The sequence below is a fragment of the Clostridium cibarium genome (assembly GCF_014836335.1).
Lineage (GTDB): Bacteria > Bacillota > Clostridia > Clostridiales > Clostridiaceae > Clostridium > Clostridium cibarium.
In genome coordinates this window covers 1-57,671 of the sequence record NZ_JACSRA010000020.1, presented here as the reverse complement: position 1 = coordinate 57,671, position 57,671 = coordinate 1, and the positions used below count along the sequence as shown (strand labels likewise).

The 57,671-nt window shown below is 28.8% G+C and carries 51 protein-coding genes, 1 tRNA gene, 1 rRNA gene and 1 pseudogene (1 of these 54 running past the window's edge); 7 read left to right on the top strand and 47 right to left on the bottom strand.

Translation table 11 applies throughout. The features are described from left to right. A protein-coding gene (locus H9661_RS12620) for a hypothetical protein (RefSeq protein WP_143317594.1) crosses the window boundary here: on the top strand, nucleotides 1-485 show its 3' portion. The gene continues 130 nt to the left of window position 1, outside the view; only the last 485 of its 615 coding nucleotides appear in the window; its start codon lies beyond the left edge, outside the window; its stop codon occupies nucleotides 483-485. A gap of 266 nt (nucleotides 486-751) precedes the next feature. Here the strand turns inward: H9661_RS12620 and H9661_RS12615 are convergent, their stop codons facing one another. The 11 genes from H9661_RS12615 to H9661_RS12565 form a co-directional block, all read right to left on the bottom strand. After that, nucleotides 752-1,369, bottom strand: coding sequence for a hypothetical protein (locus H9661_RS12615; protein ID WP_143317595.1), 618 nt, complete (start codon nucleotides 1,367-1,369; stop codon nucleotides 752-754). A 182-nt stretch (nucleotides 1,370-1,551) separates the two neighbouring features. Then, the gene (locus H9661_RS12610) at nucleotides 1,552-2,169 is read right to left on the bottom strand and encodes a hypothetical protein (RefSeq protein WP_143317596.1); all 618 of its coding nucleotides are present in this window, start codon (nucleotides 2,167-2,169) and stop codon (nucleotides 1,552-1,554) included. Between the two features lie 156 nt (nucleotides 2,170-2,325). Further along, nucleotides 2,326-4,485 (bottom strand): type IA DNA topoisomerase, encoded by a 2,160-nt coding sequence (locus tag H9661_RS12605; protein WP_191769129.1) that lies wholly within the window; start codon nucleotides 4,483-4,485, stop codon nucleotides 2,326-2,328. A 253-nt stretch (nucleotides 4,486-4,738) separates the two neighbouring features. Beyond that, nucleotides 4,739-5,515 carry an endonuclease/exonuclease/phosphatase family protein gene (locus H9661_RS12600; RefSeq protein WP_191769127.1) on the bottom strand — a complete coding sequence of 259 codons (777 nt, stop codon included), beginning with the start codon at nucleotides 5,513-5,515 and terminating at the stop codon, nucleotides 4,739-4,741. Between the two features lie 2 nt (nucleotides 5,516-5,517). Next, entirely contained in the window at nucleotides 5,518-7,161 is a 1,644-nt protein-coding gene (locus tag H9661_RS12595; protein WP_191769125.1) for a PTS transporter subunit IIBC, read from the bottom strand. 28 nt (nucleotides 7,162-7,189) lie between these two features. Beyond that, the gene (locus H9661_RS12590; protein WP_143317600.1) at nucleotides 7,190-8,851 is read right to left on the bottom strand and encodes a glycoside hydrolase family 13 protein; all 1,662 of its coding nucleotides are present in this window, start codon (nucleotides 8,849-8,851) and stop codon (nucleotides 7,190-7,192) included. Nucleotides 8,852-9,407: 556 nt separating this feature from the next. Then, the gene (locus H9661_RS12585) at nucleotides 9,408-9,953 is read right to left on the bottom strand and encodes a ribonuclease FAU-1 family protein (protein ID WP_191769123.1); all 546 of its coding nucleotides are present in this window, start codon (nucleotides 9,951-9,953) and stop codon (nucleotides 9,408-9,410) included. 86 nt (nucleotides 9,954-10,039) lie between these two features. Next, nucleotides 10,040-11,041, bottom strand: coding sequence for a LacI family DNA-binding transcriptional regulator (locus H9661_RS12580; protein ID WP_143317601.1), 1,002 nt, complete (start codon nucleotides 11,039-11,041; stop codon nucleotides 10,040-10,042). 104 nt (nucleotides 11,042-11,145) lie between these two features. Beyond that, the gene (locus H9661_RS12575; RefSeq protein WP_191769121.1) at nucleotides 11,146-11,646 is read right to left on the bottom strand and encodes a TspO/MBR family protein; all 501 of its coding nucleotides are present in this window, start codon (nucleotides 11,644-11,646) and stop codon (nucleotides 11,146-11,148) included. A gap of 63 nt (nucleotides 11,647-11,709) precedes the next feature. After that, nucleotides 11,710-13,770, bottom strand: a complete 2,061-nt coding sequence (locus tag H9661_RS12570) for a sensor histidine kinase (RefSeq protein ID WP_143317603.1) — start codon at nucleotides 13,768-13,770, stop codon at nucleotides 11,710-11,712. Next, nucleotides 13,763-15,703 carry a sensor histidine kinase gene (locus H9661_RS12565; RefSeq protein WP_191769119.1) on the bottom strand — a complete coding sequence of 647 codons (1,941 nt, stop codon included), beginning with the start codon at nucleotides 15,701-15,703 and terminating at the stop codon, nucleotides 13,763-13,765. Before H9661_RS12565 ends, H9661_RS12570 begins: the two co-directional genes overlap by 8 nt. A 412-nt stretch (nucleotides 15,704-16,115) precedes the next feature. Here H9661_RS12565 and H9661_RS12560 point away from each other — a divergent pair, with 412 nt between their 5' ends. Then, nucleotides 16,116-16,304: a hypothetical protein gene (locus H9661_RS12560; protein WP_143317605.1), complete on the top strand. Its 189-nt coding sequence runs from the start codon at nucleotides 16,116-16,118 to the stop codon at nucleotides 16,302-16,304. Nucleotides 16,305-16,578: 274 nt separating this feature from the next. Here the strand turns inward: H9661_RS12560 and H9661_RS12555 are convergent, their stop codons facing one another. From H9661_RS12555 to H9661_RS12420, 28 genes and pseudogenes are all read right to left on the bottom strand, one after another. Beyond that, the gene (locus H9661_RS12555) at nucleotides 16,579-17,337 is read right to left on the bottom strand and encodes a potassium channel family protein (protein ID WP_191769117.1); all 759 of its coding nucleotides are present in this window, start codon (nucleotides 17,335-17,337) and stop codon (nucleotides 16,579-16,581) included. A gap of 202 nt (nucleotides 17,338-17,539) precedes the next feature. After that, nucleotides 17,540-17,625: transfer RNA gene (locus H9661_RS12550), tRNA-Leu, on the bottom strand. Between the two features lie 63 nt (nucleotides 17,626-17,688). After that, a complete protein-coding gene (locus H9661_RS12545; RefSeq protein WP_143317607.1) occupies nucleotides 17,689-18,810 on the bottom strand; it encodes a glycosyl hydrolase family 8 in 1,122 nt (373 codons plus the stop codon). A gap of 23 nt (nucleotides 18,811-18,833) precedes the next feature. Further along, nucleotides 18,834-19,376 carry a lytic transglycosylase domain-containing protein gene (locus H9661_RS12540; protein ID WP_143317608.1) on the bottom strand — a complete coding sequence of 181 codons (543 nt, stop codon included), beginning with the start codon at nucleotides 19,374-19,376 and terminating at the stop codon, nucleotides 18,834-18,836. Between the two features lie 15 nt (nucleotides 19,377-19,391). Next, entirely contained in the window at nucleotides 19,392-19,988 is a 597-nt protein-coding gene (gene coaE, locus H9661_RS12535) for a dephospho-CoA kinase (RefSeq protein WP_191769115.1), read from the bottom strand. A gap of 15 nt (nucleotides 19,989-20,003) precedes the next feature. Continuing rightward, on the bottom strand, nucleotides 20,004-22,610 hold the full coding sequence (gene polA / locus H9661_RS12530) for a DNA polymerase I (RefSeq protein WP_143317610.1): 2,607 nt from the start codon (nucleotides 22,608-22,610) through the stop codon (nucleotides 20,004-20,006). 243 nt (nucleotides 22,611-22,853) lie between these two features. After that, nucleotides 22,854-23,504, bottom strand: a complete 651-nt coding sequence (locus H9661_RS12525; RefSeq protein ID WP_191769113.1) for a DUF3284 domain-containing protein — start codon at nucleotides 23,502-23,504, stop codon at nucleotides 22,854-22,856. 100 nt (nucleotides 23,505-23,604) lie between these two features. Next, nucleotides 23,605-24,990, bottom strand: a complete 1,386-nt coding sequence (locus H9661_RS12520) for a PTS sugar transporter subunit IIC (protein WP_185966843.1) — start codon at nucleotides 24,988-24,990, stop codon at nucleotides 23,605-23,607. Nucleotides 24,991-25,189: 199 nt separating this feature from the next. Then, the gene (locus tag H9661_RS12515) at nucleotides 25,190-25,498 is read right to left on the bottom strand and encodes a hypothetical protein (RefSeq protein WP_143317613.1); all 309 of its coding nucleotides are present in this window, start codon (nucleotides 25,496-25,498) and stop codon (nucleotides 25,190-25,192) included. 20 nt (nucleotides 25,499-25,518) lie between these two features. Beyond that, nucleotides 25,519-25,833, bottom strand: a complete 315-nt coding sequence (locus H9661_RS12510; RefSeq protein WP_143317614.1) for a hypothetical protein — start codon at nucleotides 25,831-25,833, stop codon at nucleotides 25,519-25,521. Nucleotides 25,834-26,262: 429 nt separating this feature from the next. After that, nucleotides 26,263-26,526 carry a hypothetical protein gene (locus H9661_RS12505; RefSeq protein ID WP_143317615.1) on the bottom strand — a complete coding sequence of 88 codons (264 nt, stop codon included), beginning with the start codon at nucleotides 26,524-26,526 and terminating at the stop codon, nucleotides 26,263-26,265. 379 nt (nucleotides 26,527-26,905) lie between these two features. Then, nucleotides 26,906-28,333, bottom strand: coding sequence for an amino acid permease (locus H9661_RS12500; RefSeq protein ID WP_143317616.1), 1,428 nt, complete (start codon nucleotides 28,331-28,333; stop codon nucleotides 26,906-26,908). Nucleotides 28,334-28,671: 338 nt separating this feature from the next. Beyond that, nucleotides 28,672-28,917 (bottom strand): YhcH/YjgK/YiaL family protein, encoded by a 246-nt coding sequence (locus H9661_RS12495; protein WP_279232068.1) that lies wholly within the window; start codon nucleotides 28,915-28,917, stop codon nucleotides 28,672-28,674. A gap of 85 nt (nucleotides 28,918-29,002) precedes the next feature. Beyond that, the gene (locus H9661_RS12490) at nucleotides 29,003-29,677 is read right to left on the bottom strand and encodes a response regulator (protein WP_243129628.1); all 675 of its coding nucleotides are present in this window, start codon (nucleotides 29,675-29,677) and stop codon (nucleotides 29,003-29,005) included. A 4-nt stretch (nucleotides 29,678-29,681) separates the two neighbouring features. Then, nucleotides 29,682-31,232 (bottom strand): ATP-binding protein, encoded by a 1,551-nt coding sequence (locus H9661_RS12485; protein ID WP_143317619.1) that lies wholly within the window; start codon nucleotides 31,230-31,232, stop codon nucleotides 29,682-29,684. Between the two features lie 128 nt (nucleotides 31,233-31,360). Then, nucleotides 31,361-32,359, bottom strand: a complete 999-nt coding sequence (locus tag H9661_RS12480) for a 2-hydroxyacid dehydrogenase (protein ID WP_143317620.1) — start codon at nucleotides 32,357-32,359, stop codon at nucleotides 31,361-31,363. A gap of 75 nt (nucleotides 32,360-32,434) precedes the next feature. Continuing rightward, a complete protein-coding gene (locus tag H9661_RS12475; RefSeq protein ID WP_143317621.1) occupies nucleotides 32,435-33,493 on the bottom strand; it encodes an AEC family transporter in 1,059 nt (352 codons plus the stop codon). Between the two features lie 241 nt (nucleotides 33,494-33,734). Continuing rightward, entirely contained in the window at nucleotides 33,735-34,430 is a 696-nt protein-coding gene (locus tag H9661_RS12470) for a M3 family metallopeptidase (RefSeq protein WP_143317622.1), read from the bottom strand. A 147-nt stretch (nucleotides 34,431-34,577) separates the two neighbouring features. After that, complete coding sequence (locus H9661_RS12465) at nucleotides 34,578-35,144, bottom strand: phosphatase PAP2 family protein (protein WP_191769111.1); 567 nt, start codon at nucleotides 35,142-35,144, stop codon at nucleotides 34,578-34,580. Between the two features lie 128 nt (nucleotides 35,145-35,272). Next, nucleotides 35,273-35,920: a DedA family protein gene (locus H9661_RS12460; protein WP_143317624.1), complete on the bottom strand. Its 648-nt coding sequence runs from the start codon at nucleotides 35,918-35,920 to the stop codon at nucleotides 35,273-35,275. A 102-nt stretch (nucleotides 35,921-36,022) separates the two neighbouring features. Next, complete coding sequence (locus tag H9661_RS12455) at nucleotides 36,023-36,652, bottom strand: hypothetical protein (RefSeq protein ID WP_185966844.1); 630 nt, start codon at nucleotides 36,650-36,652, stop codon at nucleotides 36,023-36,025. Between the two features lie 103 nt (nucleotides 36,653-36,755). After that, the gene (locus H9661_RS12450) at nucleotides 36,756-36,968 is read right to left on the bottom strand and encodes a rubredoxin (RefSeq protein WP_143317626.1); all 213 of its coding nucleotides are present in this window, start codon (nucleotides 36,966-36,968) and stop codon (nucleotides 36,756-36,758) included. Between the two features lie 194 nt (nucleotides 36,969-37,162). Then, nucleotides 37,163-37,533 (bottom strand): annotated as a pseudogene (locus H9661_RS12445) (VOC family protein). Between the two features lie 135 nt (nucleotides 37,534-37,668). Then, a complete protein-coding gene (locus tag H9661_RS12440; protein WP_207729680.1) occupies nucleotides 37,669-38,280 on the bottom strand; it encodes a HEAT repeat domain-containing protein in 612 nt (203 codons plus the stop codon). A 64-nt stretch (nucleotides 38,281-38,344) separates the two neighbouring features. Continuing rightward, entirely contained in the window at nucleotides 38,345-39,424 is a 1,080-nt protein-coding gene (locus tag H9661_RS12435; protein WP_143317628.1) for an ABC transporter permease, read from the bottom strand. 15 nt (nucleotides 39,425-39,439) lie between these two features. Continuing rightward, nucleotides 39,440-40,141 (bottom strand): ABC transporter ATP-binding protein, encoded by a 702-nt coding sequence (locus H9661_RS12430; RefSeq protein WP_191769109.1) that lies wholly within the window; start codon nucleotides 40,139-40,141, stop codon nucleotides 39,440-39,442. A gap of 196 nt (nucleotides 40,142-40,337) precedes the next feature. Further along, the gene (locus H9661_RS12425) at nucleotides 40,338-41,915 is read right to left on the bottom strand and encodes a class I adenylate-forming enzyme family protein (RefSeq protein ID WP_143317630.1); all 1,578 of its coding nucleotides are present in this window, start codon (nucleotides 41,913-41,915) and stop codon (nucleotides 40,338-40,340) included. Between the two features lie 38 nt (nucleotides 41,916-41,953). Then, entirely contained in the window at nucleotides 41,954-42,940 is a 987-nt protein-coding gene (locus tag H9661_RS12420) for a 3-oxoacyl-[acyl-carrier-protein] synthase III C-terminal domain-containing protein (protein ID WP_191769107.1), read from the bottom strand. Nucleotides 42,941-43,135: 195 nt separating this feature from the next. Between H9661_RS12420 and H9661_RS12415 the strand changes: the two genes are divergently transcribed. From H9661_RS12415 to H9661_RS12395, 5 genes are all read left to right on the top strand, one after another. Then, the gene (locus H9661_RS12415; protein ID WP_143317632.1) at nucleotides 43,136-43,501 is read left to right on the top strand and encodes a hypothetical protein; all 366 of its coding nucleotides are present in this window, start codon (nucleotides 43,136-43,138) and stop codon (nucleotides 43,499-43,501) included. A 248-nt stretch (nucleotides 43,502-43,749) separates the two neighbouring features. Then, the gene (locus H9661_RS12410; protein WP_185966845.1) at nucleotides 43,750-44,346 is read left to right on the top strand and encodes a TetR/AcrR family transcriptional regulator; all 597 of its coding nucleotides are present in this window, start codon (nucleotides 43,750-43,752) and stop codon (nucleotides 44,344-44,346) included. 164 nt (nucleotides 44,347-44,510) lie between these two features. Continuing rightward, the gene (locus H9661_RS12405; protein WP_143317634.1) at nucleotides 44,511-46,079 is read left to right on the top strand and encodes an alpha-amylase family glycosyl hydrolase; all 1,569 of its coding nucleotides are present in this window, start codon (nucleotides 44,511-44,513) and stop codon (nucleotides 46,077-46,079) included. A gap of 105 nt (nucleotides 46,080-46,184) precedes the next feature. Further along, nucleotides 46,185-47,471, top strand: coding sequence for a glycosyl hydrolase family 18 protein (locus H9661_RS12400; protein ID WP_191769105.1), 1,287 nt, complete (start codon nucleotides 46,185-46,187; stop codon nucleotides 47,469-47,471). Between the two features lie 65 nt (nucleotides 47,472-47,536). Further along, nucleotides 47,537-47,716, top strand: a complete 180-nt coding sequence (locus tag H9661_RS12395) for an H-type small acid-soluble spore protein (protein ID WP_143317636.1) — start codon at nucleotides 47,537-47,539, stop codon at nucleotides 47,714-47,716. 56 nt (nucleotides 47,717-47,772) lie between these two features. Here the strand turns inward: H9661_RS12395 and H9661_RS12390 are convergent, their stop codons facing one another. The 8 genes from H9661_RS12390 to rrf all read right to left on the bottom strand — a co-directional run. Further along, nucleotides 47,773-49,767 carry a methyl-accepting chemotaxis protein gene (locus tag H9661_RS12390; protein ID WP_191769102.1) on the bottom strand — a complete coding sequence of 665 codons (1,995 nt, stop codon included), beginning with the start codon at nucleotides 49,765-49,767 and terminating at the stop codon, nucleotides 47,773-47,775. Nucleotides 49,768-50,115: 348 nt separating this feature from the next. Then, nucleotides 50,116-50,775, bottom strand: coding sequence for a DedA family protein (locus H9661_RS12385; protein ID WP_143317638.1), 660 nt, complete (start codon nucleotides 50,773-50,775; stop codon nucleotides 50,116-50,118). Between the two features lie 77 nt (nucleotides 50,776-50,852). Further along, nucleotides 50,853-51,713 (bottom strand): UTP--glucose-1-phosphate uridylyltransferase GalU, encoded by an 861-nt coding sequence (galU, locus tag H9661_RS12380; protein WP_143317639.1) that lies wholly within the window; start codon nucleotides 51,711-51,713, stop codon nucleotides 50,853-50,855. A gap of 27 nt (nucleotides 51,714-51,740) precedes the next feature. After that, nucleotides 51,741-53,921, bottom strand: a complete 2,181-nt coding sequence (locus H9661_RS12375; RefSeq protein WP_143317640.1) for an ArnT family glycosyltransferase — start codon at nucleotides 53,919-53,921, stop codon at nucleotides 51,741-51,743. Nucleotides 53,922-53,945: 24 nt separating this feature from the next. Beyond that, on the bottom strand, nucleotides 53,946-54,365 hold the full coding sequence (locus H9661_RS12370; protein ID WP_143317641.1) for a GtrA family protein: 420 nt from the start codon (nucleotides 54,363-54,365) through the stop codon (nucleotides 53,946-53,948). Next, on the bottom strand, nucleotides 54,349-55,317 hold the full coding sequence (locus tag H9661_RS12365; protein WP_143317642.1) for a glycosyltransferase family 2 protein: 969 nt from the start codon (nucleotides 55,315-55,317) through the stop codon (nucleotides 54,349-54,351). The genes H9661_RS12370 and H9661_RS12365 overlap by 17 nt, the downstream gene beginning before the upstream one ends. 215 nt (nucleotides 55,318-55,532) lie before the next feature. Continuing rightward, on the bottom strand, nucleotides 55,533-57,320 hold the full coding sequence (locus H9661_RS12360; RefSeq protein ID WP_143317643.1) for a glycosyltransferase family 39 protein: 1,788 nt from the start codon (nucleotides 57,318-57,320) through the stop codon (nucleotides 55,533-55,535). Nucleotides 57,321-57,597: 277 nt separating this feature from the next. Further along, nucleotides 57,598-57,671: ribosomal RNA gene (gene rrf, locus H9661_RS20095) — 5S ribosomal RNA — on the bottom strand; the annotation flags it as partial.

Here is a 57,671-nt window from a genome sequence, read left to right as displayed (position 1 = left end):
CATTTGAAGGCAATTATGTTTCTTGGGAAGAAAATTATTCTCTTTATGCTTCAAATACAGAAATACAAGCTGGAGCTACAATAGTAAAACTATCTGAAGTAGCTGCAACACCTAAACAACTATATAAGTTTAACAAAGGAACTTTTGATTTACCTGAAACCTTCCCTGGTGCAGAAGAAGGTCAGTATATTGCTTCTAATAAAATGAATTCATTTAATAGCTTAGTCTTCGGGTTAGCACAAAAAGTTGAGTTTAATGGTAATTCAATACCTGGAAGTCCAATTAATGCATCAATTGTACCTTTAAATCAAATTGTTAAATTTACACCTTATGAACAAATAGTTGTATTCTTACAATCAAGAGTTACTACTGGTTCCGTAATTACTGAAATCGATAGTCAACCATTGGAAATAACTTTTGGTGGAAGTATTACTACTATAGATGTAGTGTATGATAGTAGCATTGGTGGATTTAAACAAGCATAAATTTATCACTACTTTATTATCATATAAGCAATTTTAAAATAGTTGTCACCCTCATAAGTCAATAAACAATAAACAAGAAAATGGAAAGTGTTCTTGAGAAGGTAGAGTTCAAAAAAGGCTGTACCTTCTTTTCTTATGTAAACTATCGCAATATTAACCACTTACAGTAGAAACTAAAAAGATGACTTCTGAAAAGTACAAAAATCATCTTTTATGCGCTACGTAAACCATTTTTTTTGAACTCTACTTAAAGTGGTACATTTCCCCTAATTTTGCTTAACAAAGCCACCAATACTTTTATCATATTTTATAGTTACGTTTGCATCATCAGTAAAATCTAAATTAAGTACATTACTTCTGATATGAGTAATAATTGTACCATCATTAAAACTGCTTTCTATAAATACACAAATTTTTTCATTAGGAATAAAAGAAACTGTTTGATTATATAAAACCGATTCTGCATTAATAGGATTTCCCTCATAATTTGTACCATTTGCAGTTACGTCTTGAGCTAATCCAAAAGTTAAATATTCATACTCATCTGATTTATTGTGTATTGCATATTCATTATCTTTAAGCTCTGAGTCAGATATAGGCGAATCAAATACTCCATTTTGAAATGGATACATATTCTTAACTGAAGCTTCCGAGTAAGATGAGGCATCAATTGTTGCTCCATTTTGAATTTGCACATTTGAAGCATAAATACCATACTCCGTATTCCAGGTAACATTATTAACCTGAAATGGCTTAAATGTTACCCAAGCTACATTAGTTTTAGATTTTTCATTTTTTTTAACTATTACTATCCTCTGATCATTTCTATTTAGGAACGAAACAATCTCAGGCGAAATAATAGCTTTAAGTGAATATGTGGGCATAAAAAATATACTTCCTTTCTTTTTATTAAATTCTATTTATATATATTTAAAGGAATATATTTTTATGCTGTAATGTTAGTATAGTTTTATGAATACATTTTAAAAATGAACTATAATAAAACAAGAGAGGATACCTTAAGATAATTTTAAACTTTATCTTATGAGACATCCTCTTTATATTTCTAATTTAATTTAACGAATTCACCAATAACTTTATCATATTTTATAATTATATTTGGTTGGACAGAAAAATCTAAGCAAAGAGAATTGCTTCGAATATGAGTAATAACTGCTCCATTATCAAATTTACTTTCTATAAATATGCAAATTTTTTCATGAGGAATAAATGAAGAAATTTGATTATATAAAACTGATTTTGCATTAATAGGATTTCCCTCATAAACTACACTATTTGCAATTACATTTTGTGCTAAACCAAAAGTTAGATGCTCATAATCTCTTGCTTTATTGATTATTCCATATTCATTATCATTAAGACTTGAGTCAACTACAGGTGATCCAAATACTCCGTTTGAAAATGGATATATATTTTTAACCGAAGCTATTTTATAGGAAGCAGTATTAATAATTGCCCCACTTTGCATTTGAGTATTTGAAGCATAAAGTCCATATTCTGACTCCCAAGTGACATTATTAATTTCAAAAGGATTGAAAGTTACCCAAGCTATATTAGCTTCAGGACCATCATTTTTTTTAACGATTACTATTTTTTGACCACTCTCATATATTGAAGAAACAGTTTCTGTGTCAATATATGCTTTAAGTGAATATTTCGACATAATAAAATATACTTCCTTTCTTAACTCTCCTTTGACAGTTAATTCTATTACTTCATTATATGAAATTAACAATAATAAAGTTATATTATATAACAAATAAAAACAACAAATTTCAAAGATTATTATGTCAAAAACTATGCATAAAAATAATACAGATTAATTTATAAATTCCACATTCCAATTAAAATATCCAGTCTCTTTATTTATTTCATATCTAAAATATGCTGAATAAGTTGTTCCCTTCTTACTCTTCAAATTTCTAAATCCAACCTTTCCATTTCTAAGGAGAAGCTGAACCATTTCCCGGGAAACTTTCTTTCCTCTAGCTGTAATATACTTATCATCTTTCCATATAGTATACTTACATCCATTTTTCCAGTTTACACAACCAAAGTTTTTCTCATTTTCAATAACATCATTACCACAGATAGGACATTTACCAAGGCTTTCAGAACCTTCTGGCAAATCTACTTTAAATCTACTAAGCATTGATGTATCTTTTTTAATATCTTCTACTGCAGCAACAGTAAATTCTTTTATCATATTTAAAAAGTCATCCTTTTGGAATCTTCCCTTTTCTATATCTGATAGTGTCTTTTCAAGTCTACCTGTATACTGCAAATCTAGCAATTCTTTTACAGGAAATATTTCAACCAAAGTCCTTCCAAGTTCAGTACAAGTAAGACTTTTCCCCTTAGATTTAATGTATCCAGTATCCTTAAGCTTCTTTATAGTTTCTGCTCTTGTAGCTGGTGTACCTATACTAAACCCACTTAATATTGAAGCCATCATTTCTTCTGAATCCTCTTCGTCCTTAAAGCTTTTTCCGCAAGTCTCCATAACCCTTAACAATGTTTTTTCAGTATGATGCTTTGGAGGTTTCTTAGTAACTGCATTTATCTTGCTATCCACCACATCTACCATGTCCTTTTCATTAACTAAAGGCAATATTGTATCCTTAGTTTCTATCTTTTCAACAACACGCCATCCTTCTACTATTTGAACTCTTCCTTTAGAAATAAATTCACCCTTTAATCCTTCATCATTAACCTTTGAAACAAGTTTTGTTTCTTCAAACTGTGCTATAGGCATAAATTGCATTATAAATCTATTTTTAATAGCCATATATACTATTTCTTCATCTTTAGAAAGTCCTGTTGGTTTTATATATGTTGGAGTAATTGCACTATGACTTTCTACCTTTGAATTATCAAATACTCTTTTACTCTCAGTAAATTTGATTTCCCTTTCATAAGACAATCCTTGTTTTACTACATCTAAAACTTTCTTTGTTTTTTCCTTTAGACTTTCATCCAAAGCTACACTTCCTGTTCTTGGGTAAGTTGTAAACTTCTTTTCATAAAGAGATTGAGCTACCTTTAACACCTTATCAGATGTCCATCCTTTGTATTTACTAGTTATATATCCTTGCAAATTGGATAAATTAAATAACAAGGGTGCATACTCTCTTTTCTTTTCTACTTGCTTTTCTACTATTTCTGCTTGTTTATCTTTTAAAAGTTTTTTTAACTCTTCTACAGTTTTCTTATCTTCAAATTTTTCACTATTATCTATATAATAAGTTCCTTCAAATTCCTCATTATTCTTAGTTTTAAAAGTGCTTACTAATTTATAATAAGTTGAAGCTTCAAAGTTTTCTATTTCTTTATCTCTATCATAAATTATCTTTAAAGTTGGAAGTAAAACTCTCCCTATATTTAATATTTTTTTATCATTTGGATTATATCTAAGTGTTGCGACGGAAGTTAAATTAATTCCAATTATCCAATCTGCCCATTGCCTGCTTATCCCTGCATCTTGAAGTGGCTTCATCTCTATATTTTCCTTTAAGTTTGCCATTCCTTTTTTTACTTCATCTGGTGTCCACTCATTTAACAGCAATCTATATATTGGCTTTCTTTGATTTAAATACATAAATACTTCAAGTGAAATAAGTTCTCCTTCACGGTCTTGGTCAGTGGCAGATATAACGCCATCAACATCTTCTTTTTCTATTAAACTCTTTATAATATTTATTTGCTTTTGAACTCCTTTATCTACAGATGACCTATCTACGTTATCACACTTAATCTTATACCTAAACTCTTCAGGTATGAATGGGAACTTATCCATTCTCCATCCTTTCATGTTTTCATCATAATCCTTTGCATCATATAATTGAAAAAGATGACCAAATGCCCAAGTAATATAGTATCCTTCACCTTCAAAGTATCCATCTTTTCTAGTTTTTACTTTTAATGCTTCTGCTATATTCTTTGCTACAGAAGGTTTTTCTGCGATAATTACCTTACTCATAAATACTCCCTTTCTTTTAAATGTGCAGTAAATAATGTCATTGAGATTTACATTAGAAGTATATAAAAAATCTCAAACCTTAAAGCTTCCATAATCTTTAATTACATTGATTTTTTGTTTTAAAGTCCTGTACGCTAAAAAATAGGCATTAGACATGCCTATTTTTCTACATTTATATATAACAAACTATCTGCATCATAGTTATAATTATATTTTTTTATATACTAAATTTCAATACTTTTTATATTTTTATTTATTCTAAAACCACTTGAACCCCGTAATGATCTGATATTTCCTCTTTATTTTTCCCATTAAAAATTATCTTTGAATTTTTAACCTCTAGTTCTTTATTTGTTAGTATTAAATCTAATCTTTTTTCTTTAAAATGTTCTTCCCAGCCATCTATTTCCCCTTTAACCGTTACCCCGCTATCCTTTTCTTTAGCTAAATTGTAAGTATCATAAAGCCCTTTACTTAATAGATAATCATATCCTTCACCTTTTATAAAGGCATCATTATTAAAATCTCCCATAATAAAAGTTTTGCTATAATTAACATTACTAAGTAAATTATCTACCTGATTCTTGAAAGATTCATCTTTATCTTGCCACCAACCTAGATGGCAAGATAAAAATTCAAAATATTCATTATCTATAGCTATTTTAGCCTTAATTATTTTCCTGCTTTTATAATTTTTAATATCCCTACTTTTTGATACATAAAAACTTCTATAATCTACTATGTTATGTTTTGTAATTAAAGCCAAGCCTTCTTGATATATATCATATCCTATATGGCTCATATCCCAGATAAATTTATATTCCTTCATCCCTAAAATAAACAGTTCTTTAATCAACATATAAGCATAATTATCTTTAGCTATTTCTCCTTTTTCATCTATTCTTTGGCTAACCTCCTGCAATGCTATTACATCATACTTTTCCTCTCCAATTGTTTTAGCTAAATATTTTATCTTTTCTAATTGCTTCTCTTCTTTCCATGAATGACAATTTAAAGTTAATAGTTTCATAATTACATACCAAGAATATCTTGAATATTAGATTTTAACACATCTGCTTTAGGTCCATAAATGGCTTGAACACCTTTATCCTTTAATATAAGTCCAAGAGCTCCATCTTTTTTCCATTCAATTTCCTCTGCAACCTTACTTATATCTTTAACAGTTACCCTAAGCCTTGTCATACATGCATCTATATCCTCAATATTTTCTTTCTCACCAAGTAATTTTATTATATTTACAGCTTGCAAATCATTTGAAGTTGTTGTATCTAAATTAGTTTCTTCATCTTCTATATAATTTCCTAAACGTCCTGGTGTAGCAATCTTAAACTTTTTAATTAAGAAGTTAAATGCAGTAAAGTTTACTCCAAACATAACAACACATGTAATAATAAAGTTAATTATATCCTTAGTAATTCCTGCATTAATCATCATAGGAGTACGTGTCAATAACTCTATGAAGCCAAAGGCATGTACTCTAAGATTAATAATATCTGAAAGTGCAAAACCTATACCAGTTAATACTGCATATACCACATAAAGTATTGGAGATACAAATAAGAACATAAATTCAATTGGTTCTGTAACACCAGTTAAAAACACTGCAAGTCCAGCTGAAAAAAACATACTCTTATATTTGCTTTTCTTTTCTTTATCAACATTCTTATACATAGCAAATGCTATTGCAAGTAATGATGAACAAGAAAGAATAACTTGTCCTACTTTAAATCTTGCTGGAGTAACTGTTGTAAGTAGATTATTATATGCACTAGTATCTCCTGCCCCCTTTAAATTAACTAAATCTGTAATCCAAGCTAACCATAAAGGATCTTGCCCTGCCACTGTAGATCCTGCACCAGAACCTGTTAACACTTGATATACTCCACCAAGCTCAGTATAGTTTACTGGAACAGTTAACATATGGTGTAATCCCAAAGGTAATAATAAACGTTCTAATGTACCATAAACAAATGGAGCAAGTATTGGAGCTGTATCCTTTGATTTTGCAAGCCAAATTCCAAAACTATTTAATGCACCTTGAGCAAATGGCCATAATATAGAAAGCACTACAGCCGAAACTACAGACCCAACTATTACTACAAAGGGAACAAAACGTTTACCATTAAAAAAGTCTAATGCCTTAGGTAGTTTATTAAAGTTATAGAACTTATTATAAATAGTTCCTCCTAAAAATCCTGAAATTATTCCAACAAAAACTCCCATATTTAAAGCTGGAGAGCCAAGTATATTAGTAAAGTAATCTGCAACAATTAATTGTGATCCAAAAAGCGAATTTACTGTAGCTGTATTATCTGAAAGCATGGCAGTAGTTACACCAAATATAGATCCAGTTATCTTATTAATTAAAATAAATGAAATAACACCTGCAAAAGCACCACCTGCTTTATCTTTAGCCCAAGATCCAGAAATAGCTGCTGCAAATAGGATGTGTAAATTGTTAATAATAGCCCACCCTATGTCTTCCATAACTCTTCCTATTGCATCAATAGCAGTTATATCCGTAGTCATTGCAACCACTTTACCTAAGGATATCATAATACCTGCGGCAGGCATTACAGCAACAACTACAAGTAATGCCTTACCAAACTTTTGCCAAAAATCAAAGGACAATAATTTCTTTTTACTTTTTCCCATTTTAATAATTCCCCCTACTATATAATACCTAAATTTTATAAAGTCTAGCTTCATAAGGTTTTAACATAAATTCTGTCATTTCTTCATGAGGGTCTACATTATAATTGTTTAAACACAAGTTTTCGTAACTAAGTTTTGCCTCAATATATTTATACTTAACAAACTTATTTGACAAATTTGTAATAACAATATACCTTTCATTATCTAAGGTTCTTGTATAAGCATATATATCTTCATCATTTTCTAGTATTAAACTATATTCTCCATAAACTAATGCTAAGTTTTCCTTTCTGCATTTAATCATTTTTTTATAAAAATTTAATATTGAATCTTCACTTTTACTTTCTTTTTCTACATTAATTTTTTTATAATTATCATTAATTTTTATCCAAGGTGTACCTTTTGTAAAGCCAGCATTGCTTGTATCATCCCAATGCATTGGAGTACGTGTGTTATCCCTAGAAGTTGCCTTTATTGTTTTTAAAACTTCTCCTTTATCTTTTCCACACCCAACCATTTTGTTATAAATATTGATACTCATTATATCGTTAAATTCTTCAATAGACTCAAAAGGTACATTAGTCATTCCAAGCTCTTGTCCCTGATAAATAAATGGTGTTCCTTTTTGCATAAAGTACATTAAAGCTAAAGCTGTAGCACTTTCTCTCCAGTACTTCTTGTCATCCCCCCAACTTGAAACAACTCTTGGAATATCATGATTTTCGATAAATAGAGCATTCCAACCATCTTTATCTAAAGCATTTTGCCACCTTGTAAGGGTTTCTTTAAGTTCCCTTGGCTTGAATTCTTGATCATTATCATTATTCCAAAGATAAAGATGCTCAAATTGAAATACCATTGAGAACTTACCTCTTTCTTCTCCAACCCACTCTATTGCTTCCTCAGAACTTACTCCGTTAGCTTCACCAACTGTCATAATATCGTAATTTGAAAAAGTCCTTTCTTTTAGTTCCGCTAACATTTCTTGAATTCCTTCTACATTCATATATTTTTCAATAGAATTAACATACTGTAAATTATCTGGATTTGGCATGTCCAAAAGGCCTTTTTCTTTTTTAAGATGACTTATAGCATCAACTCTAAACCCATCTATTCCTTTATCTAGCCACCAGTTTATCATTTTATAGATTTCTTCTCTTACCTCTTGATTTTCCCAATTTAAATCAGGTTGTTTCTTTGAAAATATGTGTAAGTAATATTCTTTAGTTTCTTCATCATATTCCCAAGCTGAACCATTAAATATACTTTCCCAGTTATTAGGTTCCTTTCCCTCCTTCCCTTCTCTCCATATATACCAATCTCTTTTAGGATTATTTTTAGAAGATTTTGATTCTATGAACCACTTATGTTCATCACTAGTATGATTAACTACTAAATCTAAAATAAGCTTCATATCCCTTCTATGAACTTCCCTTAATAGCTCATTGAAATCTTCCATACTTCCAAAGTCATCCATAATGTCTTTATAGTCACTTATATCGTAACCGTTGTCATCATTAGGTGACTTATACATAGGAGAAATCCATATTACATTTATTCCTAGATCTTTTAAATAGTCTAATTTAGATATAATACCTTGAATGTCTCCTATTCCATCTCCATTAGAATCCATAAAGCTTCTCGGATAAACTTGATATCCTACAGCTTCTTTCCACCATTTTCTTTTCACATATACCTCCCGTGCAACCGTTTGCTCAAATGCGCAAAATACTGCTTTGTTTTTTTATTTAATTGGACTAACTTTCTATATTTAGAATATCACCTTAAGAAAAAGTTTACAAAGTTTATTTATCATTGTTTTTCTTTAAATTTTTTGATTATTTCAATCTATCTTCAATTATCTCATTTTTATGCAAACGCTTGCACGAATAAAATTAATTTCCTCTTAATGAAAAATGGATATGAAGATTCTTATGTAATACCTTCATATCCATATATATTATTTATCCTAAAACTCATCTATTAAAAACTCAATTTAAACAGCCCCAGTTTACACTTCCCGTATTTGAAGCTTAGTTTCACTATTAGCTTACTCTTTATTAGATAGTACTTGCGAAATATAAATTGTTTTTAACAAATCCATATTAATTAAACTAACCTTATTTACTCCTACAATTGAAGAAGACCATTCCCACTTTACTATTGTAATCTTCCCAACAATAATTAATCAAACTATTCCACAATGAATCATGTGTATTTCCATACTTCTCTATAGGGCATTTCTTTTACATAACTTTTTTTAAAAGTTTTGTGCAATACTCGTTAAATCTATTTATATCCAAAAGAATATCATTCTTTATTTTTTCACTAGTCTCTAATGCGCAATTATACAATTCCAATGAAATAACCTCTTGATTTAAAGCAATTTCAAGTTCATCCATATCATCAATTTTAACATTTCCCTTTTTATTAACAATTAAATCTAAAAATAAATCATTAACATAAACTATTCCATCTTCATCTATTCCATAATCTTTAATGATATCTATGTACCAAATGACAATTTCATCTTTTTCATTAATTATTGCCATAATAGTATAATTTTCACCTTCAGGCAAAATTCTTAGCCATTTCATTCCATTATCACAAACGATTATTTTCTCACCTTTAACCTCCCATATTTGAGGCGTTGATACATTATCCAGATTTATTAATGAAACATATCCTATAAAATCATCACTTACAATTTTTTCTTGCTTATATCTTTTTTCTGTAATAACATTCCAAAGATCACAAGTAAATTTATCTTTTTTAATTTTTAATTTTTTCATATAAAATCTCCTATATAAATTTCACTAATACTCATTTTTAATACTAAATTTATATATTAAGTTTTGTGAATTTTTTTGATAACCATTTACTTAAGCGATTCTCTTTCAACCAATTTAGTATCAATAATATAATAATTTTTACTTATATCTTCCTTGATAATCTTATTAATTAAAAGTTTTGTAGCATAATATCCAAGTTTTTCTGAATTTATATCTACTGATGCTAGCGAAGGATTTCTATGTACTGATAAAGGAACATTATTAAAACCAACTACTGAAATATCCTCTAAATTGCATTTCTTCAACTGATTTTGTACCCCAAATGCTATCATATCATCTGTTGCTACAATAGCTGTAGGCAATTCCTTTTTCATAAAAGTTTCTATTGCTAACTCTCCACACTTTTCATTAAATTCTTTACCTACATAAATAAGATTATTATTTATCTTTAACCCTCTACTTGATAGAGCTTCCTCATAACCTCTTAACCTATCTATAGATACATTTAAGCTCTTTTGTGCTCCTATAAAAGCAATATCTTTATGTCCTCTATCCAAAAGCAAATTTACTAGGTCATACATAGCTTTGAAGTTATCATTATCAACCCAAAGAACCTCATCTGCTTCCTCTGGTCTTCCTATTATCACAAAAGGAAAGTCTATTTCTTTTAAATAGTCAACATATTTATCATGTTCGCTAACCCTTAGTAAACATATTCCATCAACTAACTTACTATCTGTAAATCTTCTTATCCAATTTTCATCAGTACTGTTATCTTCCTGAAAGGCATACATTATATAATAATTTCTTTGCTCAGCATATATACTTATACCTTTCATTGCTTGTATAAAAAATTGATTTTCAAATAAATTTTCAGCCCCTTGAGGTACTACTACAGCTAAAATATTAGTCCTATTATTCGCTAATCCTCTAGCCATAGCATTAGGTATGTAATTTAGTTTTTTAATCGCCTCATTCACTCTTTCTTTGGTATCATCACTTATTCTATCACTATTTGATAATACTCTCGAAACAGTAGAAGTTGCTACCCCTGCTTCTTTCGCCACATCTTTTATAGTAACCTTCATATCTATTTCCATCTACTTTCAATTAATCTCTTTAACCTATTATAATAAATTGCAATCTAAAATAAAAGAGATTACTGATATAACAAGTAATCTCTTACAATTAATCACATCTCATTTTTTGCCCAAATAAAATAACTTAGTATTCCAGCAAAGCTTACCCATATTATATAAGGAATTAGTAATATCCCTGCTATTTTATCAATCTTAATAAACTTTATAAACGTAATAATTATAAATATTAATAAAATGATAAGTTCTATAAATGCTAATCCGTAAAGTCTAAATGAAAAGAATAAAAAACTCCAAAAATAATTAAGTAGCAACTGAATTAAATAATAAAAAAGAGCAGTTCCTATATTTTCACCTTGATCCCTAATCATATAGATCCTATAAGAAGCTATTCCCATAAGTATATAAAGTATAGGCCATACTATTACAAATACCATTGAAGGTGGTGCAAAAAATGGTCTCTCCAGCTGCTCATAGATAGTAGCACTATTCCTTGTAACTAGGTTTACTAAATACCCTCCTACTAAAGGTAAAAAAACAAGAATTATAAGTGGTATTACCTTAACATGTCCATTCACTTTAAATATATTCTTCATAAACACCTCGTAAACATATTAATACTTATAATTATGTTTAAAGAAGTTCATTATTCCATATTTTTATATGTATATATCTGAAAATTCTATATCTACCTTTTCATTAATAGGATTCATCATTTCAAAATCTTCTTCTGGTTCACATTTATCCTCATCATATGATCTAGGCATACAGATAATAAATTCTGTTCCTATTTCATCACTAGATTCTAAACTTATGTCTCCCCCCTGAAGTTCTAATAGAGCTTTTGTTAGATATAATCCTAATCCACTACCTTCCGTTGTCCTATTTAAAGACTTATTTATTTTTGTAAATTTATCAAATAGAAATGGCCTTATTTCCTCATCAACTATATATCCATTATTTTTAATCCTTATTGTTACTGTTTCCTTATTAGCTGAGATATCAACAGTAGTAGTTCCTCCATCACGACCAAACTTAACACTATTAGATAATAAATTTAAAATAACTCTTTCCATCATATCCTTATCACATTCTACATAGAATTCTTCTTCTTCAGGATCAAATATTAAGTTATTATTTATCTTTTCTATATATTTACTACAAGCTAATGATATATTCTCAACCACTGAAACTATATTATGTATTTTCATATTAGTCGTTAAATATCCTTCTGATATTTTATTAGTGTCAATAAAGTTATTAATTGTTCTAATTAACCTTAAACAATTATGTTTTATAGTCAAATTTTGCTTTCTTATACTTTCAAGCTTGTCATCATTCAAATTAATCTCACTTAATTGAAGTGCTGAATAAATTAAATTAATTGGAGTCCTAAGTTCATGGGAAATGTTTGAGTAAAATTCATTTTTCAACTCTTCTCCCTTCATATACTCAGCGTATTTTCTTTTAAATTCATAATTTCTGTTAGCCTCCGTAACATTTTTCATATAAACCAACCTATTTATACTATCGATATTTAGAAAATACATTTCGTATTGGAGACCAGAATAACTAGTAACATCAAATTTAAAGCTTTCTCTATCCATTCGTTCAATTTGGTTAATTCCTTCCTTTATAGCTGTATAATTTTCTATAATTAATTTTTTAGTGAGTATATACTCAGTAAATTCCTTAAATTTTATTTTACTAAACTCATTTCCTCCTAAATTTCCTATTATATTAGTAGCCTCCGCATTGATGTAATATACTTTATCGAAATAAAACATTATTATTCCGTCAGAAATACCTTCTATCAGTTCCCCATACCTTTTACCACTTTTCTCTATTAAATGTTCCAATTCAACCAAAGTTTTATTTCTCTTCTTTAATAAATTGTTCAATTCTTTTTCAGTTTTTTGAGCTTCAATTAGGTTATTCTTCATTAATATATAAGATTTCTTTAATACGTATGTTGAAATAAAATCAAACATTTCATAATAAGCTAGATATTTAAATATCCCTGCAATAAAAATCAAATTATAATTTACATGATTATATAATATAAATGTTATTTGATGAAGTGCAACAAAAACTATAAATTTATATATTCGATTCTTCTCTTTTGAACTAAGACATTTCTCATCTAAATAAATCTTTATCCATAATATAATTAATATTGGAATAGTAAAAATCACGCTGGAATACAAAATTTCAGAAAAGATATTAATTAAATTATTCATATATATTACTGCTATAAAAACTAATATAACAGAGAAAAGCATACCAAATACTGTTACATTAAATGTTACATTTTCCTTTATTATTGCAAATTCATATGCAAATACTATTACTAAGTATTCCAAATAATATGTAGTAATCTTTAAATTCATAAATATCTTTCCATTAAGTCCATCTTCAAAATTACAACAGATAATTATTGTAACAAATGTAACCAATCCTATGAATAAAAATCCAATCCCTATATTTTTATAAAAAAATCCTTCCTGTAGATCTTTATTTAGTACAGCAATTATCCCAACACTAACTCCTAGAGTAGCACAAAATATCTCCACTAATAGAAGCAATATATGTTCACTATTTTTCATTAGCAAAGAAGAAATTACTATAACTATAATAGGAACTATTATTGAAGCATATGTAATAATCTTTTTTTCTTTTCTTTTATATGTATCCGTAATAATATTATTCTTATCAACCATTATATAACTCCTTGTTGAATTGCATTTCTATTTCAGTCCCTTCATTTATTTTACTCTTTATAAAAATCTCTCCATTTTGCTTTTCAACTAATTTCTTCACAACAAAAAGCCCTATGCCTGTACCTTTTTCGCTTCTATTTTCATTATTTTTCCCCATAGCATATCTTGAAAAAGCTCTTTCTATAAATTCTTCTTCCATACCTATTCCATTATCTATTATTAGTAACTTAACTTTTTCTTCAAGAGTTTGGATAATTACTTCTATCTTTCCACCTTCTCTTGAAAATTTAATTGCATTTGATACAAGATTTATCACTATTCTTTGCATAAATTCATCATCAAAGTTTACGTAAATCTCTTCTTCATCTGTATCAAACAATAAGTTAATATCTTTATTTTTAGCATAGTCTATTAATGAAGTTACTGTTTCTTCAACTATCTCTACAATATTTTTAACCTGCAAATTTGCAGATAAATAATCTGAATAAATTCTACTACTATCAATAAGATTGTTTGTAAGTCTAATCAAAGCGATGCAGTTAAGCTTAGAAATTAAGTTGTACTTTTTCAATGCTTCTCTATTGCCAGAATCAATATAAACGCTTATAAGCTGAGCTGCTGAATATATTACGTTAATTGGTGTTTTTAGATCATGTGAAATATTTGATAGAAAATCTCTCTTTATCCTCTCCTGAAAAATATTATTCTCCATCTCTGCTCTAAGCTGCCCTATTTTTATTTTTGAAGTCACATCATTAAATATAATTAAACATTCTTCTTTGTTATTTGATATATCAACCAATTCCATATCTACATACTTTTGTTCTTTTTTGCCTTCAAAAACACCGCTTATAATACTGTGTTCTTTCATAAATGAATATTCTCCATCATCTTCATTTTTACTTTTTATTATGGAATTTATTTTTCTATTAATTATATTCTTTATATTGTCTTCATCAACAAGTTCCTTAAAACTTGAATTTATAAATGTGACTCTTCCTTTTTCAGAAATAATAGCTAATGGCACTGGAACACTGCTAAAAAAAGTTTTAAACATCTTTTCTTTCTTTTTTATTATTGCTTGTGAAAATTCTAATTCTCTATTCTTTCTAACAACTTCGTTATTAAGCTCATTCATTTCTGTATTCTGTTTATATAAATCACTAAACAATACCTTATAAGGTCTATTTAATAACTTATCTATTGTTATTACTAAATTGCTTATATAGCACGCAAATACTAAAACCCTAATTATTAAGTCAATTAATTCAATTTTACCTTTTAGTGCAACATTAATTATATTTAATGTAATAATAATCCTGCTACTATAAAGAATATATAATATTGTGTTAATTCTGCTTCCATTACTAAATTCAAATTCCTTTAATTCTTTATTGATTAGATGTCCATAAAATAAAACAATTATATTTGTAGCTTCAATTACAAAATATCTATAATTATATTTAGAACTATAGTAAGTTACTGCAATACATATGGCACCAAATAAATATTTTCCTACCTTTCTGTTTTTAACCTCATCTACACATTCTGTCATTTTTAAACATATCAATGTAAGAATAAATATGAATAACGTATGTCCAGCTAATCTAGTACCTTGACTACTAGACCATATATAGTTAAATTCTTCTTTAAATATTAAATTACCTATATTGGCAAGAGCAGCGAAAATATAGAAGGAACACATTATCCTATAATATGCTGCTTCATATATCTTTAACACTGCTGCTGTCAACATAATAACTGAACAAGCACCAATTATAACAATAATACTTATAATTGATTTTGTTAGTTCCTTGTACTCATTAAATACTATTGTAAATGTAACGAATATAATTGCTGCTAAACATGAACTGTATATGCACTTGTCTCTTTCAATATATAAAGCTTCCGTAAATCTATCATTCTTTTTCATCAATTTCCCCCCATGATTATCTGATTTTATTTTACACTATTTTGCATGGAAAAACCAAAAAAAGATAGTTTTTGTTAAACTATCCTTTTCTAAAAAATAAAAACCTTACATTTTTATGTTTAGTTTTGTATTCTGTCCTTTATTCTATATCCTACATTTCGAAATATAATTAAATTTAAACTCTATAATGTATCTATATAAATCTTTATTCTAACCTCGTCCTCTATTTGATTACTTTTCTATAGAGGCTAATAAAACTTATTATTCTTAATATCTTTACAATATAGTAATTATTCTTCATCTAGTCGCCGCTCTACTTAAATAATTTCTAAATCAAGTCTATTGTGAAATATTTGAGTTTTATACAGAATATACTATAATGTTCACATCATTGAAATAAGGAGGTGTTTGTATGATAATTAACGGAAAAGTAGGTGAGGGTAGTGCAATGCATACTTTACAACTAATAACAGATTCTGGAGAAACTTTATCTATTGCTATAGACGATGATACAAGAATTGATTGTAAAAATGGTCTTGTTATTGGAGAACATATTTCTGTAAATGTAACCCTTTCTGCAATTTCTATTACAGAAATATAGCAAATCACAAAATATACAGCTTGCTATGATAAAATAAATATATCATAGAAGGCTGTTGTTTTGTGAAATGTACATACAAAGAATGGCTTCCCCTTTAGCCATTTTTTTATTTGTTGTAATTACAAAAAATAAAAGAATCTAGCAAAAACTAGATTCTGAACAACTTTATTTTTAACAAATTTTATTTAACACATTTATTACAAGAATCTTTTTTAGGACATTGTGAAGCCGAACCTTGTTATCCTTTTATAATAAGTAAATTATCACTATTTACTTAATCTCTATCCTTAAGACTAACTAAAATTTTATGCATATCATTTAAATCATCCTTACTTAATGATTCAAAATCATTTAATCTTTCTTTAATATCTTCGATAATTTCATATTTATATGTTTTTTCTTTCTTCTTACTATTTAAAAAGTATGTTGCTATAGTTCCTGTTAACATCCCAACAAACCCTATTCCAACTAACATTAATATTGATGCTATTATTCTGCCAGTATTAGTTGATGGACTTATATCTCCATATCCAACCGTAGTTGTAGTTACAAAACTCCACCAAATAGAATCAGCAAAATTTTTATCTTCTGCAACAGAAATACCAAATGCCCCAAGAAAAACCGTTAAGACAGTAACTATCAATATATACTCAAAGTTGTTAGTTCTCAAAAATTTATCTGCCCTACTTTTAAATTTATATAAAAAGATTAAAAGCCTAAACAGCTTAAATAATTTTGCAAATCTTAACACTTTCCCAGCTTTTAAAATTCTTAATGACTGAAACATTGAATTAAAAGGTATTATTGAAATAAGGTCTATTTTATTATTTTTGATAAATCTCATTTTATTTTCACTGTAAATAAGTCTTACTACATAATCAATTATAAAAATAATCCATATGATATCATCTAAAATATTTAATATTGTAGCAATGTTATTTGTTAAGTCAAATGCCAATTCTACAAAAATTATTATACAAACTATTAGTGATAGCAAAGTTATAAATATCTCATAACATAATTTACGATTCATTTATATTACCTCTTTTAATTCTGATATTTAATAAGTTTGTTGATTCTAAAAATAATTTAAATAATCACATTAAATTATCAGTAATTTATTTGCATTTATACTTATATCATACAACAATTACGCTCAACAGACAAGATTTGTCTAAAAACAAAAAGCCCATTGCCTTTTAACGAAGCAATAGACTCACTTTAAATATATAACTTGGTGCAGGTGACGGGACTTGAACCCGTACGTAACTAGTACACACGCCCCTCAAACGTGCCTGTCTGCCGATTCCAGCACACCTGCTTGAAATAAAATATACCTTATGTATATAATACCCTAAATTTCATTCCATTTCAATGTGAAAAATTAATGAACCTTTCTCCATGCAAGTAAAGCATTTAGATTATTAAATGAATGTACCTCGTAAGTATTTGAATCTCCATATGCTCCGTAAATTTCATTTTCTTCATTAATTACTTGATAACCTTCAAGCTTATATTTACATATATTGTATAAATCATTATCATCAATTAAATCTGCAACTTGAAGCAAATTTGAATATATAGAAGTCGCTTCTATATTACTTTTAGGTATTCCTGTGTTTTTATCATAACTAGCAAATATTCCTCCGTCAGATTTGTAATGCCCTTTAATCCAGTTAACACTTTTTATAACATCTTCGCCTACTTGAGCTCTGTTTAATAATATTATGGAATTTAACTCCATATCTATATCCCCATCATCATAAACTTTGTTCTGTCTATCATATTCCTTCTTATATAATGGCAAATTGTCACTTATAAAACCATTATTCATAATTATCAAAGAAGATTCATATATAGGTTTAAATTCATTATCTAGATTTGCTAATAATTTAAGTGATTCAAGATCTAAATAACACAATGTAGTTTTACTACTCTTTCCATATCCATCATTAAAATCAGCTAGTAAATTATCATCCCTTAATTCTTTCTTAAATCCCTTGGAGATTTTAAATGCTAAGCTCCTATAGCTTCTATCATTCCATCTCTCTGATGCAAGTAACAATGACTTTACCACTCTTAAATCATCTATCGTTGAATTTACTCCAGCAGCTTCTTCCCCTTCAACTCTCCAACTTAACAGTCCGTTTTTTAAAATCATATTATCTTTTATATAAGATAATATTTGATCAAATTCCCCTTTTCTATCTCTATCTATATAGTATAGAAGCATCAACCCTTGAGACTCAGATAGTACGGAATCTCCTTTAGTTATTTCCCCTTTAGAACTAGCTTCTTTATAGTTAGTTTTTATACCATATTCCTCATTCATTAGCTTTGAATTAACAAAGTTTAGTAATATTTGTTCCTTTTCACTTACAGGATTGTTTTTCCACACAATTTTACTATTTATAGGTTTAATATATGGCAAGCTAAAATAAAATGCCACTATACAAATTAAAATTATAGTTGAAATCACAAGGACAACTCTATTCTTCTTTATCATTTTTCCACCTTTACTTTATCTATCTATTCATACATCATCTTATATATCCTATAGTAGGTTTTAACTTTATCAACATATTTCTTAGTTTCTTTATACGGTATGTAATTTAATGTTTTGCCATCACTAGAATAGTTTTTATTTAATAACCACTCATTAACACGACCTCTTCCTGCATTATAAGCAGCTATATATAAGTCCATCTCACCAAATTCTTCTCGTAAATTATTTAAATACCAACATCCCATTTTGATATTATACTCTTCATTATACAGTTTATCAGGAGAATAATCTGTCAGTTCCATTTCTTCAGCAATCCACTTACCAGTACCTTCTGTTATCTGCATTAATCCTAAAGCGTTTTTATGAGATTTTGCATCCTTTTCGAATCTGCTTTCTGCCATTATGACGGCAACCACAAAATAAGGATCCAAATCATTTTCCTTAGAATATTTTATAATTGCTTCCTTATGTCTAAAAGGAAAAATACACTCTTTTAGTAGATATTGTCCACTAAAGAAAGCAATGATTATTAAGATTACAAATGCAATCAGTTTTCTAAACTTCATGGATTCTCCTTTTTATTAAATTATTTTTAAAAAATCTATTATATCTTCCACTTGCTTTTGTGTCTTTGCAAGCTCCCCATTATTTTCTATTAATATATTAGCATACTCTTTCTTTTCTTCTAGAGACATCTGAGCGTTAACCCTACTTATTGCATCGCCATTAGACACCTTATCACGCAATTTTACTCTTTGAATTTGAGTGTTATTATCCGCCCAAACCAATATTACATAATCCATATCTTTATGAAGATTATTTTCTATCAAGGTAGGTGCATCAAGCACAACAAGCTTTTCACCATTTTTTTCATATCTTTCAAATGCTAAATTAATTTCCTTTATTATATAAGGTATTATTATAGCTTCATATTTTATTCTTTGTTTTGGGAATCTGAATATATGATTCCCAAATTCTTTTCTTCTAAATTGACCTCTCCAGTCAAAAAAACCTTCACCAAATTCACTCCTAACAGTATCAAGGATTTGTGGATAGTTATTCAACACCTGTTTTGCTACCAAATCTGCATCTATAACCTTAAATCCAGCTGCAATTAACATGCTAGACACCGTACTCTTACCTGTTCCAATGCCACCTGTTAATCCTACCTTAATCATTTTTATTCCTCCTTACTACTTAGCCTCATACCAAGTATACCCTTCATTATCATCTACCTCCATAGAAACATGAAGTTTTACCGCATTCTCCATTTCATCTTTAACTAAAGCTTTAACTAAAACTTCTTCATCCTTCTTAACATTTAATATAAGTTCATCATGAACCTGTAAAATTAAACTACTTCTTAGTTTTTCACTTTTTAGCCTATTATATACATTAACCATAGCTATTTTTATTATATCTGCTGCACTTCCTTGAATAGGTGCATTCATAGCTAATCTTTCTCCCAAGGCTTTTACAATTTTATTTGATGATTTAATTTCAGGTATAAATCTTCTTCTATTAAATATTGTTAGTACATAACCATCTTCCTTAGCCTTTTCAACAACTTCTTCTAAATAGGTCTTTATCTTTGGATATCTATCAAAGTAAATTTTCATATATTCTGAAGCTTCTTTTTTAGTTATCTTTAAATCTTGAGCTAATGAAAAGTCACTTATTCCATACACTATTCCAAAGTTAACCGCCTTGGCTCTACTTCTCATAAGTGAAGTCACTTCATCAATTGGTACATTAAACACCTCAGAAGCAGTCTTCGTATGAATATCACTATGCTCTTTAAAAGCTTTAATCATATTCTCATCCCCAGCCATATGTGCTAAAACTCTAAGTTCTATTTGAGAATAGTCACAAGATAAAAGTATATCCCCCTCTTTCTTTGGAGTAAATACTTTTCTTATCTCCCTACCCATTTCATATTTTATAGGTATATTTTGAAGATTTGGCTCAGTACTCGATAGTCTTCCTGTTGTAGTTACAGTTTGATTAAAACTAGAGTGAATAAATCCATCTTCATCAATAACATTTTTAAGTCCTTCAACATAAGTAGAATTAAGTTTTGTAATTTGCCTAAAGAAAGTTATCTTTGGTATTATAGGATGTTTATCCTGAAGCTTTTCCAATACATCTGCATTTGTTGAATATCCAGTTTTAGTTTTCTTAATAACTGGCAAGTCAAGTTTTTCAAAAAGTATCTTACCTAGCTGCTTTGGAGAATTTATATTAAACTCTTCTTCTGCAAGTTCAAATATTTCCTTTTGAGTCCTTTCTATTTCATCCTTAAACTTAGCTGCTAATTTATCCAACATATCTTTATCTATGTTGAAACCTTGACTTTCCATATATGATAATACAGTTACTAACGGAAGTTCTATTTTATAATAAAGTTCTTCCATTTCATCTTCTGTTATTCTCTTACTAAGAACACTATATATTTCTCTCATATAGGAAGAAAGTTTTACTAGAATTTCATGTTCTTCTCCCTTTGGATCTTCTCCTAAATATTGATTCACTAAGGCACCTAACTTATACTCTCCCTTTGAAGAGTCAACTAGATAAGCTGCAATGGCTGTATCAAATTCAAAGGATTTTAACTCTATATTTTCCTTAGTCAATATAGTGATTAATCCCTTTGCATCATGAATTACCTTTTTAATAGATTCATTTTCCATAAAGTCTTTAATTACTTTAAGTCCTTCTTCTCTAGTTTCATCTAAAATATCCTTAACAGCAATTTCTATTCCCTTATTTTTTGAACCTAAAATAAGCTTATCTATTTCTATTTTAGAATAAACTGAAGAGTTTAAAGTTGAATAAACTATATATGAAATTTCCTTTTCTTTAGAAAAAACCTCTTTCATTCCTTGTAAAGTATTAATAGTTTCAACTTCTATATTATCTTCTTCAACTTCTTCTAAACCATCGCTAAGTTTAGCTAATATACTCTTAAGTCCTAATCTAAATAACAACTTTTTAAGTTTTTCTCTATCGTAATTTTCTTTACTCTTAATCTCATCCAAATCTATATCTATTGGTACTTCTGTCATAATTGTAGCTAACTTCTTTGAAAAAATTGCCTGTTCACTATAAGTCTCTAAGTTTTCCTTTAACTTTTTACCTGCAACTTTATCTATATTGTTTAGTACTTCTTCAACTGACCCATAAGTTTGAATTAACTTAAATGCAGTTTTTTCACCAACACCAGGAACGCCTGGAATATTATCTGATTTATCTCCCATAAGCCCTTTTACATCTATAAATTGAGTTGGAGTTACATTAAATTCATCTATAAAAGTTTTTTCATCATAAATTGCAGTTTCAGTCACTCCTTTTTTAGTAATAACGACTTTAACATTTTTACTAGCAAGCTGAAGTGCATCTTTATCTCCAGTTACTACATAAACTTCGATATTGTTTTTTTCTGCTATTCTAGCTACAGTTCCTATTATATCATCTGCTTCAAATCCATCTATTTCATAAATATTAATTGATAATAATTCTAATATCTCTTTAATTAACGGAAATTGCTCTCTTAGTTCATCTGGCATCTTCTTTCTGCCTGCTTTATACTCATCGTATTCTACATGCCTAAAAGTAGGAGCTTTTCTATCAAATGCAGAAACTATGTAGTCTGGCTTAAATTCTTCCTTCATCTTTAATAACATATTGGTAAAACCATAAATAGCATTAGTATGAATACCCTCACTATTTGTTAATGGTGGTAATGCATAAAATGCTCTATTCATAAGTGAGTTAGAATCTAATATCAATAATCTTTCCATGTTTTCCTCCTATATTTATAACAGTTTTCCAAAATAGGGCAAACCATTATATATCCTTAGGTTTTATTATACTATTTTTCCTAACTAAAATCATTATTCATTTAAATTATAAAAAAAGATAATATTTTTAGCAGGACTATATCATTATATATTATGCAAATTCCAACACCTCTATCTAGTACAGAAAATAGAGAATTTAAAAAAGCATAGGTGATATTGGTCCCATGCTTTTTATTAACAACATTATTCAACTTCTTCTACAGCCTTTTCTTCAGTCTCTTTCATAGCTATCTCTGCTTGCTTCTCTAATAATTTTGCTTCTTCAATAGCCTTTTCGGCTGCAAGTTTAGCTTCCTCAGCTTCCTTTGCAGCTTTTAATGCAGCTTCCTTAGCTCTTCTAGCCTCAGCCTTTTCCTCAATTTTTTTTGCTTCTTCAGCTCTCGACCTAGAATTCTTTGCTAACTTCTCATCATATATTTCAACTTCTCTTTGAAGACCTTCTAGAAAAAACTTAAATCTCCTCTTCACTCTATTTTTGAAAAGAACATTTTGCATTATCACATTAAACCAAGAAAAGAATCCTTTAGTTTTATCTTCTTCTGTTAATGTAATCCTTGTAAAATTTTCATCTACTACTTCAAATTCATAAGTGGAATAATATACTCTATCATGACTTGTACTTGTGATTTGATATAATTCATTCTTTTTATAATCCGTAATTTCAACCTTCAATGTGGAATTTTGAGCAGAATACGCTCCAACCTTCTTTGTTACAGAAACCCCTATTGGGTTATTTTCATTAAATTTAGGAAAATCTCTTTTTGCAGATCTTACAAATACATTAAAAACCTTTTCAACTGAATATTTAATTATCGCTGAGTTTGAGAACGCCATATATAAACCTCCATTTTTTTATTCTTTTGCTATTATTATACTAATAAAGAATGCATAAGCAAAGCTTATGCATTCCTATATTATATAATTTTACACTAAATTAAGCATTTGTACTGTTTCCAGCATCATACTCTTCCTCAACACTTGCCATTCTATTTGAAACTATTACAAATGGAGCATATATAACTACAGCTAAAGCTAATAACGCAGCTGCAAGTATTGCTGCTTTAAAGTCTCCATTAGTAGCAAAGAAAGCTGAGAAAATTGGAGGACAAGTCCAACCTGGATCCTGAGAAATATAATCTACAACACCTATGGATGTAAAGAAATATGCAATACCTAGTAATATTGGTGAAGTAAGTATAAATGGTATAAAGTAAACTACATTCAAAACTATTGGTAAACCAAATATAACTGGTTCATTAATTTGGAATATAGCAGGAGCTGTAGCTAATTTTGCAAGTTCCTTAGATTCTTGTTTCTTAGAGAATATAAATATTGCAATTACTAATGCACCTGTTGCACCTGATCCACCTAATGAACCATAAACATCAACAAAGTTTCTAGTTAAAATATATTTTGGTTCTAATCCCCTTGATACCAAATCAGTATTCTCAAGTAGTGCTGGCTTATACATTGGTGTAAGAACACCTTCTGCTATATTCATACCATGTAAACCAAAGAACCATAAGAACTGTGCAATAAATATTAATAATATATACGTAAATGGTGATTGACCTAAACTCATCAATGGTGATTGAATAGTATCAAAAATCCAAGTTGGAAGATCTTTGCTGAAAACATTATTAAAGAAAACATTTATAAATCCAAAAAATACCAAAGTTATAGATCCTGGAATTATTGCTGCAAATGACTTAGACACTGCTGGTGGCACTGTTTCAGGCATTTTAACAACCCAACCCTTTTTAGTGATTCTAACAAAAATTTCTGTTGCTATAAAAGCAGTTATAATAGCAGCAAACATAGAATTTGCACCCATAAAATTAAGTGAAAATACATCTTTAACTCCTTCAACATAACTACCATCTTTCATTGTAAATACATCCTTAGTAAGGCTTGATGGTAATAGAGCAAAATATGATGCAACTGAAATTACAGCAGCCGATAAAGCATCTGATTCATATGATTTTGCTAAAGAATATGCAATTGTTACTAGTAATAATACGCATATAATCTTAAGTGTTCCTTGCTGAACAGCCCAACCAATATTTATAATCCATTTATCAAGAAATGGTTGTACAGTATCCTTCCAAAAACCTAAATTGTTTAACTGTTTACCTATTAACGAATCATTTGTCAAGAAAACGCAATTGATCATTACGGCAATAGCTCCAGCCATATTAGCAGTTAAAATAGCAATAAATCCATCTTTTAAAGCAACCAAATGCCTTTGACTACCAATTTTTTGTGCAATTGGTAATAAGAATTTTTCAAGTGATGCAGAAAGTTTGTCCATAAAATTCATTTTTTTTCCCCCCTAATAATAATTTTGATATATATGAATGTTCTCTACTTAAATCTTTTACTATTAGTAAAAAATCTAAACAAAAAATCATACATAGCAAATTTAATCATTTACATTTTTCTTCCCTAAAAATGTTAACCCTTTAAATCTCTACATAGTAAATAATTATTACTATGTTATTAATTTTAGAACATAATGTTTAAATCGTTTCTTTCAAATAAAGACTTTTTTTACCAAACATAAATAACCAACTAAAGGCTACCTTAAGTCCAGTAACATTTGATCCACAACTTAATCTTAATGTTTCATTGTTATTTATTCTCACCTGTTTAATCGGACTTTGTGCTCCCATACATTTCACATAAATCTCGTACTCTCCAGGTTTTAAGCTTATTACCTTTCTAGATCCATTGGATATAGAATTTACTTCTTTCTCATTTATAATTATTTTATAATCTGAAAGACTTTGTACATTTTGATATTCTCTAGTAAAAATGACATCTCCCATTTTTATCACCCTAATAAACTTTATTCTTCAATGTATTTTAAAACATCTGGCATGAACTTTTCAGTTTGTTTCAATCCAAAAGCCGATGGCTTAATTGAAATATATTTTATTCCTTTTGAATTTAATTCAGACTTTATGGTTTCTTCAACCAACATTACTTCTGGTGAAATTATAACTACTTTTATTTCTTTTGATGATATTTCATCAAGATAATTTTTATCCGTTGAATAAATCCATTCAATTGGCAAGTTATTTTTCACAGTATAATCATCCATGAATTTTTGAAACGATTTAGCTTGTCCAGTTCCTTTACTTATAACTAATACGTTACTCATTACTTTAAATCCCTCCTATTTAATATTCTACTTATATTAGTATATTGAATTACATTTACTATATTCTTGTTTTTATAATTACACCATTATATTTATATATATACTTTTTATGAATATATATGATATACTGATTATTTCTTCCATGAAAATCTTTACATACATATTCTATTACATTTTTTTAGCAAAGTAAATAGTTTTTAGGAAATTTTCGCGTTTTTTTACCTACCTTTTTTATTTATACCTACAAATTATATGCTCTGCATAATTAAATTTCATAACATTTATCATATAAGTTATATCTTTTTTCTATCAATAGAATGCAATTTAGAAAAAAACTGCCTCTTACTACAAGAGACAGTCTTTGAGAATACTTTTTATTAAATTATACTAAAATAATAAAAAAAGACCTCTTACGGTCTTTCTTCTTAATTAAACATCCTTATAGTCAACATCAATTGCCTCACTAGTATCAACATCGTCTTCAGCATAGCTTTGGGTATTAGTATCATACGTATAGCTTGCTGATTTATTACTATTTTTAATAGATTTGCTCTTAAAGAATCCATAAACTTTTAAAACTACATAAATTACAAACCCTCCAATAAGCAAGTATGGTAGTACCTTAAAAAATAGCCCTATAGCTAAAACTCCAATTAAAATATATAGAATAGGTTTAAAATCAATCTTATTCATATGCCTTACCTCTGCTCGTATTAATTATTTTATCTTATTATACAATTATAATTTGACGATATAAAGACAAAAATACATTAATATTTTCTTAAAATATCAACTTAAATACAATTCTATAAAGTCCAATTTCTTCTCTACTAACTCCAATCAAATTATATTTTCTTGAAAAATTCATCAAAATACTGCATTAGCTGCCATAGCCTGAGAACTCAACATCATCTTATACCCTTTTACAGTGAAAGGAGCTTAATATAATCTCATTTATCACCTTTTCCTTATAAATCTGTCTACTTAAAGTTCTTCTTTTTTTAAATGAAATCTAACGCAACATTTTTTAAAAAAGGGCACTCTTTCGAGCACCCTAAAAATTAAAATATATTTAATAAGCTTTATTTCTTCTTGCAATTTTAGGTAAAATAAGCCCTAAACCTAAAAGTACAAATGGTGTTGCTACATTTAATCCTAGTCTAAACCACCAATCTCCAGAAAATGTCTCCATACCTGTTGGGAACATCCCCATTATACAAGCAAAAGCAGTAAATACAAAACACCATACTCCAATTCCTAAAGCTAAGTTGTTGTTTTTAACAAATTTGTATTCTGATTTATATTTATCAGCAGCTTTCTTCAACGCTATAAACGCCAAGAATACCCAAAGATATCTAAGTGGCATTACAACTGAATTAAGTTTTAATAACCAATTAAACAACTCATTCATATCACCAATACCTAATGCTGGAACAATTATTAATATTCCTACCAATGTAGTAGTCATATAATATCCATTTATAGGTGCCCCATGCTCATTCACTTTTGTTAATGCTTTAGGTACAAAATTATCATCTGTATCTGCAAGCAATACTTTAAGTGGTGCATCTATTGAGAATACTAAAGCTGATATTTGAGCTGTCATATTTGCTATAGCATAAACTATTAAGAATACATTTCCTACTCCATAATATTCACCTAGCATCTTAAATGCATAGTATTGCCCATTCATCATAAGATCTTTTGGAATTGCGTTTGCATTAAACATCATTCCCATAGCTATTGATCCTAATATTGCTGATATAGTAACCATTATAGCCAGGACTATCATCCCTCTTGGAAATTCCTTAGTAGGATTTTTTGTATTATTTACATATGGTGATATCTTTTCTGCTCCACCAACTGCAAATACCAACATTGATAGAGTTGTAAGATAAGTAAAATCAAACTTTGGTACTATTGTGTCAAAACCTATTTTTGTAGTGGCTATTGACATTCCTGTAAGTGCAGGTGCTGTAATAACTAATAAAATATAAAGCATGGACATTACAAACGTTGCAGTTCCAGCTATTGTTCCTATTCTTTTTAATGAAGTAATACCTCTCGATGCTACCCATACAAAGAATAAAAATACAGCTAATATTATTGTTTGTGCTACCATTGTATTCATTCCACTAACTAAGTTTCCATCACCTTCAATAGCCCACCCTAATGCTATTAAAATAGCTTGAGGTTTTTGTGCTAAATATGGTATATGAACTACCCAGTATGTCCACCCTGCAAAATAAGCCAGTTGAGCTCCCATAGTTTCTCTTATCCATGAGCTTACTCCAGCTTTTCCATCTTTAAATACTGATCCAAGTTCACCAACCATTAAGGCATATGGAACAAAATATAATCCTATGATTAATACCCAAGATATTATAACTGTAAGTCCTTGATTTGCAAAATTGTTAACAACGTTACCAAATCCCCAAACTGCAACAAAGGCCATTAATGCAAGGTTATACCATCTTAATTTTTTTTCTTCTTGTATCATGTAATTCCTCCTATTATTATCTAATTCAAAAATAAAAGAACTGCATTTTACATTTTACCAAAAGTTCAACATCTTTTAAATGAAACGCTATTATTTTTAAATTTTTCACAAGTAATAAGTCATAGAGTTGAAAATTTAGCTACTATTATACAAAATATTTGCTGATTTAAATATTGTCTTTGACATGATTATTAATCTTTTTATCAATTTATTCTTCATTTAACTACTAAAAACAAATTCAAGATGCCTTAGCTGATTTTTTAATATAAAAAAAGAACTGGCTATATGACATAATCGACCAATTCTTTATTGATAAATATTTAATTTACCTTATAAAACTATTCACAAGCAACCTTTACTACAATCTTCTTAACCTTAGAAGGAGCATCTAAAGCACAGCATGGCTTATGCCCATCTTCTGGAAAGAAAATTGCATATTCACCACTATTTATTTCTAATTTAGAACTATGCTCTATATCCTTGAAAAATGCTACGTCCTTTTCCTCTAAGTTATTTTCATACATTTCTAAAGTTTCCACAGGAGCATAATACATAACTTCAGTACCTTCAATTACACATTGTATATCATAATATACATAATACTCCTATTATTTACAATATTCAACATCAATCTGCGAAGATCCAAGTATACTTTTTAAGATACAACTTTTAATTTCTTACAATATATTTCAATTCAGGCCTTCCTACATTTCCACAAGTGGGCTTAACCTCAACTTTATTAATCTCCTCAAGGTAATCCATATATTTCTTAACAGTTACATTGCTAATATTAATTTTGCTTGCTATCTCTCTTAATGTCCAAATCTCATTTGAATTTTCATTTAAGAACATGATAATTCTATCCAAAGTCCTTTGATTTAACCCTTTGGGAAGAACTAATTCCTTTTCTCTATTCTTTAGATTTTGAATACTATCTATATCTTCCTGATTAACTATTTTATCATTAACTAAAATCTCATACTTATTTTTATATTTTTTAAATGCTTCCTCAAATCTCGGAAATTCAAAAGGCTTAACTAGATAATCTGTAGCTCCATATGCAAAAGCTCTCTTTAACTCTTCAACACTATTAGCTGCAGTAATCATAATAACATCAACCAAATACTTCTTATCTCTCAGTGACTTTAAAATATCCAGTCCACTCTTTTTAGGCAAAAAGATATCTAGCAAAACCAAATCTATTTCTTCATTTATTAAGTTTGTAATTATTTCCTCCTCAGTAGTAACTGGGCCATATATTTTTATATTACCTAACTTTTCTAAATATCTCCTATTTATTAGTGATACCATAGGATCATCTTCCACTATCAATACTTTTATCATCAGTTTATTCTCCCTTTAAAATAGTTATAATAAAAATTTTTCCATCTTTATCTTCATCTATCTTTATATCCCCATTATAAAGTTCAACTCTACTCTTCACTAAATAGAGTCCCGTTCCTCTTCCTTGCCCCTTTGTTGATTCTCCCTCAACAAATATTTTCTCCTTTATTTCTTTGTCGATAGCTTTTCCATTATCCTTAACAATAATTTTAATTATATCATCATCTTCCCATAACGAAACTTCTACTTTATTCCGATCTTTTTCTCCAATAGTGCAAGCTTCAAAGGCATTTTCTATTAAGTTACCTAAAATAGTTACTAAATCATAAGAATCTATAAAATTATGTTTTCCATATAAAAAAGAATCTTTTGTAATAACAAACTCGATATTTCTTTCCTTAGCTACAAGTTCTCTGCTAAGCATTAAAGCTCTTACATAGTAATCTTCAATATTCAAGAATTTTACTGTATTATTTTCTTGAACTTGTTGTATTTTTCGTATATATTTGATAGTTTCATCGTACTCTTTAAGTTGAAGTAACCCTACAATAACATGTAAGTTATTTTTAAATTCATGAACATTAGCTCTTAAATTTTTTACTACTTCATCTATCCCTGTTATCTCTTTTGCCACCTTATTAATATCTTCTCTATCTATTAGTGTAATAACAGTTCCATAATAGTTTTTCTCTTCAATAATAGGATTAAGTGTTACAAATATTCTTTTTCCTTGAATTATCATTTCTTTCATCGTAAAAGGTTTTTTTGCCTCAATATAACTCCACAATTTATCTATAGTCTTTACAGGAGAAAAATCTTCAAAAAGTCTATAACAATTATTATTTATATCAGTTATCTTATTTTCTTTATCTAGAGCAATTATTCCATCCTTTACACTATTTATAATAATATTCTTTTGATTATATAGCATAGTTATTTCTTCTGGCTCCATGCCAAGCATTGCCTTTTTAACTTTTCTAGCTAGACTTTTATGTATAACAATTGCAATAGATAATGATAATATAAGCAAAAATGTATAAGTTAAAGTAATCTTTCGAGTAGTTAGACTTATATCATCAGAATACTTTCCTACCATAACAAACCCAACTTGTTTACCATCGTACATAATAGGTTCAAAGCGTCTTAAAGTATATCCCATTGATCCTTCCATGGTTGAATAATAGCTAGTCCCTTTTTCAATAACTTCTTTATTATCATTGTTTACATATTTTTTCCCAACCTGTGTTTCATCTAAATGCGAATACTTTTCTCCGGTCATATCTCCAATAACTATTAAATCTATATCTCCAAGATCATTTATAAACTTTTTAGTGTATTCTTGTATTGACCCATCATTTTCTCTCTTATAAAGTTTTTCCTGTATTAAATTACTTTGACTCATATTAACAGCTGTAGTTTTTAAATTCATTTTTATTCTGTTCTCATTAGAGGACAGCTTATCTTGTAGAAACACTATATAAGATAAGACAAGTGGAATAAAGGTTATCAAAACGGCTGTTAAAATTATTTTTTTCTCAAAATTTATCTTTTTCATAAAACACCACCTTATAAAAATATAATGTGTATTTACAAACTTGACAACAAACATTTTTTTACTATTTAAATTACCCTCACAAGATCAAGGTCTTATGAGGGTAATTTATGAGTTTTTCAACTAAAACATTAAGCTATTTTATTTTTGCAAGTTCCTTCTTTTAAGTATTCTCTTAAATTTTCATATGATATACTTATCATATTTTCTAAAGCTTCATCTGTGTATGAACCCATATGTGGAGTTATTAAAACTCTTGGATATAGATTCGCTAACTTTTCAAATGTTTCATTCTCTAAAGTTTTCCCACTTAAGTCTTTAAAGAATACAGCTCCTTCTCCTTCAAGTACATCTGCACCGAACCCACCAATTTTTCCTGATTCTATTCCTCTAATTATAGCTTCTATATCTTGAAGTTCTCCTCTTGCCGTATTTACTAATATAGCTCCATCCTTCATCTTTGATATAAATTCATCATTTATTATATGATAATTGCTTCCCTTAATATATGGCATATGTATGGAAATAACATCAGATTGTGCTATTACATCATCCATGCTCATAAATTCAATAACTTCTTTTGCAGCATCACTTTGGAATATATCATAACCAACCACTTTAGCTCCTAGTCCTTTAAATAACTTTGCTGTAGTTAAACCTATTCTACCTGTTCCTAAAATCCCTACTGTGCAGTTTCTTATTTCCTTACTAAACATAAATTTATCTATAGTAAAGTTTTTATTACTTGTTCTATCCACTGCATAAGCTGTATGTCTTAATAACATCATGGAAAGTGAAACTGCAAGTTCACTTATAGCATTAGGTGAGTAACCTGGAACTCTTGCACATTCTAATCCTAAATCATTTACTGCTTCTAAATCTACATGGTCAAACCCTACTGTTCTTGTCAAAACATATTTAAGGCCATTATTCTTCAATAACTCTAAGTTTCTTCTATCTGCTTTACAGTTACCTCTAACCATTATAGCTTCAGCTCCCATAGCAACCTCTACGTTTTCATGTGTAAGCCCTGAAGTAACTAATTCTAATTCATAACCAAAGTCCTTATTTAACTTATGGAAATAAGGAACCTCTATTTCTCTAACACCAAAACAAACTATCTTTGTCATAATATTTTCCTCCTAAATTTAAAAATATTTAAATGCAAATTTGCTACTCTACATTTTTGTAGAGCAGCTTTGTTCTTAAAATATACCTATGTTTTTAATAACTTCTAATGCAACTATCCATATTGGCATAGCAATTACTGCAACTACCGTTGATAATAAAGAACAGTTTGATGTAAATACTGATTCTCTATCAAAGCTTATAGCATACGCCGCTGCAACTGTTGCTGTTGGTGCCGCCATCATTATTACTGTAGTAGCAACGCCTTCAAACGCAACTGGTAATATTCCTGTAGTATTTAAAACTACTAGTAACACTAAATTAATAACAGGTACTAAAATAATCTTTATAAGGCTATAACCCCAAACATCTTTTTGTGAAACTGCTTTTTTAAATGGAACTTCTGCTAAAGTAGCTCCTATTGCAAGCCATGCAAGTGGTGATGCTAATTTATCTAAATATGTTAATGGTGTATAAAGCCATGGTAATGTTTGGTCAATTCTTAAGAATCCATAGCTCTTAGTTCCATCCTTAACTGCTACACTTACTTGTGGAAGCATATCTTGGAATAACCATATTAATAAGCCGAATAATGTTGCTAAAATTATTGGATTTAAGAATATTTCTTTCATATTCTTCTTTAGGTTTTCCTTATCCATCTTTTTACCAGACATTTTAATAAATGCATATGAATATAAGAACACTCTATAAGCTATATTAAAGATATTTGCATACATAGTTCCTACTGCACCGTATACAGCCGTAACTATTGGTGTACCAAAGAATGTAGTTGATCCAAATATAGTTAGAACTCTATATACATCTTGTTTATCTCCCTTGACCTTTAAGTAAATAATCTTTGTTAGTACAATTAATATGATATAAATTGCAAATCCCCATACTAATATACTTAACCCCTGCTTAAGTTCTTTTCCATTTATATCTTTCATAAATGAAGTAAACGCTAATGCTGGTAATGATACTGTCATAACAACTTTTGTAAGCATCTTTGCACCTGCAGAACTCATTATGTCTTTTTTTCTCAAATAAAACCCTAAAAATATAATTGCTACTGATGATACTATAGCCCCTAGGATAGACTTATCCGTTAATGTTTTTGTCAAAATTTCTAACATTTTTCTCTCCCCTTTGTATTTTTTTTAACACTCTATTGCGTGTTATTTCATCTGAAGTTTTCTACAATTTTATTGTATATTCCACAAAATCCTACTTCAATTTATTTAAGTTTTTAAAGAGTTATTTAAGTTTTTTAAATAACTTCAGTTTTTTATTTAATAAAGTTTTCTTGAATTTTATAATAAAAAAACACCTTAGTAATCCATACTTTAATTGATTACTAAGGTGTTATAACTATTTTTATCTTTTTGAAATGAAAGAAAAGAATATTTTCTCTTTAAAATCTTTGTTTGTTAATTGTTTAATTATTAATCTAGATTTATAATCTAGATATTCTTTTAAAGGATCTTCAACATAACTTATCTCTTCTATATTTAATTTTTTCCCACTTAATAAATTTAAGCAATGAATTTTATGAGTTTGTATTGAAGAAAATCTTTTTAGTATTTTAAGAATTATATCAGAAGTTGGATTTTCACCATTCCCATATCCCACGATAATTGACGCTCCATATAATTCTTCTCTTAATCTAGATTTAGCACAATATTCTGTCAACATGAATAATAAAGGCATTAACTGAAGATCTTCTTTATCACTTAACTGCTTGAAATAAGCAATATTCTCAAACTTATAATCTTCATATTTTTCATTTTCACCAACAAATATCATAACATTATTACTATTATTAATATCTTTTATAAATGAAAATGTTTCGCTATTTAATTTATCAACTAATATTATTAAAAACTCATTTGTATTTTTATAATTCTTAATATGCTTTCTATTCTTTTCATTTATAAATAAAATTTCAAATTTATTATCATGAATTTTATGATATATTTTCCTAACCGATGAATTTATGCATAACAATTCGCCTTCATTTAAATAGCTAAAATCGTTTTTTTCCATTCCCAAACACATTACTTTATAATTCATTTACCCCAAAACTCCTAATCAAAAATATAATATACTAAGAGTATACACTTTTTTTATCTATTTTCACCATTTCATAAATAAATCTACAAAAAATACTTCATCAACCTAAATATTAAAGATTCATGAAGCATTATAAAACTTATATTTCTAATTCTTGATTTCTTTTATTTCCCTATACTCATTAATCCTATTATATACTTTTTCAAATATTTTAATTGATACTAAAGCCATTGATATTCCAACAATCATACCAACTAAAACATCAGATGGATAATGAACATATAAGTATAATCTTGAAAATCCAATCGCTATAGCTAACAAGTATGCTACTATTCCAGCTCTTTTATTTGCATAATACAAGACTGTAGCAGCTGCAAATGAGTGCATTGTATGACCTGATGGAAACGAAAAGTCTTTTGGCTCTGAAATTAATAAATGTATTGACGTATCAACATTAAAAGGTCTAATTCTTGCTACTAAGGGCTTTATTCCCAAATTTCCAATAACAAAACATAATGCTAAAGCCCCCAACAGTATAAAGCCACTTTTTCTATATTTATCACTACAAATCAGTATTAATGCTATTGCTATCCAAAGAGCTCCTCCATTTGCAAAGCTTGTAATTACAGGCATTGCTCTATCAAAAAGTGAATTAGATATATTATTATGAATGAAAACTAGTATTAAATCATCTATATTTTGTATAAACTGCATCCTAACTCTCCTATTCTAAAAATTTATATGTAATAAAAAGAAAATGAGCTACCTCAAAAATTAGCTTAACAAACTAAATTACTTTATAGTTTTACTGTTAAGAAATTTTGGAACAACTCATTTCTATTTTAAACTGCTGTTTTCTTTGAAAACTTATTTTTTATTACTGGTATAACTCCTGGCAATATTGATATAAATATTACACCTAATACAACTGTAGTGAAATTTTCTTGTACAAATTTGATATTCCCAAAGAAATATCCTGCCATCGATACAATTCCAACCCAAAGAGCTGCTCCTACTGCATTATAAGACAAAAATTTGTTATAACTCATATCACTTATACCTGCTACGAAAGGTGCAAAGGTACGAACTATTGGAACAAATCTTGCTATTACAATAGTTTTACCACCATACTTTTCATAAAAACCATGTGTCTTGTCTATGTATTCCTTCTTTATAAACCTGTTTTCTCTTTCTATAAGTTTATGTCCAAGCTTATTACCTATTAAATAGTTCAAAGCATCACCCAAAATTGCTGCTACAAGAATTACAAAAATTAAAAGAGCTATATTAAGTGCTCCAAGAGCTGCAAAAGCCGCTGCTGCAAAAATTAATGAATCTCCTGGTAAAAATGGTGTAAAGACTAATCCTGTTTCACAGAATATTATCAAAAATAGTATAGCATATGTTAAAGCTCCATATTCATTGATAACCCCACCTAAGTAAATATCTAAATGCAAAAAAATATCAATAAAACTTTTTAGTAAATCCATATACTCTCTCCTTAATTTTATTAATCCTAATTATATATAATATAATGCAATACTTCAATTATTTCTTTTTTTCTTAAGATTTTTTTAAATTTCAGTTCCAATTTATTCAAATACACCCTTTATTTTCTTCATCTTTTCATCATAATTTTTAAAATATTCTGCCCCACCTTCATCGATAAGTAAAATCTCTATGGATCCATCCATATTTTGATAATTTCCTATTAAATCCATTTTTAATCTTACCCTATTAATAAGTTGTTGATTATTACAAAAATATCTTATCATTTCTAAACTTTCTGTTACTATTTTCTGCTCTCGATTATTATAGCTTGTCTCTAAATCTAAATCATTAATGTACCATATAATATTATCCATAGCGTTTATTAAATGACTTGAATATGATGAATCCCAACCATAAATTACTTTATTATCTATCTTATTACTCTCTATTGACAAATGTTCTAAATTAGAATATCCATAAAGAACTCTAGCACTTTTATAAAGTTCTTGAACATCATTATCTAAATTCGATATATATTTTTTATTAAACGCCTTGTATTCATAAATTTTATTACTATTGTTAACTATGTACTCCCAAGACCTCTTCTTATCATGGGCTTTAATTGCAAAAAGAACTATAGAAAATAATAAAATAAATAAACCTATACCTTTTATCAACATTTTAAAGTTTATTTTTTCTCTAACTCGCTGAAATAATTCTGACTTTCCCATAAACTTTCCTTTCACTTGTAATTTTATTTATATCTTATGGTATCAACGAGCTATGTTAATGTCAACAAATAATATCAAGGGAAACCATTCCAAATAATACAACCTAAATATTTATTTTTTCGAATGTTGATTTCGGCTGTTTGCACATTGGGCACATATAATCCTTTGGCAATTCTTCAAAAGGAATATCCTCATCATATACATACTGACAAACGGTACATTCATAAATAGCTTTTCTCTCTTCATGATTTATCTTCTCTTTAGGTTCATCTAATGTTTTCCCATTATTAATCTTTCTATAGTATCCATAGTTCATATATTTTCACTCCTTTTTCTTATAATTATTTTAATAATGCTATCTTTTTTATTTTTACAAATTCAAAGCAATTTTATTCAAATTCAAGAAAACAACAGGAGTTGATAAATTTCCAGTATTCTTTTTAAATCTATTAACATCCTCCCTTATTTTAATAATTTCACAAAATGTATAGATTCCTCATCTAAATAACATTAATCATTTAGTAGATCTCTCATATATACTTCAATATCATTTCCTTCTGTATCCTTGAATTCTAGGACAAAATTATCATTTATTTTAGTTAAAGGAAAAACTATCTCTGCATTTAAATGTTCTAATCTATTAATTAATTTATTTATATCATTAACTTGAAAACTTGGTAAACAATTGTCTCCCCAGCAAACTTCTTCTTTAGCCTTTCCATTATTGAATAAACAAAATCTAAAACCTTAATGTCAAATATACTAAATAATTCATCTCTTACCGAAACTTTTTGTTCAAGTAATTCTTCATAAAAATCAATAGCTCTCTTCATATCTTTAACACAAATATACAATGAATTTAATTTAAAATTTATCCCCATTTTTATTTTTCCTTCTATACTTAAACTTTTTTTATATCTTATCACACTTATTCCAAAAACTGCATATTAATACACAATAATCCACTCAATCCATACTTATCTTAATAATAAAGCTGTGATATAAATTAACTCCTCTTATTTTATAAACTTACTTGCAAGTTTATAAACTTGATTAACTGCTTTCTTTGAAACGTCCCATTTTTCAAGTTCTTTCTTAACCAATTCTCCATGTTTCTTACTTATATCTTTTAATGAATTTCCAACTGATTTTCTAACATATTCACTTTCATCATCCTTTAAATTAGATATCAAATTAATTGCTACTTCTGGATTTTCATTAAAATACTCTCTACTTGTCCAAATTCTAAGTCCTTCAGTAACAGCTCTTCTTACATTTGGATTATTGTCACCTAACCACTCTTTAATTACTGGTAATGCTTTTTCATAACCTATATCCTTGCAATAGGTATCAAATGCTTTAGCTAGTACTTCTTGAACTCTCCAGTTTTCATCTCTACTAACCTTTTCCTTTAAAAACCTTAGTGCTTCCTCTAACCTACTAGCTATTGATCCACAAATAAATGTTGATAATTCCCTAACCTGATAAAACTCAGATAAATAAAACTTTTGTGCAATATTAAAACACTGCTCAATTGAATTCTCTTTCAAAAAAGTTTTAGATTCTCTTTCAATCTCTTTAAATCCACTTTCAATACCTTTAAGTTTTTCAGCTATCTCATCGTACAATTTTATCCCCCCAATATTAAATCATCCTGAATTATTACAATAAAATTATACTACTTTCTCTGAACTATATCTTTCTATATCTTTTTAATCCCAAAATATTTAATACGCAAAATACTACTGCAAATAAAAACAAAATTAAAAGATAAAATTGTATGTCTACAAAATTATACGACTTGATCATTATTCCTTTAAGTGCTTGCGCACCATAATATAAAGGCATAGCATGAGCAATTTTCTGAAGCCAACTAGCCATATTTTCAATAGGTATTAAACCTGTAAAAAATATTTGAGGCACTACTATAAGTGGTATAAATTGCATCATTTGAAACTCTGAATTAGCAAAAGTAGATAGTAGTATACCTAATGATAACGCTACAAAAGCTATAATAATATTCGTTAAAAGTAGCAATAAAACATTTCCTTCCATCCTTATATTAAGTATATAAATTGAAAATAAGACCACCACTACCGTTTGTATTACTGCAAATACTCCATATCCCAAAAGATAGCCAAATACTATTTCCCTTCTTTTAATGGAAGTTGCTAATATTTTCTCTAAGGTCTTTGAAGTTCTTTCTTTTAGAAGTGATATTCCTGAAATTAAAAACACAAAGAAAAATACAAAGAACCCTATTAATATAGGACTGATAGTATCAAAAAAAGATAAGTGTTCGTCTCCATAAATATATCTATCTTCAATTAAAATATTCTGTTGAACTCTTCCAATATTCTTATTTGCTTTTCCAGCCATTTCCTTTAAGGCTGTTACTTGAATTTTCCCTAAAACTCCTTGCACCTTTGCCCTAATTTGAGTACTATCAGTAGGATTACTATTCTCATAAGTTATATTCAAATTTTCATTTTCTTTACTAACAAAAGCCTTTAAGCCTTCCTGAATTATCTTCATTTTTAGATTTTTATTATCCTCATATTTTATTACCTCAATATCATTAGTTTCCAATTCTTTATTAAAATCATCACTGGTGTTATATACTCCTACCTTTAACCTTGATGTTTCATTAGAAGTAAATAGAAAGTTTACTAATGACAAAAGTATTAATGGAGCTAAAATCATAAGTGCTAATGTTCTTTTATCTCTTATGATTTGAATTAATATTCTTTTAACTAATGCTATAACTATCATTTTGTGTCTCCTCTACTATAAAATAAAAATCTCTTCAACAGTATTTACTTTATATTTTTCTTTTAACTCTTTTACACTACCAGTAGACATTATTTTTCCTTCCCTCATTAAAGCTAATCTATCGCATTTTTCTGCCTCATCTATAACGTGAGTTGTTATCATTATTGTTTTCCCCCTATCCTTCAACTCCTTTAATTCTTTCCATATACTAAATCTTAGCTTTGGATCAATGCCAACCGTTGGCTCATCTAATATAAGAAACTTAGGATCTTGTATTAGTGAAGCTGCTAAAGATAATCTTCTCTTCATCCCACCTGAATAATTTCCTACCCTCTTCTTTAGGTTATCTTCAAGATCAACAAGCTTGGATACATATTCTATCCTTTCTTCTATTTCTCCCTTAGATAGCCTGAACAACCTTCCGAAGAACTCCAAGTTTTGTTTTCCTGTTAATTCTTCATATAAAGCATCTGATTGGGCCATATATCCAATTTTATTAAGCACATCAATACTAGGAATTTTTTCATTAAACACTTTAATTTCTCCATTTTGTATTTTTTCCATGCCCATTATTGATTTAACTAAAGTAGTTTTCCCTGAACCTGATGGACCAATTAACCCTATTATTTCTCCTTCTTTCACACTTAAGTTTATCCCATTCAAAATTCTTATATAAGAATACTTCTTAACTACATTTGAAACCTTTGCAACCTCCATCTTTTCCTCCTTATGAACGTTTTATATTTGATTTTCTTATGCTAACTTCATTATATTAAATAAGGCTATATTAGCAATAATCATCTAAATACTATCTGTTCATTTATAAACACATAACAGTAATATGTCTAAAAAAGTATTATCATAAAAAAAATAGTTTGAAATCAATTAATTATTTCAAACTATTCTTTCTAATTCAACTTATGGCAACCTCATTTAATTCTAGAAGCTTAATTTTATCAATTGCAATTTCCCTTAGGGAACTTCGTTTAATTTTACCCGTTGATGTTAATGGGAACTCATCTATAAATTCAATATACTTTGGAAATTTATATCTAGATATTTTGCCTAATAAATGATCAAATATATCTTTCTCAGTTAACTTAAATAATTTTTTAGCCTTAATAAAAGCAAATATCTCTTCTCCTAATACTTCATCTGGAACTCCCACTACTACTGCATTTTCAATTTCAGGATGATCATTTAAGTGAATTTCAATATCCGTTGGTGATATATTTTCTCCCCCTCTAATTATTACATCTTTTAATCGTCCCTTAATATACAGATATCCATCTCCATCAATATATCCAATATCACCAGTATGAACCCAACCTCCAATTACTGTGCTCTCTGTAGCTTTTGAATTGTTATAATATCCTATCATGCAATATGGACTTTTTACATATATCTCACCTTCAACATTTGGTGATAGTATATCCCCTGTTTTCAAATCACATACTTTTAAAAGTACATGCTTAACTGGCTTCCCTACAGTATTTATCTTCGGATCATCTTTATCCTTAATTATAGTTTGTGTAACTCCTAATGTTTCAGTTTGTCCAAAATCGTTGCTTATTTCATTGATTTTAAGACCTTTCATAATATCTTTGATAAAGTTCTCTGAAGAAACTGCCCCAGCGATCATTCCCACCCTCAAACTAGACAAATCATACGCTTCACATTTGTTTAATAAATATTCATACATAGTTGGAACGCCATGAAATCCAGTACATTTTTCACTTTCAATTGTCTGAAGTGCAATGTAAGTTTTAAATTTTTTCATTAGTATTACAGTACTTCCAGCAAGAAGTCCAAGAAATGCTGTATAAAGTCCACCCATTATATGATGTAATGGCAGTGTAACTAAAATTTTATCCTTTGAAGTATAACCAAAATTTTTTATAAATGAAAGAACCCCATTTAAAACAGCACAATGACTAAAAACAGCACCTTTAGGAGTCCCTGTAGTTCCTGATGTATAAATAATTGTTGCGATATCACTTGGCGAAACATTCTTTGAAACATTCTCTAGCTCTTCATTTAACACCCTCTTCATTTGAGACATTATAATCCCTAAACTGAATAGAGTTTTCATTTTCACAGTAACTTTAAGATAATCAAACTTCTCCAAATCAACTTTTTCAATCATATCTTTATCACTTACAATTAATATAGTTGAATCAGATTGCTTTAACATATAATCTATTTCTGCTTCTGTTGAAGAGTAGTTTAAGCAAACTAATACAGCTCCTATTTTTAATGTAGCTAAAAACACTATAATCCACTCAGGTGAATTACATGATAATAGCGCAACGTGATCCCCTTTTTTTATTCCGATAGATATTAAACTCTTAGCTATGATATCTACCTCTTCTCTTAGACTTTTATATGTATATCGTCTATTATCCTCCACATATACTAAGGCTTCTTCCTCCTTAAATTTTTCAAAAATGTTATCCATATATGATCCTATAGTTTCATTAATTAATATCATGAGTAATGCACCTCTAATCCAAAATTTATTTATATATATTAATATTTAAACAACAAAGCCATATGGCTTGTACCTGAAGCAATAGTCCAAAACATTACATAATCACCTGGTTTAACTTTATTATTTTTTATTGATTCATAAAGAACAATAAACGGACTTGATGTACCAGTATATCCATAAGTATCACCTATGTAAAGGCTTCTGCTTTCACCTATATTCATAGTTTCCCTTATTTTAACGATATTGCTATATGAAAATTGTGAGAAACAAAACATGGAAATATCTTCAACCGATAGGTTATTTTCTTTTAAAATAGAATTCATATTATTTATTACACTATCAAACCAATGAATCTGATATGAATCCCATTTAGCATATAAATCTTTCTTTTCAGCATCATACATATTAGAAAAACCGCATCTTGGAAATCTAATTTCATCTACAGCAATAGTTTGAGTAGATACCTTACAATCAATTACACCACAATCACGAGATGTTCTTTCTAATACAATTGCACAAGCTGCATCGCCATATTCTCCATAACATAATTCATTATCTGGATCAACCTGTGGGGTAAGAAAATCTGAGCCAACTAATAAAACTGTATTAATATCTGAATCTGCTTTCATATATCCATTAATTAAATTTAAAGCATAAGTCATACCAATACAATTTACATTCATGTCATGACATAAACAATTCTCTTTTCCACTAATTGCATTGTGGAGAATAAATGAAGATGGTGGACTTACATACTCAGGTAATACACTAGAAAATACAATCATATCAATATCTTCTCCATTTAAATCTGATGCTCTTAATACCCTTTTTGAAGCTTCTATCGCCATAGTTAAACTATTTTCCTTTGACGAATCTAACAAATATCTGTTCTTCCTCCCCATAACATCTTCAATAAAATGTTTTATATCCTTTCCAAGCTTTTTGAAATGTTCAAAGTAGTATTCATTACCAACAATTTTAGATCCATGATAAATTTCAATATTTCTTATTTGTATATTATTCATTTTTTTCTTATCTCAAATATAATCTGTATATTTCACAAAATATTTGGATAATTTTCACCTCCCATACATTTTTATACTTTAATACCAATATATCACACTTAAAAAGAAATGTCATTCATTAGATAATATAATACCATTTATTGAATAAATATGTTATAATGTAATAAATTGTATTAATGAGGAGGATATTTTATTATGACATCAAATAATTTAGGTTATTCTATTGAAAGGAAAGATGGAGAAAAAAAAGTAATAATTAGTTTTGAAGGATTTGCAAAGCCAGAAATGATTGAAAACTTTATGAAGGATTATAAATCTTTAAAAAATTCTGTTGATGTAAAAAACACTATTTTAATTCTTATTGGAGGGACTCTTAAAGCTTTTCCTAGAGATGCAGAAGATGATCTTATCAATATATACAAAGACTATACTGACTTCAAAAAAATTTTTGTTGTAAACCCTGAACAAATAGTTACAAAAATGCAAATAAAGAGAGTTCTAAAAGCAGCAAACATAGAAGATCATTTTGAATTTGTAGATTCTATAAACGAAATTAAATAATTATAGAATATAATTTAAAAGTGTATTAATGTATTTAATACATTTTACATATAAAAGGCTTCCTTCTTCAAATAGGTATTATTTAAAACAATATCTATACTTTATAGGACAAGCCTTTTTTATTTTTCAAACTTTTCTGCTCTTTATCTTAATTTCTTTTTATTGATTGTATATTGGTTTTACCATTATAATGAAGTCATACATATTAGTAGTATCATTATAATTAATATAATTTAGGAGACATGTACATGAATGGAAAAAGTGACAAAACTAAAAACTTACTTAAAAATGCCTTAGTAAAGCTAATTTCGAAAAAGGATTTTGAGAAAATAACGGTTAAAGATTTAACTGATGAACTAGATATAAATAGAGGTACATTTTATCTTCATTTCAAAGATAAATATGATCTGCTAGAACAAAAAGAAAACGAAGTTTTAGAAGAATTAAATAATATCTTAAATAATGTATTGAAAGAACTTCATTATGACTTTATACTACCATCAAAAAAAGAAGTGCTAATCCATATCTTTACCTCTGTATACACATATGTGGAAAAAAATTCTGATTTTATGAAAGTTATATTAGGTCCTAATGGAGATTTAAATTTTCAAATGAAAATTAGAACCTTTATAGAAAACTCTTTAATTCAAAATTTATCAATAAGTCATGATGCTGAAAAAATGCCTATCAAATATATAGCTCCTTTTGCTTCCTCTGCTCAACTTGGTATCATTCAGAAATGGATAAAAAGTGGAATGAAAGAAACACCTGAAGAGTTAGCACAACTTGTAAGTAATATTATATTTACCTTATATAATGGAGTATTTAAAGATATTATTACGTAATGTTTAAAAAATACTATAATTATCTTAAATATACAACTTTAATTTCTATATCCTTGACATATTTTCACTTCTGCTTTACATATATTTTAATATAAATATATGTATCATTATGGCCTATCAAAACTTTTTCCAAAAACCATAAATATTAAGGAGTGTGAGTATAAATGCAAAATGAAAACACTAGCTCAATATCTAGTTCTGAAAACATGCCTATTCTCCATGCATTTAATTGGTCTTTTACCACCATAAAAAATGAATTAGAAGGTATTTCTAAGTCAGGATATAAATCTGTTCAGGTTTCACCAATTCAAGGAACTAAAGAACCAAGCACTGATCCCTCTAAATGGTGGCTATTATACCAACCAACTAACGAATCAATAGGTAATACTCAACTTGGAAGTTATGATAATTTTATATCACTTTGCTCCGAAGCCTCTAAATATGGAATTTCTATTATAGTTGATGTAGTTATGAACCATATGGCAGGAACAGGCGACTCATTATCATCTGACCTTGATCCTAATTTTAAAAATCCTAATTACTATCATAAAGATGGACAATGTACTGATTGGAATAATAGACATGATATAACTCAAAAAGGTATTGGTATGCCAGATTTAAATACTCAAAATCCTGAAGTCCAAAACAAAGCTATCTCATTCTTAAATCAGTGTATAGATGCTGGTGCAGATGGATTTCGTTTTGATGCTGCAAAACACATTGAAACTAATCTAGGTCTTGATTACAACCAGCCCTGGTCTGGGAACTATTGGAACAATGTTCTAAATAACTTAAAAAACAAATCAAATCTATTTATATACGGTGAAATACTTCAAAGCAGTCTAGCAGATAATACTTCTGCCTATGAATCCTTTATGGATATCACTGCCACTTCTTATGGATATACATTAAGAGATGCTCTTCGCTCTAACAATTTAAGTCTAATTAACCCAGATTCAATGAAAATCCCTGCTGATAAAGCTGTTACCTTTGTTGAAACTCATGACACCTATGAAGATGGCACAAGTAGAGATTTAACAAATACTCAAATAAAATTAGGATGGGCTATTATTGCATCTCGTGCAGGTTCTACTCCTCTATTTTTCAGTAGGCCTACTAGTTCAATAGGTACTGAAGGCGATCCATTGTGGAAAGATCCTGATATAGCTGCAATTAACCATTTTCATAACTCTATGCTAAAAGAAAATGAATATCTAAGATGGACAAATAATAATTCAACTATGATTATTGATCGTGGATCTTCTGGCACTGTAATTATAAATGCTGGTTCAAGCACCTATATTAACTCCCCAACTAATTTGAGAAATGGATGTTACAAAAATCAAGGCAGTGACAATTGCACATTAACAGTTTCAAGTAATGTAATTAATGGAAATATACCTAAAAACTCAATTATAATTTTATCTAGCGAACAACTTAACAAAGATATAGTTTCCTTGATTCCTTCTATTCCAACTGTAGGTGGAAACTTAATAATAACTTATAACGCCTTTTATGGAAAACTAAGTAATTCTTCTAATATGAATCTACATTGGGGATACGATGGTTTTAACAAGGTTACTAGTACTCCTATGACCTCTATTTATAAAAATATATGGATAGCTACTATAACTGTACCATTAGAAGCTGCAACTAGATTGGATTTTTGTTTTACCGACGGTAGTAATTGGGATAATAATAACGCCAAAGATTGGCACGTGCCTATTAATTAATTTTACAAACTATCTCATAATTAAAAAGTAAATTTCACGATTAGTACAAATATTTTTTATTTCCATATAATGATATAGGTAATTTTTAAAATTTAAGGAGATATTATGCAAACTCATATAGTTCAACCAGGAGAATCAATTTTCCAGATAGCTACAACCTATAATTCTACAGTATCAGCAATTACAAAAACTAACGAAATTCAAAACCCTAATAAATTGGTAGTAGGTCAAGCATTGGTAATTCCTATAATAGGGAGCTATTACTGGGTTGAACCTGGGGATAGCTTGTACAAAATAGGAAGTAAATTTGGAATAAATTACAGAAAACTTGCTGAAATTAATAGAATTTCCCTAATTCAACCTTTGCCAATTGGATTAAGATTATATATTCCTGAAATGCCTAAAACAAGAACTGAAATAAATGCATACGCTCAACTTGCTGGTGGGAGTATTCCAGCTGAATTAGAAAAAACAGATGGAGAAGCTGCACCTTTTTTAACATATATTGCACCATTTAGTTTTGAAATTAAAAGGGATGGATCATTTGAATCTCCTATATTAGATGATCTTACTTCTATTGCTAGTAGCAACAATGCAACCTTGATGATGGTCCTCACTAATATTGAGAAAGGAACTTTTAGCACCTCCCTTGGAAGAGTTATTTTAACCGATGAAAAAGTGCAAGATGCTATAATTGACAACATCCTTCAAGTAGCTAGAAAATATAACTTTAGTGATATTCATTTTGATATGGAGTATTTACCTCCGGAATTGAAAGATAATTATACCAACTTTTTGATAAAAACAAAAGATAGGATATCCAATGAAGGCTTACTTCTCTCCACAGCATTAGCACCTAAACTAAGTGCCACCCAAAAAGGTACATTATACGAAGCCCATGATTACAAAGCCCATGGTAAAATTGCTGATTTTGTTGTATTAATGACTTATGAGTGGGGCTACAGTGCTGGTCCACCAATGCCTGTGTCCCCAATAGGTCCAGTAAGACAAGTAATTAAATATGCCTTAACAGAAATGCCAGCTTCTAAAATTATGATGGGACAAAACCTTTATGGATACGATTGGACACTTCCTTACGTACCGAAGAAAAGATATGCAAGATCTCTCAGCCCTCAACGTGCTATACGAATTGCCTCAGAAAATAATGTACCAATTAATTACGATTATACTGCTGAGGCTCCTTATTTTAATTACAGAGATACAACTGGTAGTAATCATATTGTATGGTTTGAAGATGCACGTTCAATCCAAGCCAAATTTAATCTTGTAAAAGAACTAGGTTTACGAGGTATCAGTTATTGGAAACTAGGTCTTTCGTTTCCTCAAAATTGGCTCCTTATAGAAGAAAACTTTGATGTAGTCAAACGCTAGAATATTTTATAAATTCTACGGAAAAACTATATCTGTTACTAAAATTATAAAAGGAGAATTTAATTATGAATAAAGAACGTGCAAAAACAATTGCTTCCTCAACAACAATGGCTAATGTAACATATAATGGAGCACAAGTTTATATTGAAAGTGTCGATGACAATAAGGAAACTGCTTGTATCCATCAACTTGGCCAACCTACAAACAAACAAGAGGTATCTTTAAACTCTCTAATAGAACAATAAATAGTAAGAAACTAGAATCCAATTTAGACTCTAGTTTCTTATTTAAACTCTTTACGTTAAACTTTAAATTTATTTACTTCCTCTATCATTTCATTAGTCATATTATTAAGTATTTGTGCTGAAGCAGCAACTTCTTCTGTTGAAGCATTCATTTCTTCTGCTGATGCTGAAATTTCTTCTGCTGATGCTGAAACTTCTAGTGAAACTGAAGATAATGCATCTATTCTATTCAAAATAGTCTTTTTATCATTTTCTATATTTTCAGCCGAACCTTTAACTGTTTCAATCTTAGGAATTACTTCATCTACTGCTTGTATTATCTTCTTGAAAGATATTATTGAATTGTCTATAGTTTTAGCTTGATTCATTATTTCATCATCCATTGTAATTGATTCTTTAACTATAGTGTCAGTATTATTAGATATTGCATTAATCAATTTACTAATGTTCTCTGATGACGTTTTTGATTGTTCAGCAAGTTTTCTTATTTCCTCTGCAACTACTGAAAACCCTTTTCCTGCTTCTCCTGCTCTAGCTGCTTCAATGGCTGCATTTAGTGCTAATAAATTTGTCTGCTCTGCAATACTATTTATTAAACTTGTTATTTCATTTATTTCATTTATATCTTTTCCAAGTGCCATGATTTTACTATAAAATTCTTTAAATGAATTGCTCACATTTACTACAGATTGATTTAATCCGTTCATTTCACTACTGCTATCATTTGCCATTAAACTTATTTCTCTAGAATTTGAATCTACAACATGTATTTCCTTAACCATTTCTGACAACTTATCACTAAAATCATCAAGAATATCTGTTATATTTATTAAATCCTCAGATTGGGTATTTGTTCCTTTTGCAACCTCAGAAATTGTTTCTGTGACATTTTGCGATACACTTGCTATCTCTTCTGAAACAGAGGATAAATTTTCTGATTGAGCATTAATATTGGAAGAATTTTCTTTTATTCGCTTAATCATCGTTCCTAATGCTTCTTGCATTACCTTCATTGAGTTAGTCATATCCCCAACTTCATCTTTTGATTTCAAATACTTAGGAGAAACTTCTTCACATAGATTACCTTCTGCTAACAATTCTAAATGTTTTGAAGTTGATTTTATTCCTTTTGTTATATTATTAGCAATAATATAAATAATAGCAGCTCCAATTACTACAAATATTGTAGATGCTAACACAACTGAAACTTTCAAACTGTTTAATTCTGATAATATTTCACCTTTTTCTACGACAATACCTACAGACCAATCAGTTCCACCTACTGGTGCATAACCTATATACTTATCTTTCCCATCATATTTATATTCACCTATTCCTGTTTCTTTAGCAATCATCTTACTTTGAATATCTGCTAAAGATTGCAAGGCAGAATCTTTTTTTGCATCCTCAATTACATTATTCATTTGTAACACTAAATCTCTATTTGGATTAGCTATAGTTGTCCCATCTTCTTTTATCATGAACCCAGTTCCTGTTTGTCCAAATTTAACTTGATCAGTTAATTCACTTAACGCATTACCATCTCGTGTTTCAACTAATACTCCAACAATCTGATTATTATATCTAATAGGTGTTGCATACAAAACAGATACAGAGTTATCTGTCTTAGTCACAATTGGATCTGATACATTACTATTACCACTTAAAGCCTTTTGAAAGTATTCTCTATCCTTAATGTTAAAAGTTTTTCCATCGCTAGCTTTTGCCTCTCCGTTTATATCTGCAATATTCATTCTAATGCTTCCACTTTTTTTAACTTCATCTAAAAGAATTGTTCTCTTGTTCTCCCACGAATTGTTAGGATTCTCTATATCGTCTCTTGCAGCAACAGCCTCTAAGTAACTTAATCTCCCTTCAATTCTTCCTTGAATATTACTCGCAGTTTGTTCTGCAATTTTAGGGAGTGTTTTTCCTATATTAGACGTTAATGCATTTGATGAAATAATAAACGAAATTCCTCCTAGCCCTATACATATAACTCCTATTAATGCCCCCAAAAATACTATTAATTTTCCCTTTATACTCCTCATAATCTACTCCTTCATTTAAACTAGTATATCAAGATACTTAATCATCTTTAGTGTCAATCTATACTTGATATCAATTTCGAGTTGAATATCTAATATTCAACAAGTAAACCCTTTTTAATACTTTTATAATTATATTATCTTTTTCTTCAAAACACAACGCTTATTTTGTCGAAATTAGCATTAAAAACCACAACCTTTCTTTTTGGGTAAATAGTATCTTATTGATTAAATTTCTCTTTTATTTATATCTATAAGTTTTTCTCCAAATATCTACAAACTAAAATAACCTAGAACAATACTAATATAAGTGTTGTTCTAGGTTTTGGAATGAATAAAAATAATTTTATTTTATTCATCTACAGCTTCTTTTCTGCCACTCTTCTTTTCCTTAAAAAATGTAATAACTCCAGGAATAAGCGAAATAAATATAATAGCAATTAATACATATGAAAAGTGTTCTTTAATTACTGGTAGATTTCCAAATAAATATCCACCACCTAAAAATAAAGTAACCCATAGAAATCCGCCAAATATGTTATAAGTAATAAATTTGGAATAACTCATTTCCCCTATTCCAGCTATAAAAGGTACGAAAGTTCTTATTATAGGTATAAATCTTCCTACTACAATAGTCATTGAACCATGCTTTTCATAAAATACATGAGCTTTTTTAAGATATTCTTTATTTATAAATCTTACATTTTCTTTTTCTAAAATTTTAACTCCAATCTTTTGCCCTATAAAGTAGTTTACTGTATCTCCAATTACAGCTGCTGAAAAGAACACTATAAATAATGTTATTAATTTCATATCTCCTATAGACGCTAATGCTCCTGTTGCAAATAAAATTGAATCTCCTGGTAAAAATGGAGTAACAACCAATCCAGTTTCACAAAATATTATTATGAATATAAGAGCATAAGTCCATATTCCATAGTTTTGTATTATTACACTTAAATATTTATCAAGATGTAATACTACGTCAATAAAATTTTCAATTAAACTCATTTTTTTCTTCCTTCCATGTGATTATTTAATAAAAAATTAGAGGACATCCCTAATAACCTTAGGAATATCCCCATAATCTATTTAATACTTGAAATATACGACGTAAGCTTGTCTCTTAAATCTTCTCTCTTTAACGCAAAATCTATATTAGCTTCTAAAAATCCAAATTTATCTCCAACATCATATCTTTTACCTTTAAAACAGTAGGCATATACAGCTTCTCTCTTAGCAATTTCCTTTAGTGCATCAGTTAACTGTATTTCTCCTCCTCTTCCAGGCTCAATTTTTTCAAGCACATCAAATATACTAGGTGTTATTATATATCTTCCCAAAACAGCTATATTAGTTGGTGCTTCTTCTTTTTTAGGTTTTTCTATCATATCTTTAACCTTATAAACATCATCTTCAATTTTAACACCATCTATTATACCATATTTAACCACGTCTGCCATATCTATTGGTTGTACTCCTAATATAGTTGTTTTATATTGATCATATGAGCTCATTAGTTGCTTAAGACAAGGAACATTACTATCTACAATGTCATCTCCTAACATTACTGCAAAAGCTTCATCTCCAACAAATGTTTTTGCAAGGCTTACTGCATGACCAAGACCCCTCGGCTCTTTTTGGCGTATATAATATATATCAACTAAATTGCTTATATTTTGCACTAGTTTTAACAGTTCCTCTTTATCATTATTTTCAAGCTCATCTTCAAGTTCTACTGATTTATCAAAATGATCTTCTATAGCTCTTTTATTTCTTCCTGTTATTATTAATATCTCTTTTATTCCAGAAGCTACAGCTTCCTCCACTATATATTGAATTGTTGGCTTATCAACTATAGGTAGCATCTCTTTAGGCTGTGCCTTTGTTGCTGGTAAAAATCTTGTACCAAACCCAGCCGCTGGAATTATTGCTTTTCTTATTTTCATATTCTCAGAACCCTTCTTCTATTCATTTTAGTTTTGGCTATCAGTAAAGGATTTTAAATCATAAAGACTTCCTTCCATTCCACCAAATCTATGATTATTTTGACTTGACTCATCTTCAGCTTTTAATTCATTACTGACTTTATTTGAGTCGCTCCATTCACTACTATCAACCTTTGTACCAACTTCTTGAACCCAATTCATGATATCACTTGAATTTCCTCCTTGGCCTCCTGTCATTACATATCTAATCTCACCATTTTTAGCTAGTTCCTTAAATTCATCTAAAGTAATTACCTTATCTGTTCCAAAGAATCCACCAAGCGCCATTACTGATTCATCTGTTTTTATAATTATCTCTGAAGCACTACCATTAGTTGATGAAGTTACAAGGATATATTTTTCATTTGTTTTATTTTTTTGTAAGAATTCTATTAATTTCGAAGTGCTACCACTTGATTCATGTGAAGCTCCACCCATCTGTCCCTTTTGACCTTTATTTGACATTAAGCTCAATCCAGCTGATGGAAAACTTCCTGCCATCTCTTTAAAAATAGCAGTAGCAGAGCATACTGCTGGTGAAATAAATAAGCCTATTAATGCTGTAGTTATTAATATCTTCTTAAATTTCATAGTATCTTTCTTCATTAAGTTTAAAATAGTAAGTCCTATGGAAGATATAAAACCTAATGCTGCAACTGCTATCATAAGTATCTTAGCAATGCTTACTGTACTATAATAATAAGAAAGTAATAGTACTTGAACTCCTCCATTTACTGCAAGAGCTCCTGGTAAAAACCATGATTTCCAGCCACCTTCTTTATATAAATTCCACATAGATACTGTTCCAATTCCAAATAATGCTGCTATTGGTGCTGAAAGCATTGTTAAATAATACGGGTGGAATAATCCAGTCGTAAAACTGAAGTATATAAATTCAGGCAAAAGCCATGCAAACCATAATACTAATGCTTGCTTTCTTCTATTGTCTATTGGAAACTTTAATTTTTCTTGTATCGCTGCTGCTATAAATCCGATAAATGCTATTGGGAATAACCAAATTATTTGATCAGATAAACTATTATTTGAGAAAAGTCTTGTTAAGCTCGCTGGTGTATCCTGTCCTCCCATTTGTCCACTACCACCTTGACCACCTGGTCCACCTTCTCTAGATCCTTTTCCATCTTCGCCTTGTGATCCTCTAAATTGACCTCCTGGACCACCTTGCATTTGACTATTTTCTCCACTTTCGTCTGGTGGTGTTTGCATATCTCCATCTTGATCTGGCGGTATTTGAATTTCTCCCATATTACCATTACTACCTTGGTTTTGCATCATTTCACTATTACTTCCGTCTTGCCCAGGAGGTTGCATTTCTCCACCACCTCCACTAGGTCCACCAGATGAAGATCCACTAAGTCCTAATCTTTCCAATCCATTATGTCCAATAATAAGTTCCATTTCAGTATTATTAGTACTACTTCCTACATAAGGTCTGCTTGAAGTTGGTACTAAATCTACAACAAAAGCCCAAGAAAAAGATACCACTACTAAAACAACTGTTGATAAAATTAAATGTACAATTCTTTTTTTAACTGAAACTGTTCTTGAGATTAAATATGTTAAATATATAGCTGGTACTACCATATATGCTTGAAGCATTTTTATATTAAACCCAATACCAACAATAGCTAAACTCATTAAAAGATATGATAGTTTTCCTTTTTCAGCAGCTTTAGTTAAAGCTACACAAGCTAATAATAATGCTAAAACAAGTAAATTATCACAAGTATTATTTCTGCTTACTGCTACAAAAACTGGTGTTACTGCAAGAGCTAAGGCTGAAATTAAACCTGCTGCTGTTCCGAATGATCTCTTAACTAAGTAATATATAACACCAACTGAAATTACTCCTGCAAGCGCTTGTGGAAAAATTATACTCCATCCACTATATCCAAATATCTTAGCTGAAATAGCTTGTATCATAAACCCTAGAGGCGGCTTATCAATAGTTACAAAACCTGTTGGGTCAAATGCTACAAAGAAAAAGTTTTTTAAACTTGTTGTCATGCTCTTTACCCCAGCAGCATAGTACTCATTAGCATATCCATCTATACTTAAGTTTGTAAAATTTAAAATGCAAGATAATATTAAAATTAATCCTAGCATTATCTTTTCTTTCGTTAGTTTAAAATTCTTTAATTTTTCCATTATTATTTCCTCCCGTTATACCTTCTAGCTAAATACCCATAATTTATATCCGCAAAAATTTGTTACTTGAGCTATACATGTTACTAATACCTTTGAAATATACAGATTTAAATTTAAATTTGTTACTAAAAGCTTCATGGCTACCATAGTTATTATTAATGAAACTAAATTAACTACAGTAAACTGTACAAGCTCATGAACTGTTTTTTTACTGGACCTTTGATCATCAAATGTCCATTTTTTATTTAAGATAAAACTATTAATAACACCAAAACTATATCCAAGTACTTGACTTAAAATATAATTTACTCCAAGTAACTCATTAGAAACTATAAATACCAAAAAATCTATTAAAGTATTAGTTATTCCTACAAGTGAAAATTTGCTTACATGTTTAAGTTTTCCGTGAAATAAATGCTTTATATCATCAGCTTCTAATTTCATAAGCTTTGTTAACCTCCTTTTTATTTACAATATTATCTACTATATATAAAGGTCTGTTTTTACTTTCATCAAAAATTCTGCCAATGTATTGTCCCATAACTCCTATAAATACGAATATCAACCCAAACATAATAAGGTTAATTGATAAAACAAAACCTAAATTCAATATGTTAAGGTTCTTAACTATATCATTTATGATTACACCAATAAATGAAACAAATCCTATAAATAACGACAAACCTCCAATATAGTTTGCTATCATAAGCGGTTTAAATGAAAATGATGTTACTCCATCAAAAGCTAGTTTTAACATTTTTTTTAAAGGGTATTTTGTTTCTCCTGCAAATCTTTCCTGTCTTACAAATTCTACTGAAGTTTGATTAAATCCAAGCCAGCTAACAAGTCCTCTTACAAATCTATTTTTTTCTGGCAAAGATATTAAAGCATCACATACTCTTCTATCAATAAGTCTAAAATCTCCAGTGTCAACTGGTATATCAACTGTTGTCATACTTTTTAAAAGTCTATAATAAGTCTTTGCTGTAAATTTTTTAAAGAATGTTTCGCCTTCTCTTTTAGCTCTTTTGCCGTATACTACGTCGTATCCTTCTTTCCACTTTTTAATCATCTCTAGCATAACTTCTGGTGGATCTTGAAGATCTGCATCTATTACAATAACAGCTTTTCCTTTTGATATATCCATTCCTGCTGTTATTGCAGCCTGATGTCCAAAGTTTCTTGAGAAATTAACAAGCTCAATGCTACTATCCAGTTCACAAATTTCTTCAACTATTTTTTCTGTCTTGTCTATACTTCCGTCATTTACAAATATAATTTCATAAACTTCTTTAGTTGATTCCATAACTTCCTTTAATCTTCTGTAACTTTCTCTAATTACAAGTTCCTCGTTAAATAAAGGGACTATAACAGAATAAATAATTTCCTTCTTCATTTTCTATTACTCCATTCATTGATTATATTTTTATACAAATTCGTCTAACTAACTTGTATCTCTATGGTGTTAATTATAGAGATGAATTGTTGTACTAATATCAAAAGAATATGTGAACTTTGTGTGATAATAATAAAAAATTGAGAATATAGCATTTCTCATGCCTAAATTCTCAATTTTCCACTACTCTAATTATTCATTTTTTAACTTCAAAACTACACTTTGTTAATTGTGTCCTTTACATTATCCTCTAGCTGCGATGAATTATGCACTAAATTCCATCCTATCTTAGCAAGATAACCAAATAACAATACATTTAAAAGTGATGCCATTATAAGTGTAAGTCCATAAGTCAATCCATTCATCAAAAATGAATTTCCACATAAAATTTCATAAGTATTTATAAATATTGTAATGCTAAATCCAACAGCTAAAAGTAAAAATCTCTTATCTTTTTGATATATATAAGCTAATACAGCTAAAGCTGCAGCTGGGAATAAATATCTTTCATGCATTCCCACTGAAAAAGTGAATACTCCTGCAATTTGAATTAATGCTGCTAATGGAGCAAACTTAATAGCATTTCCTTTCGCATAGATATACCAAGAAAATAAAGTTACAAGAACTATAAATAACATTCCATAAGTATGATAACTAAATATAAACAATGTTGATTTATTTTTTATATAATTAGCTCCAATTAAACTAAAGAAGTTAAATCCATTAACAGATGCATATGGATACTCTGATATTGTATTTGAGTATAAATTAAAAATCCATAATGGGCTTTGATTAATTGAAAATGGAATTATAATAATTAGTGCGGTAACAATAGCTACTGCTGCCATTTTTAATAACAACTTAAAATCTTTTCTCCTTACTATTTCAAAGAAAAGTATCGGAAGATATATAATCCCTTGCGGCTTCATAAGTACACCGACAGTAAATATTACAGTAGATAATATTATTTTATTCTCTGACATTAAATACACTGCAATTATTATAATCATTGTAAAGAAAGAATCTACTTGCCCCCATAATGCTGAATTAATAAATACAGCTGGATTAAATATATAAAATACTGCAAGCAATGTACTCATCTCTGAAGATATATATTTCTTAGCTAATTTATAAATGATATATGCTGTTACTATATCTGCTAGTATTGATGGAATTTTAATTAATAATGTACTATATCCACTTAAACTCGAAATACTTGTAAGCTTTCCTATAAAGCATAAAATATAAATAAAAAATGGTGGGTAATCTGCTGCTCTAGATCCTGAATAAAATTCTGACAAACTATTTGCTGCTTTAGTTGCCCAAGTTTTAAAGAAGTTAAGATCAGTTGTATAGCCTTCTACTAATACTCCTAAAGCAATCCTTAAGAACAACCCAACACCTAAAACAGTAAAAATTATTAACTTTTGATTTTTAGGATCTACCTTTATCTTTTTATATTTCATAATAAAATAAGCACCTATAGCTAAGCCAAAAAATATTATTGAGTATATTACAAGTGATGCACCATAACCAGAATTATCATTTTTACCTCCTGAACGTTGCTGCATGAAATTTTTAATTTTTGACCCACCATTAGAGTTTGATTCTTGATCTTGCCCTTGTGGTGGCTTATTTCCATCACCTCCTCCATTTGGCATTTGATTTCCTTCATCCTGTCCAAATGATGGTGTTTCTTGACCTTGATCTTCACTACTTGAATCGTTTAATCCTTGCTTTTGTCCATCTATTGCAGATGGAGCTTGTCCTTCACTTGAAATTTCACCTTCACCCATTGATGGTGGAGTCTGTCCTCGATCCATCTCCTTAGAATCACTTGAATCCGATTTTTCCATACCATTTGGCATATTTCTTTCACCCATTTGAGTTTCGATTACACTTTGACTATTACTATGATTCCATATTGTATATCCACAAAAAATTCCCGAGGATATTAGTAGAAAAACTAAGCTTATCTTCAAAATGTGCTTTTTAAAAAACATCTTCTATTCCTCCATTTTATTTAAATATTAATTATAATGCACTTACAATTCATACCTCATTATAGCTATGAATTGTTGCAATATTATGGAATAATTATGTGAACTTTATGTGATTGAAATTTATATATTATATTACATTCTATTAGGATACATAAATTACAAATATCTAATTACAGAAATAGTCAATATATAACATAATATAAAGCTAAACAAATCAATGATAGTTAAATATTTATATAACAAAAAAAGGATAGTTTTCACTATCCTTTTCTCAATTACCTGGCAACGTCTTACTCTCCCACACAGTCTCCCATGCAGTACCATCAGCGCTGTAGAGCTTAACTTTCCTGT

Bases quoted from the DNA above. Each gene is read 5' to 3' on its own strand.
- H9661_RS12400 (WP_191769105.1), top strand. From the start codon at position 46,185: ATGCAAACTCATATAGTTCAACCAGGAGAATCAATTTTCCAGATAGCT.
- H9661_RS12595 (WP_191769125.1), bottom strand. From the start codon at position 7,161: ATGGGAAAAAGTAAAAAGAAATTATTGTCCTTTGATTTTTGGCAAAAG.
- H9661_RS12375 (WP_143317640.1), bottom strand. From the start codon at position 53,921: ATGGAAAAATTAAAGAATTTTAAACTAACGAAAGAAAAGATAATGCTA.
- H9661_RS12525 (WP_191769113.1), bottom strand. From the start codon at position 23,504: ATGGCGTTCTCAAACTCAGCGATAATTAAATATTCAGTTGAAAAGGTT.
- H9661_RS12390 (WP_191769102.1), bottom strand. From the start codon at position 49,767: ATGAGGAGTATAAAGGGAAAATTAATAGTATTTTTGGGGGCATTAATA.
- H9661_RS12490 (WP_243129628.1), bottom strand. From the start codon at position 29,677: ATGATAAAAGTATTGATAGTGGAAGATGATCCTATGGTATCACTAATA.
- polA (WP_143317610.1), bottom strand. From the start codon at position 22,610: ATGGAAAGATTATTGATATTAGATTCTAACTCACTTATGAATAGAGCA.
- H9661_RS12475 (WP_143317621.1), bottom strand. From the start codon at position 33,493: ATGTTAGAAATTTTGACAAAAACATTAACGGATAAGTCTATCCTAGGG.
- H9661_RS12500 (WP_143317616.1), bottom strand. From the start codon at position 28,333: ATGATACAAGAAGAAAAAAAATTAAGATGGTATAACCTTGCATTAATG.
- H9661_RS12600 (WP_191769127.1), bottom strand. From the start codon at position 5,515: ATGAAACTATTAACTTTAAATTGTCATTCATGGAAAGAAGAGAAGCAA.
- H9661_RS12520 (WP_185966843.1), bottom strand. From the start codon at position 24,990: ATGAATTTTATGGACAAACTTTCTGCATCACTTGAAAAATTCTTATTA.
- galU (WP_143317639.1), bottom strand. From the start codon at position 51,713: ATGAAAATAAGAAAAGCAATAATTCCAGCGGCTGGGTTTGGTACAAGA.
- H9661_RS12560 (WP_143317605.1), top strand. From the start codon at position 16,116: ATGATAATTAACGGAAAAGTAGGTGAGGGTAGTGCAATGCATACTTTA.
- H9661_RS12540 (WP_143317608.1), bottom strand. From the start codon at position 19,376: ATGAAGTTTAGAAAACTGATTGCATTTGTAATCTTAATAATCATTGCT.
- H9661_RS12360 (WP_143317643.1), bottom strand. From the start codon at position 57,320: ATGTTTTTTAAAAAGCACATTTTGAAGATAAGCTTAGTTTTTCTACTA.
- H9661_RS12385 (WP_143317638.1), bottom strand. From the start codon at position 50,775: ATGAGTTTAATTGAAAATTTTATTGACGTAGTATTACATCTTGATAAA.
- H9661_RS12610 (WP_143317596.1), bottom strand. From the start codon at position 2,169: ATGTCGAAATATTCACTTAAAGCATATATTGACACAGAAACTGTTTCT.
- H9661_RS12605 (WP_191769129.1), bottom strand. From the start codon at position 4,485: ATGAGTAAGGTAATTATCGCAGAAAAACCTTCTGTAGCAAAGAATATA.
- H9661_RS12435 (WP_143317628.1), bottom strand. From the start codon at position 39,424: ATGATAGTTATAGCATTAGTTAAAAGAATATTAATTCAAATCATAAGA.
- H9661_RS12405 (WP_143317634.1), top strand. From the start codon at position 44,511: ATGCAAAATGAAAACACTAGCTCAATATCTAGTTCTGAAAACATGCCT.
- H9661_RS12575 (WP_191769121.1), bottom strand. From the start codon at position 11,646: ATGAAGAATATATTTAAAGTGAATGGACATGTTAAGGTAATACCACTT.
- H9661_RS12450 (WP_143317626.1), bottom strand. From the start codon at position 36,968: ATGAACTATGGATACTATAGAAAGATTAATAATGGGAAAACATTAGAT.
- H9661_RS12395 (WP_143317636.1), top strand. From the start codon at position 47,537: ATGAATAAAGAACGTGCAAAAACAATTGCTTCCTCAACAACAATGGCT.
- H9661_RS12460 (WP_143317624.1), bottom strand. From the start codon at position 35,920: ATGGATTTACTAAAAAGTTTTATTGATATTTTTTTGCATTTAGATATT.
- H9661_RS12480 (WP_143317620.1), bottom strand. From the start codon at position 32,359: ATGACAAAGATAGTTTGTTTTGGTGTTAGAGAAATAGAGGTTCCTTAT.
- H9661_RS12580 (WP_143317601.1), bottom strand. From the start codon at position 11,041: ATGAAGGTTACTATAAAAGATGTGGCGAAAGAAGCAGGGGTAGCAACT.
- H9661_RS12615 (WP_143317595.1), bottom strand. From the start codon at position 1,369: ATGCCCACATATTCACTTAAAGCTATTATTTCGCCTGAGATTGTTTCG.
- H9661_RS12570 (WP_143317603.1), bottom strand. From the start codon at position 13,770: ATGGTTGATAAGAATAATATTATTACGGATACATATAAAAGAAAAGAA.
- H9661_RS12425 (WP_143317630.1), bottom strand. From the start codon at position 41,915: ATGATATTAATTAATGAAACTATAGGATCATATATGGATAACATTTTT.
- H9661_RS12455 (WP_185966844.1), bottom strand. From the start codon at position 36,652: ATGGGAAAGTCAGAATTATTTCAGCGAGTTAGAGAAAAAATAAACTTT.
- coaE (WP_191769115.1), bottom strand. From the start codon at position 19,988: ATGATTAAGGTAGGATTAACAGGTGGCATTGGAACAGGTAAGAGTACG.
- H9661_RS12485 (WP_143317619.1), bottom strand. From the start codon at position 31,232: ATGAAAAAGATAAATTTTGAGAAAAAAATAATTTTAACAGCCGTTTTG.
- H9661_RS12465 (WP_191769111.1), bottom strand. From the start codon at position 35,144: ATGCAGTTTATACAAAATATAGATGATTTAATACTAGTTTTCATTCAT.
- H9661_RS12430 (WP_191769109.1), bottom strand. From the start codon at position 40,141: ATGGAGGTTGCAAAGGTTTCAAATGTAGTTAAGAAGTATTCTTATATA.
- H9661_RS12420 (WP_191769107.1), bottom strand. From the start codon at position 42,940: ATGAATAATATACAAATAAGAAATATTGAAATTTATCATGGATCTAAA.
- H9661_RS12470 (WP_143317622.1), bottom strand. From the start codon at position 34,430: ATGAATTATAAAGTAATGTGTTTGGGAATGGAAAAAAACGATTTTAGC.
- H9661_RS12365 (WP_143317642.1), bottom strand. From the start codon at position 55,317: ATGAAGAAGGAAATTATTTATTCTGTTATAGTCCCTTTATTTAACGAG.
- H9661_RS12545 (WP_143317607.1), bottom strand. From the start codon at position 18,810: ATGATAAAGAAGAATAGAGTTGTCCTTGTGATTTCAACTATAATTTTA.
- H9661_RS12415 (WP_143317632.1), top strand. From the start codon at position 43,136: ATGACATCAAATAATTTAGGTTATTCTATTGAAAGGAAAGATGGAGAA.
- H9661_RS12565 (WP_191769119.1), bottom strand. From the start codon at position 15,703: ATGAAAAAGAATGATAGATTTACGGAAGCTTTATATATTGAAAGAGAC.
- H9661_RS12555 (WP_191769117.1), bottom strand. From the start codon at position 17,337: ATGAATCGTAAATTATGTTATGAGATATTTATAACTTTGCTATCACTA.
- H9661_RS12515 (WP_143317613.1), bottom strand. From the start codon at position 25,498: ATGGGAGATGTCATTTTTACTAGAGAATATCAAAATGTACAAAGTCTT.
- H9661_RS12505 (WP_143317615.1), bottom strand. From the start codon at position 26,526: ATGAATAAGATTGATTTTAAACCTATTCTATATATTTTAATTGGAGTT.
- H9661_RS12585 (WP_191769123.1), bottom strand. From the start codon at position 9,953: ATGAAAAAATTAAAAATTAAAAAAGATAAATTTACTTGTGATCTTTGG.
- H9661_RS12370 (WP_143317641.1), bottom strand. From the start codon at position 54,365: ATGAAATTAGAAGCTGATGATATAAAGCATTTATTTCACGGAAAACTT.
- H9661_RS12510 (WP_143317614.1), bottom strand. From the start codon at position 25,833: ATGAGTAACGTATTAGTTATAAGTAAAGGAACTGGACAAGCTAAATCG.
- H9661_RS12410 (WP_185966845.1), top strand. From the start codon at position 43,750: ATGAATGGAAAAAGTGACAAAACTAAAAACTTACTTAAAAATGCCTTA.